The organism is Exiguobacterium sp. UBA6282 (assembly GCF_002440475.1).
Taxonomy (GTDB): Bacteria; Bacillota; Bacilli; order Exiguobacteriales; family Exiguobacteriaceae; genus Exiguobacterium_A.
This window is the reverse complement of the sequence record NZ_DJUM01000031.1, coordinates 6,165-55,362: the sequence shown is the minus strand read 5'-3', so window position 1 is coordinate 55,362 and position 49,198 is coordinate 6,165. Positions and strand designations below refer to the sequence as shown.

Annotated in this window: 42 protein-coding genes and 2 pseudogenes; 34 read left to right on the top strand and 10 right to left on the bottom strand. The window is 48.2% G+C overall.

What is annotated here, in order from left to right:
- The coding region (locus tag B2751_RS09635) for a nitric oxide synthase oxygenase (protein WP_290774531.1) at positions 1–651 on the bottom strand (651 nt) is incomplete at its 3' end.
- Positions 652–904: 253 nt separating this feature from the next.
- Here B2751_RS09635 and B2751_RS09630 point away from each other — a divergent pair.
- The 5 genes and pseudogenes from B2751_RS09630 (at position 905) to B2751_RS09610 (ending at position 10,545) form a co-directional block, all read left to right on the top strand.
- On the top strand, positions 905–1,762 hold the full coding sequence (locus tag B2751_RS09630) for a YihY/virulence factor BrkB family protein (RefSeq protein ID WP_035411153.1): 858 nt from the start codon (positions 905–907) through the stop codon (positions 1,760–1,762).
- Positions 1,763–1,969: 207 nt separating this feature from the next.
- Positions 1,970–3,048 (top strand): annotated as a pseudogene (gene msrA / locus B2751_RS09625) (peptide-methionine (S)-S-oxide reductase MsrA).
- A 143-nt stretch (positions 3,049–3,191) separates the two neighbouring features.
- Positions 3,192–6,092, top strand: a complete 2,901-nt coding sequence (locus B2751_RS09620; protein ID WP_290774472.1) for a S8 family peptidase — start codon at positions 3,192–3,194, stop codon at positions 6,090–6,092.
- 145 nt (positions 6,093–6,237) lie between these two features.
- Positions 6,238–8,808 (top strand): HAMP domain-containing sensor histidine kinase, encoded by a 2,571-nt coding sequence (locus B2751_RS09615; protein ID WP_290774470.1) that lies wholly within the window; start codon positions 6,238–6,240, stop codon positions 8,806–8,808.
- Positions 8,809–9,006: 198 nt separating this feature from the next.
- A complete protein-coding gene (locus B2751_RS09610; protein ID WP_290774468.1) occupies positions 9,007–10,545 on the top strand; it encodes a GGDEF domain-containing protein in 1,539 nt (512 codons plus the stop codon).
- A 76-nt stretch (positions 10,546–10,621) separates the two neighbouring features.
- Here B2751_RS09610 and B2751_RS09605 read toward each other — a convergent pair whose 3' ends face one another.
- Entirely contained in the window at positions 10,622–11,260 is a 639-nt protein-coding gene (locus B2751_RS09605; protein WP_035411141.1) for a FusB/FusC family EF-G-binding protein, read from the bottom strand.
- 123 nt (positions 11,261–11,383) lie between these two features.
- Here B2751_RS09605 and B2751_RS09600 point away from each other — a divergent pair, with 123 nt between their 5' ends.
- From B2751_RS09600 to B2751_RS09590, 3 genes are all read left to right on the top strand, one after another.
- Entirely contained in the window at positions 11,384–12,118 is a 735-nt protein-coding gene (locus B2751_RS09600) for a hypothetical protein (protein WP_056063849.1), read from the top strand.
- Between the two features lie 64 nt (positions 12,119–12,182).
- Complete coding sequence (locus B2751_RS09595) at positions 12,183–12,632, top strand: general stress protein (RefSeq protein ID WP_035411135.1); 450 nt, start codon at positions 12,183–12,185, stop codon at positions 12,630–12,632.
- 28 nt (positions 12,633–12,660) lie between these two features.
- Positions 12,661–13,110 (top strand): universal stress protein, encoded by a 450-nt coding sequence (locus tag B2751_RS09590; RefSeq protein ID WP_056063846.1) that lies wholly within the window; start codon positions 12,661–12,663, stop codon positions 13,108–13,110.
- Positions 13,111–13,150: 40 nt separating this feature from the next.
- Here the strand turns inward: B2751_RS09590 and B2751_RS09585 are convergent, their stop codons facing one another.
- Positions 13,151–13,342, bottom strand: coding sequence for a hypothetical protein (locus B2751_RS09585; protein ID WP_035411129.1), 192 nt, complete (start codon positions 13,340–13,342; stop codon positions 13,151–13,153).
- A 134-nt stretch (positions 13,343–13,476) separates the two neighbouring features.
- Between B2751_RS09585 and B2751_RS09580 the strand changes: the two genes are divergently transcribed.
- The 15 genes and pseudogenes from B2751_RS09580 to B2751_RS09510 all read left to right on the top strand — a co-directional run bounded on the left by B2751_RS09580 (position 13,477) and on the right by B2751_RS09510 (position 32,674).
- The gene (locus tag B2751_RS09580) at positions 13,477–13,920 is read left to right on the top strand and encodes a MarR family winged helix-turn-helix transcriptional regulator (protein ID WP_035411126.1); all 444 of its coding nucleotides are present in this window, start codon (positions 13,477–13,479) and stop codon (positions 13,918–13,920) included.
- 31 nt (positions 13,921–13,951) lie between these two features.
- Positions 13,952–16,618 carry an MMPL family transporter gene (locus tag B2751_RS09575; RefSeq protein WP_290774465.1) on the top strand — a complete coding sequence of 889 codons (2,667 nt, stop codon included), beginning with the start codon at positions 13,952–13,954 and terminating at the stop codon, positions 16,616–16,618.
- An 84-nt stretch (positions 16,619–16,702) separates the two neighbouring features.
- Complete coding sequence (locus B2751_RS09570) at positions 16,703–17,551, top strand: MBL fold metallo-hydrolase (protein ID WP_290774463.1); 849 nt, start codon at positions 16,703–16,705, stop codon at positions 17,549–17,551.
- A gap of 313 nt (positions 17,552–17,864) precedes the next feature.
- Positions 17,865–18,569, top strand: coding sequence for a hypothetical protein (locus B2751_RS09565; protein WP_214856092.1), 705 nt, complete (start codon positions 17,865–17,867; stop codon positions 18,567–18,569).
- Positions 18,570–18,679: 110 nt separating this feature from the next.
- Positions 18,680–19,840, top strand: a complete 1,161-nt coding sequence (locus tag B2751_RS09560; protein ID WP_290774461.1) for an ROK family transcriptional regulator — start codon at positions 18,680–18,682, stop codon at positions 19,838–19,840.
- A gap of 647 nt (positions 19,841–20,487) precedes the next feature.
- Positions 20,488–20,697 carry a hypothetical protein gene (locus B2751_RS09555; protein ID WP_290774459.1) on the top strand — a complete coding sequence of 70 codons (210 nt, stop codon included), beginning with the start codon at positions 20,488–20,490 and terminating at the stop codon, positions 20,695–20,697.
- A gap of 29 nt (positions 20,698–20,726) precedes the next feature.
- Positions 20,727–22,037, top strand: a complete 1,311-nt coding sequence (locus tag B2751_RS09550) for an ABC transporter substrate-binding protein (protein ID WP_056063835.1) — start codon at positions 20,727–20,729, stop codon at positions 22,035–22,037.
- Positions 22,038–22,109: 72 nt separating this feature from the next.
- A complete protein-coding gene (locus tag B2751_RS09545; RefSeq protein WP_035411105.1) occupies positions 22,110–23,072 on the top strand; it encodes a carbohydrate ABC transporter permease in 963 nt (320 codons plus the stop codon).
- A gap of 13 nt (positions 23,073–23,085) precedes the next feature.
- Positions 23,086–23,871, top strand: coding sequence for a carbohydrate ABC transporter permease (locus B2751_RS09540; protein WP_035411101.1), 786 nt, complete (start codon positions 23,086–23,088; stop codon positions 23,869–23,871).
- Between the two features lie 25 nt (positions 23,872–23,896).
- The gene (locus tag B2751_RS09535; RefSeq protein WP_290774457.1) at positions 23,897–25,891 is read left to right on the top strand and encodes a beta-galactosidase; all 1,995 of its coding nucleotides are present in this window, start codon (positions 23,897–23,899) and stop codon (positions 25,889–25,891) included.
- Positions 25,892–25,905: 14 nt separating this feature from the next.
- On the top strand, positions 25,906–28,029 hold the full coding sequence (locus B2751_RS09530; RefSeq protein WP_290774455.1) for an alpha-galactosidase: 2,124 nt from the start codon (positions 25,906–25,908) through the stop codon (positions 28,027–28,029).
- Entirely contained in the window at positions 28,026–29,198 is a 1,173-nt protein-coding gene (locus B2751_RS09525) for a galactokinase (RefSeq protein ID WP_290774453.1), read from the top strand. The genes B2751_RS09530 and B2751_RS09525 overlap by 4 nt, the downstream gene beginning before the upstream one ends.
- Positions 29,199–30,147 (top strand): annotated as a pseudogene (gene galE / locus B2751_RS09520) (UDP-glucose 4-epimerase GalE). It abuts the gene before it with no gap.
- A gap of 29 nt (positions 30,148–30,176) precedes the next feature.
- Entirely contained in the window at positions 30,177–31,673 is a 1,497-nt protein-coding gene (locus B2751_RS09515) for a UDP-glucose--hexose-1-phosphate uridylyltransferase (RefSeq protein WP_290774451.1), read from the top strand.
- Positions 31,670–32,674, top strand: a complete 1,005-nt coding sequence (locus B2751_RS09510; RefSeq protein ID WP_290774449.1) for an aldose epimerase family protein — start codon at positions 31,670–31,672, stop codon at positions 32,672–32,674. Before B2751_RS09515 ends, B2751_RS09510 begins: the two co-directional genes overlap by 4 nt.
- An 80-nt stretch (positions 32,675–32,754) precedes the next feature.
- Here the strand turns inward: B2751_RS09510 and B2751_RS09505 are convergent, their stop codons facing one another.
- The 7 genes from B2751_RS09505 to B2751_RS09475 form a co-directional block, all read right to left on the bottom strand.
- Positions 32,755–33,255 (bottom strand): methylated-DNA--[protein]-cysteine S-methyltransferase, encoded by a 501-nt coding sequence (locus tag B2751_RS09505; RefSeq protein WP_290774447.1) that lies wholly within the window; start codon positions 33,253–33,255, stop codon positions 32,755–32,757.
- A 78-nt stretch (positions 33,256–33,333) separates the two neighbouring features.
- A complete protein-coding gene (locus B2751_RS09500) occupies positions 33,334–34,731 on the bottom strand; it encodes a dihydrolipoyl dehydrogenase family protein (RefSeq protein ID WP_290774445.1) in 1,398 nt (465 codons plus the stop codon).
- 1 nt (position 34,732) lies between these two features.
- Positions 34,733–35,950 carry a dihydrolipoamide acetyltransferase family protein gene (locus B2751_RS09495; RefSeq protein WP_056063809.1) on the bottom strand — a complete coding sequence of 406 codons (1,218 nt, stop codon included), beginning with the start codon at positions 35,948–35,950 and terminating at the stop codon, positions 34,733–34,735.
- Between the two features lie 13 nt (positions 35,951–35,963).
- Positions 35,964–36,962 (bottom strand): alpha-ketoacid dehydrogenase subunit beta, encoded by a 999-nt coding sequence (locus B2751_RS09490; RefSeq protein WP_290774443.1) that lies wholly within the window; start codon positions 36,960–36,962, stop codon positions 35,964–35,966.
- Position 36,963: 1 nt separating this feature from the next.
- A complete protein-coding gene (gene pdhA / locus B2751_RS09485) occupies positions 36,964–38,013 on the bottom strand; it encodes a pyruvate dehydrogenase (acetyl-transferring) E1 component subunit alpha (RefSeq protein WP_290774441.1) in 1,050 nt (349 codons plus the stop codon).
- 13 nt (positions 38,014–38,026) lie between these two features.
- Positions 38,027–39,169, bottom strand: coding sequence for a Glu/Leu/Phe/Val family dehydrogenase (locus tag B2751_RS09480; protein WP_035411065.1), 1,143 nt, complete (start codon positions 39,167–39,169; stop codon positions 38,027–38,029).
- Between the two features lie 37 nt (positions 39,170–39,206).
- Entirely contained in the window at positions 39,207–39,608 is a 402-nt protein-coding gene (locus tag B2751_RS09475) for a thioesterase family protein (protein ID WP_035411062.1), read from the bottom strand.
- 330 nt (positions 39,609–39,938) lie between these two features.
- Between B2751_RS09475 and B2751_RS09470 the strand changes: the two genes are divergently transcribed.
- The 11 genes from B2751_RS09470 to B2751_RS09420 form a co-directional block, all read left to right on the top strand.
- The gene (locus B2751_RS09470) at positions 39,939–41,216 is read left to right on the top strand and encodes a phenylacetate--CoA ligase family protein (protein ID WP_290774439.1); all 1,278 of its coding nucleotides are present in this window, start codon (positions 39,939–39,941) and stop codon (positions 41,214–41,216) included.
- Between the two features lie 18 nt (positions 41,217–41,234).
- The gene (gene paaA / locus B2751_RS09465) at positions 41,235–42,206 is read left to right on the top strand and encodes a 1,2-phenylacetyl-CoA epoxidase subunit PaaA (RefSeq protein ID WP_035411059.1); all 972 of its coding nucleotides are present in this window, start codon (positions 41,235–41,237) and stop codon (positions 42,204–42,206) included.
- Positions 42,207–42,220: 14 nt separating this feature from the next.
- Positions 42,221–42,565, top strand: a complete 345-nt coding sequence (paaB, locus tag B2751_RS09460; RefSeq protein ID WP_023466991.1) for a 1,2-phenylacetyl-CoA epoxidase subunit PaaB — start codon at positions 42,221–42,223, stop codon at positions 42,563–42,565.
- On the top strand, positions 42,562–43,347 hold the full coding sequence (gene paaC / locus B2751_RS09455) for a 1,2-phenylacetyl-CoA epoxidase subunit PaaC (protein WP_056063799.1): 786 nt from the start codon (positions 42,562–42,564) through the stop codon (positions 43,345–43,347). The genes paaB and paaC overlap by 4 nt, the downstream gene beginning before the upstream one ends.
- A 14-nt stretch (positions 43,348–43,361) precedes the next feature.
- Positions 43,362–43,856 carry a 1,2-phenylacetyl-CoA epoxidase subunit PaaD gene (paaD, locus tag B2751_RS09450; RefSeq protein ID WP_290774437.1) on the top strand — a complete coding sequence of 165 codons (495 nt, stop codon included), beginning with the start codon at positions 43,362–43,364 and terminating at the stop codon, positions 43,854–43,856.
- 15 nt (positions 43,857–43,871) lie between these two features.
- Positions 43,872–44,195, top strand: coding sequence for an EthD family reductase (locus B2751_RS09445; protein ID WP_023466996.1), 324 nt, complete (start codon positions 43,872–43,874; stop codon positions 44,193–44,195).
- Complete coding sequence (locus tag B2751_RS09440; protein WP_290774434.1) at positions 44,173–44,952, top strand: enoyl-CoA hydratase/isomerase family protein; 780 nt, start codon at positions 44,173–44,175, stop codon at positions 44,950–44,952. The genes B2751_RS09445 and B2751_RS09440 overlap by 23 nt, the downstream gene beginning before the upstream one ends.
- A 5-nt stretch (positions 44,953–44,957) precedes the next feature.
- The gene (locus tag B2751_RS09435; protein WP_058703594.1) at positions 44,958–46,466 is read left to right on the top strand and encodes an aldehyde dehydrogenase family protein; all 1,509 of its coding nucleotides are present in this window, start codon (positions 44,958–44,960) and stop codon (positions 46,464–46,466) included.
- Positions 46,467–46,540: 74 nt separating this feature from the next.
- The gene (locus B2751_RS09430; RefSeq protein WP_056063783.1) at positions 46,541–47,407 is read left to right on the top strand and encodes a 3-hydroxyacyl-CoA dehydrogenase; all 867 of its coding nucleotides are present in this window, start codon (positions 46,541–46,543) and stop codon (positions 47,405–47,407) included.
- Positions 47,404–48,612 carry an acetyl-CoA C-acyltransferase gene (locus B2751_RS09425; RefSeq protein WP_290774431.1) on the top strand — a complete coding sequence of 403 codons (1,209 nt, stop codon included), beginning with the start codon at positions 47,404–47,406 and terminating at the stop codon, positions 48,610–48,612. Before B2751_RS09430 ends, B2751_RS09425 begins: the two co-directional genes overlap by 4 nt.
- Positions 48,609–49,198, top strand: a 590-nt coding sequence (locus tag B2751_RS09420; protein WP_290774429.1) for an enoyl-CoA hydratase-related protein, incomplete at its 3' end; no start/stop codon positions are given. The genes B2751_RS09425 and B2751_RS09420, both read left to right, overlap by 4 nt.

Sequence of the window (49,198 nt, the reverse complement as noted above, 5' to 3'; positions counted from 1 at the left end):
ATCGGCGAGGTTACGAGCGCCGATTTCTGTTCCCATATACCAACCGTTGAACGGGGCACACGGATAAACAATACCGCCAATCTCAAGCTGCATATCAGCAATCATCGGTACGGCATACCAGCGGACTTCGCGACCATCAAACAGGTCATAGTCAGGATGTGTGATGCTGACTTCGAGCACGAGCTCGTCTGGAATCGGATGCAGACTACGTTGTCCATCGAGTTCAATCAAGAGAGGAAGGATGTCAAACGGTGTTTTTGCCCCTGTCCAGCCAAGTGCTTCACATTGTCGTGTCAGTTGGACAGAAGCCGGATCGCCGATGATTCCTGTTGCAGTCTCATAACCAGCGTAGCGAATCAGTTGGTGATTATGCAGCCGCACACGTGTCGGATGAAAAATCGTGATCGTCGAGCGAATTCGTCCTTCATTCGTCGCGAACTGGATATGCTCAAATAACGCGTCGCGGACCGCTTCGACGGTCAACGCATCCCGCGCGTCAAAGACATGAAGTTGCTCCCAAAAGAGGCGTCCCACACATCGGTTACTGTTGCGCCAAGCGAGCTTAGCACCGAATGCGAGCTCGGAAGCCGTCTGTTCATATGTTCCTGTCGTTTGAATCGAACGGATGACTTCTTGCTGACGTCCGGACATTTCGGGGTATTGCTCTATATAAGAAGTAAAGAAGCGTTCTGCTTCGGATTGAATGAATAGGTCCACGAATCGAAATCCTTTCTGAAAAACAAGCACGATACAATCTCTGTTCCTAGTGTACCCCGCGAAGAAACGAAGCGCCAAACTTGAATGATGTATAAGGTTGTTATAAGTTCAAAAGACTCCCAAAAGTTTAAAGAAGTTATGAAATGGGGGATAGTGTAGAGAATGAGTTGAAAGTGAGGAAATTTGTATGTCTTTAATCAAACCTGTATTTGCCCGTTTTTTTGGTGAAGCCTTTTTTGATAAATCGGCTCAGCTCGCCTATTATCTGATGTTGTCCTTATTCCCATTCTTATTATTTGTGGTTGGGATCGTCTCGTTCTTACCGTTTACGTCGGAAAACGTGCTGGATTTGATTCGACCATTTGCTCCAGCAGAAACGTACGACTTGATTCAGCGGAACGTCGTCGGAATCTTTGATCAAGGCGGCTTTAAGCTTGCCTCGATCAGTTTCATCGCCGCTTTTTGGCTTGCTTCGATGTCGGTCCAGTCACTTGTCCGCTCGCTAAATGATGCGCTCGAAGTGACACGGAAAGCACCGTTTTGGCGCGGACTGTTGCAAGACTTCGCCTTTACAATCGGGATGATGATCATCTTACCGATTTCATTGATTGTTCCGATTTCAGAGAAACTAACACGACGTTTCATCAATCATTTTTCAATCGTTGCTGATTTCGTAACGAACTACTCATGGATTTGGTTCTTATTCCGCTGGGGACTCGGGACATTGTTCTTACTTGTCTTTTTCATTTTATTATATCGGATCTTACCGAGTGTCCATTTGACGGTTCGTCAGGTACTTCCCGGGGCAATTTTCGCGACGATTGCTTGGCAAGTCGTTTCGGAATTCTTCTCTTACTACGCTGAATTTGGGAGTTACGACCGTCTTTACGGTCAGCTTGCCGGAATCATCGTCTTGATGACATGGTTCTATTTATCGGCTGTTGTTTTGATGTTAGGGGGACTGATGAATGCGGAACGCATGCGTCAGAAAAAAGAAGCAAAAATCATGAAGCCGCAAAAAATCAAAGAAGAAAGCGTGCGTTAATCATTTTGAACACACAAAAGCAGCTGACGATGTGTCAGCTGCTTTTTATTAAAAACATATATATTAGTAGGATCATAGGAAGAGATAAATGAATGTGCTTCATTTAAGCACATGCTACGACAAGCCAGCAACAGCGCGGTACAGTTAAATAAAATAACATCCAATAAACGTCACGTAACGTAAGCTAAATAAAGGAGGCGAAGGGAGATGAAGAAACGAATGTGGACAGTTTTATCCGTCATTGGTCTCATCGTCGTCATGGTCGGGGGATACTTCGTGTTCCAGCAACAGCAGGCAAAATCAAGTGGTAGTAAGGAATTGAGTTATCAACCGGAAGAGACGGCAATCTTAGCTGGAGGATGCTTCTGGTGTATGGAGCCACCGTTTGAGGAGTTAAAAGGAGTTAAATCGGTCATTTCCGGTTACACGGGCGGTGATGTTAAAAATCCGACATACAATCAAGTATCGGCGGAGACGACAGGGCATCGGGAAGCGGTGTTAATCACGTTTGACCCAAACGTCATCTCATATAAACAATTACTAGATGTCTACTGGCGTCAGATTGACCCGACAGATGCAAACGGTCAGTTCGTCGACCAAGGGGAATCGTACACGACAGCGATTTTCTACACGAATGAAACACAAAAAGAAATTGCAACGCAATCGAAACAGGATTTAGAGAAACAACAGGTTTTTGATGAAAAAATCGTCACACCATTGATTGCAGCAGGTCCTTTTTACGAAGCGGAAGCATACCATCAGGATTATTATTTAACGAATGAGAAAAAATATAAGTTTTATCGGGCAGCTTCTGGACGCGATGACTTTATCAATCGCTACTGGAACGATCAACCAAAACTTAACCTTCCAACGTATCCAAAATTATCAGACGCAGAAATTAAAAAGAAACTAACCGCAATCCAGTACGAGGTGACACAAGAAGATGGGACAGAGCCGGCATTTGATAATCCGTATCATGACTTAAAGGCAGACGGGATCTACGTCGNNTTTCATCAAACGATAAATATGACTCGAAGACAGGATGGCCAAGCTTTACGAAACCACTTGAGCCGGGGAATATCATTGAGAAAAGTGATTTCTCAATCGGCATGAAACGGATGGAAGTCCGGAGTCGACATGGGAATGCACATCTCGGACACGTCTTCTCGGATGGTCCGAAACCGACCGGACTTCGGTATTGTATGAACTCGGCTGCTTTACGTTTCATTCCGAAAGAGGAATTGAAACAAGAAGGATACAGCGAATATGTAGCAGATTTTAAATAATCATTAAAGGCATTCAATGCGTGTGAGCATTGAGTGCCTTTCCTTTCAAAATTGTAAGATACATCCATAAAATAAATATCCATTTTATCCATATCCTGTTTATAATCAAGGTAAAGTACGTCCATTTTGAAGGAGGAACATCTGTGAAGAAACTGATGATTTGGGTCATGCTGAGCTGTCTGATTTTGACGCTTGGAGTAGGACCTACGACAGCAAAGGCGGAGACTGCCCTTGCTAAAGCAACGCTTTTGAAAGCAGGTCAAGAGACGACGCTTGAAACAGGAACGGAAGAAAAAAATACATATTGGTACCGCGTCAATCATGAAGCGGGTGTAGAAAAAACTGCCTCTCACTTCGAGTTATCAATCGATACGGATCAACCTGTTCAAGTAACAGCTTATCCAAGCGAAGCGATGGCTGCAGAAGACGATACGTTTGATCGTTACCGGACAGAAGCAGAGCCAAATGAAAAAACACCGACAAAACTAGCTGTTCCATACGCATGGGATGGACCGTATTATGTCAAAGTAGAATATTACCCGAACATCGAAGAAGGGAAGACGACAAAAGCAGCGCACGCTAAACTAACGTATAACAACGTCAAATTGCCGGTTGAGTATGAACCGATCAATGATATCAGCTGTATGGCAGAAGAAGCGCTCAAACAAACAAAAGAAGAAAAACCGATGCTTGCGCTCATGCACTCGATTCAAAAACAAGTATTGAGCCAATCGGATGCTGGACGCGCTTTGACATCGCTTTACTACAAAGCGTCACCTTATGTCGTCAAAACACTTTTATTTAACAAAGATAAGCGTCAACAAGCATACGAAGATTTAAAAACATTGAAACCAGCGATGGAATCTATTGTACGTGGAGTTGACTATACTCTCAAATCGGAAGATCAAGAAGCGATTGATCGTCTTTATAAATTATCACGTGACGCATCTCCTGCTGTGATCGCCGAAGAAATTGATGAGTATGCAACAAATATGAATATTTCTAAGATGGGTGGGACAACGTTAAGTAAAACGTTTAAAACACTTAAAATGGATCTCCAATGGAAAGAAAGTACACGTTACATCGTCAAATTAAAACCAGGTAAGATGAACCGCTCGATGAAGATTGCGGGTGTTCAGGCAAATGATGTAGAACGTTTATCCCTTGGCAATGCGGGAGACTTCGTCATCGTGACGGAAGATCCAACTGTTAAAGGTCAATCAGCGGCAGCATTAAAACAATCACTCAATCGTTCTTCAGCCGTTGAGTACGTTGAGAAAGTTCAGACGTACCGTGCGACAAGTGATATCAACTTCGACTACCAGTGGGCCGTCAATAAAAAGACTGCTTTTGAGCAATTTGATAACGTTGGGATCGGCTTTGAAGCATTCCAACAACGTTTTGGAACGAAAAAATTAGCTCCTGTTAAGATTGCAGTCATCGATACAGGTGTTGATTATCGTTTGAAGGACTTACAAGGCAAAGTTGATATCGCAAACGAAAAGAACTACGTTTCTGTTAATGGAGACGGGGACGCAATTGATGACAATGGTCACGGGACACACGTGGCAGGTGTCATCGCAGCAACGATGAACAACGATTATGGTATCCAGGGAATCCATCAATCGGCACAAATCCTGCCGGTTAAAGTCTTGAATGCGAACGGTGAAGGGGAAACAGACGCCATCGCACTCGGGATTAAATATGCAGTTGATCATGATGCAAAAGTCATCAATATGAGTCTTGGTGGCGGTGAGAGCCGGACGATGGCTTATATGATGAAATATGCAGCAGATCATGGTGTTACGGTCGTAGCTGCTTCAGGAAATGACTACGACATGATGGTCGGTTACCCAGCGAACTCGGAATACGCGATTTCTGTCGGAGCGACGAACCCTCTCGGAATGGTCGCGGATTATTCAAACTATGGTGTTGGACTTGATGTCGTAGCGCCAGGATCAAAAGTGGCTAGTTTGATTCCAGACGGTAACACGGTGTACATGGATGGAACAAGTATGGCTTCGCCACATGTTGCCGCAGTAGCGGGTATCTTGAAATCACTAAATTCGAAACTGACACCAGCGCAAATCGAACAAATCTTGCGTAAGAGTGCAGAACCGCTTGCGTTTGAAAATCCGAATGACTGGTATGAATTTGAAGATGAGGACGAAGATGGTGAGAAAATTGAGCCTGAGTTCCCAGCTTACGTCAGTCCAGTCGCTGGCTACGGGAAAGTTAGTATTCCACGTGCGATCTCCCAGTTGAACTTGAACGGGAACGTCAATGATGTCTACGATAACCAACTAGTTGTTTCTGGAACAGTCAAGACAGGGACGAAAGTTGAAGTGTGGGCAGCTGTCGTAACAAAAGATAAGAATGGCAAAGAAACAACAACGAATAAAAAGTTAGCTGCAACAACAGCACAAGCAGGAAAATACAGCGTCAAGATTCCGCGTCAAAACCAAAAAACAGTTCTGACGGTTCGCTATGCGAATGGATTAGACGTCACATCGGAACGGACAGAAGTCCTTCCTGGAAAAGCACCAAAAGCACCAAAAGTGAAACCGGTTCTTGCCGGTGCGACAAAAATGACAGGTACAGCTCTTGCGGGTGGTACGATTACAGTCAAAGATGCGAAACAAAAGAAAATTGCAACAGCGAAAGTCGATGCAAAAGGTAAGTTCAGCGCGAAATTGCCAAAGCAAGTTGGTGGTTCAAGCTTGATCGTTACGGTGACGGATATTGCAAAACGAACAAGTAAACCGACGGTCGTAAAAGTCTTACCAGCACCAAAGGCACCAAAAGTGAAATCGGTCTATGCCGGTCAAACGAAAGTAACCGGAACAGCTGAAAAGAAATTGAGTGTCTACGTAAAAGATGCGAAGAAAAAAGTCATCGGAAAAGGAACGGTTTCTTCAAAAGGAAACTATTCCGTCAAAATTCCGAAGCAAAAAGCGAAAGTGAAACTGTCGGTTTACGTTAAGAATACACGCGGACAAGTGAGTCCTGTAACGTCTGTGACAGTGAAAAAAGCGAAAAAATAAGAGTATGAAAAGACCTTTTTTCGGGTACATTCCGAGAAAAGGTCTTTTTTTGTACATCTTAGCTGTTGCTTCGAAAGCGTTTCTATTATATTAAAAGAAACAAATGAAAAAGCATCATTCAATGAATGATGAGGAGGATACATTCATGATGAATTGGATTCGGCGACGAATCGGTCGGCAGTTGCTGACGGTTTTTTATGCGGTACTGATCGTAGTATCGATTACTTCGTTCTTTGTCTATGACTACATGGAAGGGCGAATTGAAACGTCTAAACAAAATTTAGAAACGATCAGTGAACAAAATCGCCGAGCCAACGATTTATGGGACAATTGGCAAACGGTTCAGTTCGGTTTACGAGGGTTTGTCATCTTTGGAGACCAGGATCGGTTTGACGAGGTTCAAGCACTTCGAACAGATATTAAAAGTGAGACCGATTGGTTCATGCGAAACGCAAAAACGGATGAAGAAGAAGAATTCGCGGCACAAATGACGAATTTATATGAACTGTACTATGACGCCTTATTTCCGCTGACCCAGTCTTACGTCAATGAAAAAAAGGCGAATCGAATCAACGAGGATTTTTTACAAGGTGACAGTCTATTTTCCTTACCAATCGCGAAACGTCTCGTAGAACAAGGACGATTAAAGCCAACCGCAGACGGTTCAATCGATATTACACCAGATATTGATAAAGCATCTGCAGCGCTTGACGAATACCGGACGAATTTAAGTCAACAGCAAGAAACCGCTGTCGGGGAATTGCGGAGTGAAGTTGCAAAATCACAATGGATTTGGATCTCAAGTATCGTTGTGCTCGTCGTATTCATTCTCTTATTCGTTCACCCGTTCCTTCGCCGGATGACGCGGCAGTTGTTACGATTAGTAGACGATAATCAAAAACTTGCTCGCAAAGAACCAATTGAAATCGATAAGACGACAGAAAAACGTCCAGACGAAATCGGATTATTACGTGCTTCCTTTAATCGGATGGTCGTGACGACGAATGCTCATACGGATGCGATGCAAGGTAAAAATGAAGAATTGCAAGCGCAAAGTGAGGAATTGCTCGCGCAACAAGAAGAACTGCAGGCGCAACAAGAGGAACTCGAAGAAGCGTATCAAACGACGAAAAAGAATGAGGAAAAGTTGCGATTACGTAGTGAACTAACAGAGGCACTTGCCGTTCGCGAAACTGTCGAATCGTATCCAGCAATCGTTCAAAAGATGATCGATATCACTTCTTCAGAGTACGGTGCTCTATTGCTTTATGAAGAAGGGCAGTTTATGGGTGCAACCACAAACGGCATGACGATGGACTATTTAAAAGATCTCCTGAAAGATGAGATGTCCGTCATCAATCGATCTGTTCGCAAGATGGAATTCGTTCAATCGGAGAAGCGCGTTACACGTGAAAAAGAGCATCCGTATTCCTTTAGTACGTATGAGGTGACGATTCCGGTTCAAGATCCAGAAACGCATGAATTGATTGCTGCCATCTATCTCGTTCGCTACAAATCTGCATATAAAGGACAACAGCTGACGGATATTCGCGAGTTTGCGCAACAAATGACGCTTTCACTTCTACGAACGCGTTCTTATGAAGGAATGCGTCAGGAAAAAGAAAAGACCGAGCAAGTGTTGGACTCAATTCGAGAAGCGATCATTTATCTCGAGGATGGAAATGGAGAGTTATACGTCAACCGTCCATTGTTTGACTTGATTCCAGAACTTCAAACGGAATTCACAGTAGATCGGACGTTACCTTCGAGTGAGTACGTCATTGATGTGATGCGTCAGTTGGTGGATGATGTTGAAGCCTTTAATACGTATCTGGATTTAATTCGTTCCGGTAAGATTTCACCGGACAAAGTCCGATTTGATGTTCGAAACAATACGGCGCATCTAGAAGTCTACGCGGAACGCATTGATGTCGTCGGGGGGTGGAAGGGAATCATTCTCGTCTTACGGGATATTACCCGGGAAACAGAAGCCGATCGTCTAAAAACAGAACTTGTCTCGACTGTGTCACATGAATTGCGAACGCCGCTCTCATCGATTTACGGTTTTACAGAGTTGATGCTAAATCGAAAGATCGATGACTCAAAACAGCAGAAGTATCTAGCGACGATCCATAATGAGACAGAACGATTATCGAACCTCGTCACGGACTTCTTAGACGTTCAACGGATGCAGTCGGGTGGACAGTTGTACCAAATGGCACATCTTGATTTGCTCAGCCTAACTGAACAAGTGATGTCCCTGTATGACGCTTCAAGTGAACGACACGATCTTCATTTGCAATTGCTCAGTCCGGACCGTCCGTTCATCTTAGGAGATGAGGACCGAATCAAACAGCTGATGAGCAACTTGATCAACAATGCAATCAAGTATTCTCCGGATGGCGGACGTGTGGATGTCTGGATCGATACGAAAGACGATCAAGCCATCATTGAAGTAAAGGATGAAGGAATTGGGATTCCACGCCACGCATTTACTCATTTATTTGATAAATTCTATCGTGTCGATAATTCCGATACACGTCGAATCGGTGGAACGGGACTCGGCTTATCAATTTGTAAGGAAATCGTCAAAGAACATGAAGGCGTCATCCACGTCGAATCTGAAGTCGGAAAAGGCAGTCGCTTCATCATCGTCTTACCGCTCAGTTTAAGTGAATCGATCGATTCGACAGAAGAGAATCGACGTTCTAGTTAAAGAAAACATGATGTATTTCTGTTAAACCGTGTTCAAACCGCTTAGGTGTGAACACGGTTTTTGCTTACGTTTAAAAAGAGTAATCTTGTCAAAAATATTTTTAATAAAATAAAAAAAGAGTGAATAAACAGTAATCGTGAACCGATATACCTATAGGACAAACGAACTATGGTTAAAAAAGGAAAGGGGGGATTCGTTATGTATCAGAAATGGTTGGAAGTCGTCATCGGTTGGTTACTCTTTCATATCGGCTGGGTGACGTGCGTTGGAACGGATACATTTATCGGACAAGTCGTCAACAGTCTGTTCACGATCGGTGGTGTGATGATCTCCCTCTATTTGATTTGGCAGACACAACGACGTCAGACAAGACGCCCTTTTACCTATCGTTTATTTCTTCTTTTATTGTTCGCTAATGCCATGCTTGGATTAGGCGAATGTGGACAGCTTCTATATTTTCTACAAGGACGAACGCGAACGGAACCGTTTGACTGGATCGACTTGATCTTCAGTCTTCAAATCTTGATTTATTTGATCGCTTTTGGCTATTTTCTTCGCAATCGACGACGCGAGGTCAACTTGCGTGTTTTTTTATTCGATGAGTTCATCATTCTAGTCGTTGCAGGGTCGCTCTCATGGCACTACTTAGTGACGCCGTATTTAAAAGCGAATGCCTTGCTGACGATCGAAACGATTTTATGGCTCCGTTATCCGATCGGCGATTTATTATTACTCGGTGGAATGATTGTCTTGTTTTTTGGTTTGATGAAGCGTGGCAATGGTGGCTCGTTGTTATTAATTTTACTCGCTTTTCATTTTCAGTTACTTGCCGACCTTCTATACGTCGTGCTAGAACGATTTGATTACCCCATCCCTTCGAGTTGGCTCGATCCGTTATGGTTAGCGACTGTCATGATCGTCGGATTAGCAGCTTATCGTTTTGATGCTGAGGAATCATTCGTCAGCTTTGATGTCGCTCGGAAATGGATCGATGTCTTGCGTTTGATTACGCCATACGTATTCTTGTTAATTCTATTCGTGACGATGGCACGGCAAACAATCAGTTGGAATGGTTTGACGATTGGTCTGATGATTGCGATTCCGTTATTAATTTCCCGTCAAATTCGGATCGTCGTTGATAATCAAAGATTGCGTGAAAACCTTGAGGCGAAGGTAGAGGAACGAACGGAAGCACTAGCATCTGCCATGGAAGAGATGCGGCACATGGCGTATCACGATGCTTTAACAGGGTTACCGAATCGGTATCTGTTTGCACGATTGTTTCAAGATGCCTTGTACCGAGCGGAAGCGAGTGAAGGACAAGTCGGATTATTCTTTATCGATATCGATCACTTCAAAGAGATTAATGATACGTACGGACATCGTGTCGGAGATCAGCTCATCATCGACGTCACGGCACGCTTACAAAAGAAACTACCGCCTAATACGGTCATTTCGAGACAGGGTGGGGATGAATTCATCGTCTTATTATTTGACGTTGAACAAGAATCAGAAGTCGTGCAGTGTGGAGAACACCTGGTTTCCTTGTTTCGACAGCCGTTTCATCATGGCATCATTCCACTTCCTGTGACGGCAAGTATTGGGGGCGCGATTTATCCTACACATGCAGCCTCTCGATCGGACTTGATCGAGCAGGCAGATCTTGCAATGTACGAAGCAAAACGTCGGGGGAAAAATCAATTTTGTATGCATGATTCGACGGTAACGAAGGTATAAATGAAATCATATACTAAAACACGCTCGTATACTGATCCAAACGGACCAGTCATACGAACGTGTTTTTTGATGCATATCATTTCTTTTGCGAACGGGCTAAGAACGTTTCAATAACGTCCGGCTTGGTCACTGCTTGATTACAAGCATCACTATCGATACACATATAATGACCAATCGTTTGATGCTGTTCAGTCGAACGGCGTGTCGTGACAGTTACGAGTGTAATATCACTATACGTATGACAAATCGCACAAATCCCTTTTTGAATCGATGGTAGATAGGTACCTTCTACGCCAATCCATTCACCATTCAAGGGATAGACGAAATATTTTTTCCGATTTCCGGTATCGTTCCAGCTTAAAAACGTCGTGTGTGTCCACTCAAAGGAGTGAAGTGGCGGAACGTGTAGCTTTTTCGTTTTTTTAAAGAGCTGTCGGATTCGTGATTCAGAGATGGTCGGAAATGGTTGGACGAACGGCTCCACACGTGTCAAATACATGAGAAGATCCTGTTCGGATTCAGCGTCACGAATGTTCGTCAACAAGATTTCCTGTTCCGGTGTAAGTACTGGCAATAGATCAAATATCTTTTCAGCGGCACTGTACCGAACAGCATCACGAACATCGGGGTCATGAACGGCTGCGAATTGATGTTGCAGCAGCTCGACTTGATTCCGAATGAAATTGTATTGATGGGGTAGTAAAAATGCGTCCATTCTCGTTCCTCCTTTTCCTTTCATCGTACCGGAATTTGGCAACAGAACAAAGCGACATTTTAGTTTTTCGGACTCCTACAGCGGGAATTAAATAACAGACTGAACGAGGAGGTGAAAAGGGACGTGCAGTATTTAACATTTTTACGCTTGATGAATGTAGGAGCATTCCTCTTTGCAATGCTAGCACGCGTCGTTTGGCAACAGCCGATGACCATTCTTAAGTTACCTCTTGTTCCTGCACCATTCTTTGACGCCATTGCCGGTGTTGTGTTTACGACATTATTGATTTGGTGTATTCGACCGGTACGTGCCTTCCCTGCGGATCGAGAACTGATTGAAGATATCGGAGGGTGGCTTGCATTATCACTCGTGACGCTTGGAATCAGTAGTATGAGTGGCCCCCCTTGGGAACTCGTCTCGACGACGATTTCTTTCATCAGCCTTTGCTTAGTCTATATGAAAATTCAACACCATCCCCGGCGTTCGCCGTGGATGCGCTCTCCAGTTTCAGTGTTGCTTGCCTGGATCAGTACGATGCTATTGATTTTACCATTTCGGATCTTATCGGATTTTCAGTTCACTTCTCTATTCAGTCTTTCCGAACGCCAATGGAGCACGAGTGCGCTCGCACTAGCTGTTATCGGTGGACTCCTGTTCATCGCAATCCATTCAGATTGGGTATTTGGTCTCGCACTCATCTGGTATTTAGCTGGGCTATTGTTTAACGAACGTCTCGTTCTCTTGCAACAGATCGTAGCGGGAATTGGCATAATGTGTGTTTTACTCCTATGTTATTACGTCTTTCAGAAACGTCAACGTCTTTTTCGACAGCATTCACCTAAGTCTTCTTCGTCCTAGTTATGTTTTAGGTGAATTTGGGGTATATCCCATATAGCTGTTATAAAAGGGGGAGGCGTGCATCATGGGGAAAAAACAATGGATTGGTGTCTATCAGAATGAAACGGATTTAATTCGTAAGATCGAGGATTTACATTTTGCAGGTTATCTAGAAGAGGATCTATATATCGTGTTGCAAGACAAGACTGATATGGCGATGTTACGTGGGCAATCGGCGGCGCAACTCGTCTCTGGAAAACGGACGCTGTTTGAGCGGTTTACAGGCAAACCAGCTTCGGCTGAGGAAATTCAAACTGCTTTTACGGAACTCGGATTGCCGGAGGCAGATATTCGGCAACACGTCTTACGTGTCCAGCAAGGCGATTATGTCCTGTTGGCAGACGAAGCAGGGGCTTCTCGTCCTGCGCCGGAACCAAAAAGTATTCTGGAAACAGAGCCAGAGGGAATCGAAGCGGAACGAAAACTTGATCACGAAAACCGTGCCCTTGAAAATGAAAATGATCGGATGTTGTAAGAGAGTCGTGCGGAAAGGATGAATCTTGATGGAGAGCCAATATCATACGATTTTGGTAGCAGTCGACGGATCAGAGACAGCAGATTTAGCATTTGAGAAGGCAGTGAAATTTGCCAAACTTGATCATGCTAAACTCGTCATCGCCCATGTCATCGATATTCAGACGTTTGCTAACGTACGTGCCAATAAACGTTTCATTGATCAAAACGTTACCGAATATGCACAAGAATTGCTCGATCGTTACGAAAAGCGGGCACGAGAAGCAGGTGTCGAGACAGTTGAGCTGATCATCGAAAATGGCTCTCCGAAAACACTGATTCCAAAGGTCATCGCACCACGCGTTGGTGCGGGTCTGATCGTCTGCGGAGCAGTCGGGATGAATGCGATGGAACGAATCATGATTGGGAGTGTTTCTGAAAACATTTCCCGTTATGCAAAATGCGATATCTATATCGTCCGTCCGAAAACCTTGAAGTGACATAAAACAGCACACATCGGCTGATGTGTGCTGTTTTATGTCACGTTAGAAAGTAATAGAAAATGCCTAATAAAATCAGAATGATCGGGAGAAAAATGAAATACATCCAAGACATATTTTTTGCCGAAGTCTTGTGATCGTACTGCTCTTCTGCTGGTTGCTTAGCAATCCGCAACGTAAAGATGAGTCCGACGAGACAAATGACTAATGCGATCCAAAATAAAGTCAACATAAGCATGCTCCTCTCTTCTTTTATCATACAGAAAATGGTCATGTTCTGCAGTGGTGAGTTGTGACAGTTTAAAGTTGACAACGTACTAGTTGAGGGGCTAAACTAACTTCGTAAGTTTAGGGGGTAAACTAAAAATGAAAGATAATTTACGTGAAGCAGTCCTCCTGTTCGAAGAAGTCATGATCCATGGAACTGAACGTGTGCTGAAGTCAGTCGAAGCGCCTGTTTGGCAAATGTATTCACCGGAACAACTCCATGTGTTGAAGCTCGTTGGAAAATACGGACCAATCTCATCGGGGCGTCTCGCGGCAGTACAGGGCGTACATAAAAGCGCCATTTCCAATCGGCTGAAAAAGTTGACGGAAAAAGGACTTGTCATCGTCGAACGCCGAGAAGATGATCACCGAACGAAGTACATCTCGTTGACCGAAGCAGGACGATTGGTTGCGACAGAGGCGGAGCAAGAAATCTATACGTATCTCGAAAGTTTGATTGAAGGAAAGGTCGAGGAAGAAGAAATCATCCAGTTCATCGAAACCTTTAAGAAAATCAAAGAGATTCTGCAGTTGAACGTCTAAAGACAGAATAGAAGGAAGAGGAGAATCAGACATGCGACAAATCGTCAAATGGCGCTGGGCAATTCTTGCATTATTGCTCATCGTCACAGTAGGTTTACTATTTACGGCACCAAACTTGGCAAAACAAGCAGAGGACGCAGGGGCGATTCAGCTTGCGAATAACGCTGACTCACAGCGGGCAGCAGATATTTTAGAAAAAGCGGGAGCAAGTGAAGAAACGATCTCTCTTGTTATTCCGCTCAAAGACAAAGTCAGCGATGCTGATCGAAAGTCGATTGGGAAAATCGTTAAAGATTTAGAAGCACTCGATCGTCCGGTCACGGATGTGCTGAATCCGTTTGAAAACAAAGAGACGGAAGGACAGCTCGTCTCAAAAGATCAAAAGACAGTCCTTGTTCCAATCACGGTCGACGGTTCGCAAGAAGAAATCGTCAAACTGGCAAAACAAATTCGGACAGATCTCTTGCCAAAGGATCAAACGATTTATCTAACGGGTGAAGCGTTAATCAACGATGACGTCAATACAAGCTCACAAGAAGGGTTGAAGCGGACGGAACTGATTACCGTCGGGTTGATTTTCGGACTACTTCTGCTCGTCTTCCGTTCCATCGTCACACCGTTCGTACCACTTGTGGCAGTGGGCTTTACGTACCTGATCAGCCAATCACTCGTCGCCTTTTTCGTCGACTGGTTCGGATTCCCGGTATCGAACTATACGCAAATCTTCCTCGTTGCCATCCTGTTTGGGATTGGGACGGATTACTGTATCTTGCTACTGAGCCGGTATAAGGAAGAATTAACGGCAGGACACGATGTCGAGACAGCGATCGTCAACACGTATAAGACAGCAGGGCGTACGTTACTAATCAGTGGTCTTGCTGTTCTTGTCGGTTTCTCAGCGATTGGGTTTGCGGACTTCCCAATCTTCAAATCATCGGTCGCTGTTGCGGTTGGGATTGCCGTCCTCTTACTCGTCTTATTTACACTTGTCCCCTTCTTCATGGCGACACTCAAAGAAAAATTATTCTGGCCGTCAAAGAAGGCAGCGAGTCACCAAGATAGCAAACTGTGGTCACATTATGGTGGGTTATCGATCCGTCGTCCTTTACTTGCGATGATCATCGTTGCGATCGTCACGGTCCCGACACTCTTTACGTATGATGATGACCTCTCGTTTAATACTGTCGATGAGATTGGTGCGAAGTATGATACGGTCAAAGGACTGAATGCGATCTCGGATGGATTTGGAGCAGGTGAGTCGCTCCCGGTCAATGTCATTCTTAAGAGCGACAAAGATTTGATTATAGAAAAGACAGTTCCTTATGCGGAACAGTTGAGTCGTGAGCTCGTGAAAATCGACGGGGTCAAATCGGTTCGTTCGATTTCTCGTCCGACAGGCGAAATCATTAATGACTTCTACGTCGATCGTCAATTAAAACAAGTTGCTTCCGGCATGAAGAAAGCAACCGCCGGTCTTACGGACGTTCAGTCTGGTCTGACGACAGTTGAAGACAATCTCAACGGTATTACAGGACAACTACCGGCAGGAGACTCGGCTTCAGCAGGAGCAAGTCAGTTGCAACAAGCAGCAGACGGACTTGGACAGATCAACCAACAGTTGACGCTCGTCGGTCAAGGTCTGCAATCGACTCAAAATATCCCGCAAACCATTGGGACATTAAATGCCTTGTCTGGTCAATTGAGCCAAGTTCAATCTGGCATCAGTCAAGCAGCAAGTGGAATAGCCTCACAAGGAGCACAAGCCGGTCAACTTGGAAGTGGGCTGACACAACTTGCGGATGGTGTTGGTCAAGCAAACACAGGGCTTGCGAAAATTAGTAATGGTCTAGATGACATCTCGAATTTGTTAACCGAGATGGGACAAGCGACATCGATCCGTGGGACAGGTGTGTTCGTGCCAAAAGATACGTTATCGGACAAGGCCTTTAAACCAGCAATTGACCGTTACGCGATTGATCAGCAAACCGGATTGAAGTTTGAAGTCATCCTCGAAGATGATCCGTATTCACCAGAAGCGATTCAAACCGTCGCTGCAATCAAAAAGACGACAGCGAATACGATTAAAGGGACACCGTTTGAAGACAGCACTGTCGCATATGGCGGGATTTCAAGCGTCAACAGTGACTTGAATGATACGTCGAAAGCCGATTTCAAACGAACAGTGACCGTCATGTTGATCAGTCTCTTTGTGATTTTAGCGATCATGTTCCGTTCGTTGATCATGCCATTGTTCATGATTGGTTCGTTATTGCTGACGTATTATACGTCGATGTCGATCGCTGAGCTGATCTTCGTCAACGGTCTCGGATATGACGGCATCAGTTGGGCTGTTCCGTTCTTCGGATTCGTCATGTTGATTGCCCTTGGTATCGATTATTCGATCTTCCTACTCGATCGTTTCCGCGAAGAGACGATCAAGGGACTCGATACGAAGGAAGCGATGTTCCTGTCGATGAAAAAGATGGGATCTGTCATCATCACGGCAGCGATCATTCTTGCAGGAACCTTCGGAGCGATGATGCCGTCTGGTGTCTTGAGTCTCGTTCAAATCGCGACGATCGTCATCACAGGTCTACTTTTGTATGGATTAATCGTCTTACCACTCTTGATTCCAGCGATTACAGTTTCGTTTGGTAAAGGGGTCTGGTGGCCGTTTCGATCAAATGCCAAAAAATAAGAACTAATCAAACCGGATTCGTCTTCTAGATGAATCCGGTTTTTTCATGACGTATACTAAGAGCAGAGTATAAGGAGGTAGAACATGCAATACTTCAAACAACTGACTTCACGGATTTGGTATCAGACACCGGTCAGCGAGACGGATCGCCCGATTCTCGCCGTCGTGCGCGGGGAGAAGCATCAATTGATGATTGACGCGGGAAACTCGTCAGCCCATGCCGCTTTGTTTTTAGAAGAAATGAAAAAACACAATCTTGGATCACCTGACTTATTGGCCCTGACCCACTGGCACTGGGATCATATTTTTGGAATGAAGCATCTCCGTCTGCCATCGATGGCAACACAGCAAACAATCACCCGCATGAAAGAGATGCAACCATACGCTTGGACGGATGCAGCGTTACAAGAACGAATGGATCAAGGGATCGAGATTCCGTTTTGTGCGGATGCGATCAAGCTCGAGTTTGGTACGACACGCGACATCGAAGTCGTCTTACCGACGATTGGCTTTACTGGACAATTGGAAATTGACTTAGGTGGCGTGCAGTGCCAACTGATTGAAGTCGAAAATGATCATTCTCCTGGTAGCCTACTCGTCTACATTCCGGAAGAACGCGTCGTGTTCTTAGGAGACGCGATGTATGCGGATATCTTTTCATCGAAGTGGAATTATACGGTCGAACGGACGAAGCGCTTATTAGCGGCAATCGATCGTTTAGAAGCCGATTATTATGTCTGGTCGCATGGAGAAGCGATGCCGAAGTCTGAATTTGAAGAAGAGGTCAACATGTTGCGTCGAGCCATTCGTGTAACGGAAGCGACCGGAGGACGACTGAAGGATATGCGGACTTTATATGCAGAAGAGACAGGACGATCGTTGACGGAAGACGAAACCGAAACATTGATCTATTTTGCAAATGGAGTGAAATGACAGATCGTAACAAGGGATAAAACGGAGGACGTCGAAATAAAAAAGTACTACGAGCTTGTTAAAGGGAGCGGTACTATATGACAAAGCCAAAATTCGAACGGGATGAAACCATCGATCGCGTTTTTTTTGGAAAAGCGGGCATCTTTTCATTTTTGGTTATCGTGGGAGGCATTCTATATCTACTATATGATCTGTACGTACAATGATCGGAACGCATGCGTTCCGATTTTTTGAATTCAGGGGAGTGCACGAAAACCAGATATTGGGTAATAACTTGCGTGAGACTGTTAGTGAAAGTGAGAGGAGATGTCGGATGAAACGAATTCAAATTGCGGATTTTGATCGACGCATGCCATCGATTGAATTGGTCGAAAAGGATGATCACTATGAAGCGATGCTTGTACCGAGTTATGACCATACGTATCCTTCGACACAAATCCGGACGATCCGCTTAGCGGATATCTCTGTCAATCTGTTTGTCACCCCGGAAGAAACACTACTTGTTTCTGCGCTTTTTCATAAACCGGTTCAAGTGACGGATATCGTTTCCTGGATGCAGTTGTATACGATTAGTTTTGCCCAGTCGGATGAGACTGGTTATTTCGTCGAACAAGCGGATGAAATTTTAGAAGTCGTCTTGTATAAGAAACATCCGATCGTCATCGCGACACGTGGTCAAGATCGATTGTATTACGATACGACGGGAGCAATCGAGGTCCGGCGGGCGACGAATGAATCGGTCGGCGAGCGTCCCTTGCTTTATTTGAACGGGGAAGCCTGGTATGGTGTCCCGCGCTTGTCGTTCAATCGAATGAAGGATGAGCTGCACGTCAATGGAACGTTTTTATATGCGGACTATATGGACGCACACCATGGAAAAATTGGTTTCTTTCGCGAGAATGATCCCTCTCTACCAATCGTTTTGCTCGTAGGTCAGGCAATCGTTGAGATCGAACTGACCGAGAATCCGGATGGTTCACGCGTCCTGATTTTAGAACAACCATATGACGAAGCATGAAAGTGCACAAAAACCGTTCAGCAGATGAACGGTTTTTAAGTGAGACCGTGAAATCCCTTACAAAATATGCGAAGATAGTAAAGAGACAGACCAAAGGGGTTGATGGGGACATGGCGAAAGAAACACCGCGTAATTCTAAATGGATGCGTTCCTATAATCGGGCACTCGTCTTGCGACTGATTCGGATGCATCAACCGATTTCGCGGGTTGAGTTAGCACAACGGACGAACTTAACGAAGCCGACGGTATCGAACATCGTCAGTGAATTGATTGCAGAACAACTCGTGACGGAGCGAGAGCTTGGGATATCAAATGGGGGACGAAAACCGATCATGCTCGAACTCGTCGCAACAGAGCAATACGTCATCGGCATCGATGCGACAAGTCACCAATTCATCGGAGTCGTCGCGGATTTAAGTGGTAATACGATTCATGAGTCCGAAGCCGTGGGACGTTTTGAGACGAATGAAGAATTGATTGAAGCGATTGGTCGATTATGCGAGACCTTGATTGCACAGACACAAGGACGGGGAACGATTCACGGTATCGGGATCTCCGTCCACGGGATGGTCAATCCGGAGACAGGTGTCATCTTGTTTGCACCACGTTTCCACCTGCATGACGTCGAGTTGAAGGTACAACTTGAAGCACGCTTTGACTATCCTGTCTTCATCGAAAACGATGTTCGAGCACTCGCTTCGTTTGAGCTATTATTCGGTGAAGGTGTTGGGGTCGAACAATTCTTTTATCTCTATGCCGGGGAAGGCATCGGGGGTGCTTATGTGCTCGATGGACAGCTTGTCGACGGACAACATCATATTACGGGAGAGGTCGGACATATGCGTCTTGATCTCGATGGACCGATTTGTTCGTGTGGGAACAGAGGATGCCTAGAAGCATTAGCGGGCGAAAAAGCATTGTTACGGGATTATGCTGTCGTGGATCCGCAAGTCATGACGATTGCTGATTTGCGCAAACGGTTAAACGAACGCGATGAACAAGCAGTTCGTACATATGAACGGGCGGGGGAATATATCGGAATCGGTGTCTTGAATACGATTCATCTCCTGAATCCACGCCGGATTTTACTTGGGGGACCGATGTTTGAGCTCGCACCCACGATCGTTGATCAAATCAAGGAACGGGTCGAGCAGACGGCGTTGACCGCTGCTTCACGTGAAACCGATGTCAAGATGGTCCCGTGGGGTGAAAAACAAGGAGCACTCAGTGCGGCTGCCCTTGCGACAAATAGTTTATTTCAAACGATTTAATGAAGGCTGACTCAAAAAAAGAATGACGCGTCTTTTCACGCCCTTTCCTCAGGCGAGACACAAGCCAGTTTTCCTGCTCCGTTGAAGCAGGAAAGCGGGTCTTGTTCGTCTCTGACAGCGCATAAATGCGCTTTTCCTGTAGGAGTGGCGCGAAACGCGTCATTCTTTTTGTTACGAGATAAGGATGGCAGATCATCATTCTGCCATCCTTATATTTGTAGAGACTGACTTTTGAGNNAAAAACCAATGTGCTATAGTCGATATAAAGTTAGATAATAAATTTAATTTACTAAGTTCATGGTCAACTAAGTGGAGGTGGATGCAGGTTAGCAGGGGCTAATCAAGCTGAAGCAGGAAAGGGAGGCATCGCGCAATGGAACCACACGATCCATGGGTTTCGTACCGTGAAGCTTTCGGGCGTTACGGAGCAATCCGCGGTTTTTATTTTCATCGGTCAACGCAACAGATGACAGAACAGGGTCCAGGCGATGTCCCGACAGACGAGCAGGATATTGTGCTCGTCCGACCACGACGTGACGGTGTGTTTCAATTCCGGATGTCATCGGTACAAGGGGTCCTGACGATNNCGTTCATCCGAGCTACACATTCGAAAAAATGAGAGCGGATACATTGAATTACGCGCACTCATGCAACACATGCGCTCTGCCGGTTGTTTGACGCTGGGTGGAGAGTTATATCTCTTCGTCCGACCGGACGTCGATACGCTGGCATACCGTCTTCGATTGATCGCCCGTGTATTGATTCAGCTACAGGGAATGCCGATTCAGACGAAGGTGATCGAAGAATGGTGCCGACAAGCACTAATCGAAGGGGAACACGCTAGACGATACGCTTGACTACTTACACATAAAAGGGGAGCTCTTACATGAAATTCAAAAAAACGAAACTCGTTGCTGCAGCATCAGTCCTAACATTATCCGCATTCCTCGCCGCTTGTGGTGGCGAAGACGAGCAACAAACGAAAACAAAAGACGGTAAGACGATCGTCACATGGTGGGGCTGGGCACCGCAACCAGAAGCGGGGAAAACTGTCGTTGATGCTTTCAATAAATCACAAGATAAATACGTCGTTCAATTCAAACGATACAGTGAAGACTACGAAAAACAATTACAGGTCGCGATGTTGTCAGGTAAAGGTCCAGACATCATCGGTCTGAAAGAACCGATGATTCAGCAGTACAAGGATCGCGTCGTACCGGTCGATTCGTACATGGATAAAGCAGCAGGTAAAGGCTGGAAAGATAAGTTCGTTGAGCTCGGAATCGAACAAACAACGATTGACGGCAAACAATATGCAGTTCCAATTGGTTTCACAGGTCAAGCGTACTTGATGTACAACAAGACGATGCTTGATAAATACGGTGTGACACCACCGAAGAACTACAAAGAAACAGTCAGTGCAGTCAAGAAGATTAAAGACTCAGGCGATAAAGTCATCCCACTCATGCTCGGAGCAAAAGATGCATGGATTGACATCGATGTCTACAACGTCCTCAGCCACCAGGTCGCACCAGGTTACATTCAAAAAGTCCTCTCGGGTCAAGCAAAATGGACAGACGACGAAATGGTTAAAACAGCACAAGTCTGGCAAGATCTCTTCAAAGATAAAGTTTTCCAAGAAGGAGCGCTTGGTCTAGCGACATACAATGACGGGATGAACCAATTCTTTGATAAAAAAGCAGCGATGTGGGTCATCGGTTCATGGGAAGCACACTCGATGACAACAGCTGAGAAAAAAGACAAATGGAAAATCAAAGATGAACTCGGATTCGTTCCACTCCCGAACTTAGTAGGTGGAACAGAGCAACCGGTCATCGCATCGATCGATATGGCACTTGGTGTCAATAAAGAGTCGAAACAACAAGAAGGTGCAGCAGAGTTCATCGCCTTCATGAGTCAAGGAAAAGGACAAGAAGTCTACATGGGTGAGTTTGAAATGGCACCTGGTATCAAGGATGTCAAAGTCGATTCAGACGCTGCCTTCACATCTGAAGGCGAAAAAGAATCGTACAAGATGTTAAACGACACATTAGCAAAAGCGGTTGCTAGCCGTGGTATCCGAGATACGAAATTAAACGATATCCTCGGTAAGGAACTTCAAAACATCGCGACAGGACAAGATCCGAAAGAATCATTACAACGCGTTCAAGACGCAGCGGATCAATCAGCGAAATAAGACTCGACAGTGAAGTGGTACGCCTGCGTGCCACTTCCTGATTTTTGGACTTGAGGAAAGTGGGGAATCGATATGCAGACAGAGCGACAGGAATTGCCGATTAAACCAAAAGCAGAACCGCTCCAGCCGGTGGCGACACGCCCGCCCGCACCGAAGAAGAAAAAGAACATGAAGCGAAACATGGTCGGATGGGCCTTCGTTGCTCCGATCGTCTTGTTCGTCGTCAGCTTCATCTATTATGGGATTTTCTATAATGCCTATAACTCATTCTTCTCGTGGGACGGGATTTCGTTTGACAAAGTATTCGTCGGACTCGACAACTATGCTGAGATGTTCCAAGATCCGGACTTCTATCTCTCGCTGAAGAACACATTCATCTTCACGATTTTGACCGTTTCGATTCAAGCTGGTATCGGTCTCGTCTTGGCGTACTTCCTGCATACACCGGGACCATTGCGGACGGCGATGAAGTCGGTCTTCTTCTTTCCGGTCGTCTTGAGTCCTGTCGTACTCGGTGCGGCATTCTCACAAATTTATGATTTCCAGTTTGGTTACATCAATGAGTTCCTCCGTGCGATTGGTCTCGGTAGCCTCGAGCAGAACTGGCTTGGTGATCCGGACATCGCGCTTTATTCCGTCATTGCGATCAACATCTTCCAGTGGACGGGTTCTTCGATGGTCATGTACTACATGGCAATGTTGACGATTGAGAAGGAAATCTTCGAAGCAGCAAAAATCGATGGAGCTGGATTCTTCCGGACACTGTGGAGCATCGTCTTCCCGAACTTGAAAGGAACGACGTTCACTCTGTCGATTCTCGGAGTTATCGGTGGTCTGAAGACGTTTGACTTAGTCTGGATCACGACAGCTGGTGGACCAGGATCGTCGACGGAGTTCATTTCGACATACCTATTCCGAAAATCGATGTTGCAACAGGAAGTTGGTTTCTCGAGTGCTGTTGCCATCATCCTACTGACGATCGCCTTGCTGATCACGTACTTCCAATTGCGTGTACAAAAGAAAATGGATAACTAAGGAGGAACGACCCATGGATGTAGAATCTAAAAAAAGCCGCTGGATGATTAACCTCGTATTGGCGCTTGCGTCAATCGTCTGGTTATTCCCAATTTTCGTCATGTTCAAAGAGAGTCTTCGCGTCAATGGATTCGATAACTATATTGCGACATTACAAAACCCGAACTTCCCGACATTCGTCTTCAACAGTTTCTTTGTCGCTTTCTTCATGATCATCATCTCGATCACGATTTTGGCGTTCGCAGCGTTCGCTTTCTCGAAGCTTGAGTTTGCTGGAAAACGTCTTTTGTTCAACATGGTCCTTGCTGGACTCATGTTACCTGTTGCATCGATGATCGTACCCTTGTTCTTCACGCTTCGTTCATTTGACGGGCTGAACAACCACTGGGGACTGATCGGAGCGGAAGTTGCCTTCTTCTTACCATTCGGTCTGATGCTTATCAAAGGATACTTTGATGAATTGCCAAACGAATTGATGGAAGCAGCGTATATCGATGGTGCGACGATTCTTGAAGTCTTCTTCAAAGTCATGCTACCGCTCGCAAAACCAGCGCTCGCAACAGCTTTAATCTATGCGTTCCTTAACTCATGGAACGAGTACTTGATGGTTCTTACGTTCATGACCGACCCTGCTTATCAGACAGTCACGATGGCACCAAGTTTCTTCAAGGATGCGCTTGGCGGGGACCCAGGGAAAATCTACGCTTCACTTGTTTTGATCAGTTTACCGACGATGATCTTCTATATCTTCTTCCAACGTTTCTTCCAAAAAGGGATGACGGCGGGTGCAGTAAAATAATTGTTTTTGCGTAAGGGGGAGCACAATGTATTTAGGAGTCGATTATTATCCAGAACAAACACCACGAGCACTATGGGAGGAAGACTTCCGACTGATGAAAGAACTTGGTGTCAACGTCGTTCGTCTCGCAGAATTCGCTTGGTCGATGATGGAGCCGGAAGAAGGCGTCTATGACTTTAGTTTTTGGGATGACGTCATCGAACGTTTGAGTGCGGAAGGATTCGATATCGTACTCGGGACACCAACCGCGACACCACCTGCGTGGTTGTGTACGAAGTATCCAGAAATCTTACCGGTCGATGAGAACGGTGTGACGATCAGCTTTGGTGCTCGTCGCCATTATACGGTCCACAGCGAAACGTACCAACGACTATCCGTCAAGATCACGGAAGAGATGGCGAAACGATACGGTCAACATCCTCGTGTTATCGGGTGGCAAACGGATAATGAATATGGGCATGAGAAATCGGATCGTTCTTACGGTGATGTCGACCGCGCTGCTTTTCAGCGCTGGTTAGAGAACCGTTACGGAACGCTTGATGCTTTGAACGAAGCATGGGGAACCGTCTTCTGGAGTCAGACGTACACGGCGTGGGATCAAATCCCGGTACCGCGTAAAGTCTATCAGGAACATAACCCATCCCTGCTCGTCGACTTCGATCGTTTTTGTGCCGACGGCTATACGTACTACAACAAATTACAAGTCGATGTCTTACGTCGCTACATCCCAGAGAACGTCTTCATCACGCACAACCTCGTCTACAGTGACATGGCGGTTAATCAACAGCAAATGGCGCAAGATCTCGATTACGTCGCGTTCGATAACTACCCGGTCTGGGGTGGCTTACCGGAGCCGAACCGGTTCGAGAAGATGGCAAGCGATCATGATCTTTGCCGCTCTTCGAAGCAAGGAAAAGGCTTCTGGGTCATGGAACAGTTGAGTGGCGCACAGGGCTGGAGTAAAATCGGTTACTTGCCACGACCAGGGCATATTCGTCTCTGGACGTATCAAGCAGTCGCGCGGGGAGCAGAAGCGATCGTCTACTTCCGATTCCGGGCTGCTCATTTTGGAACAGAGGAGTTCTGTCACGGCATCATCGATCATGATGGAAAACCGAAACGGAAATTCGAAGAAGTCAAACAGATCATGACGGAACTGAATACGTATGGCGATGAGATTAACGCGAGCCGTTACGACGCGAAGGTTGGTGTCTATTTCGATCAAGAAAACGTCTGGGCGTGGACGCATCAGCCGCACAGTGATGCGTTTGATTTTCGGACGGAGTTCGTCCGCTTCTATGGCGGAGCGGTTCGTCAACAAGTCGCAACCGACATCGTCTTCCCAGGTGATGATTTATCTCGTTATAAACTGATCATTGTTCCACTCTATTTCTTGACGAATCCTACGTTCGATGACGCCTTGATTGCGTACATGGAACAAGGCGGTCACGTCATCTTCACGTACCGGACAGGTGTCAAAGATGCACAAAATCATGTCGTACCGACGACGTTACCGGGTAAATTCGCACCGTATGCGGGTATTGAAATCGACGAATATGAGTCACTTCAATCCGTTCAGCAACATAAGGTGGCAGGTATCGGCGAGATGTTAGGACAATCCTCAACAGCGCGCCTCTGGTGTGACTTGATCACACCAACGACAGCAGAGACGCTTGCTGTCTATGAAGATACGTTCTACGAGGGTGTAGCGGCTGTGACGCGCAATGCCTATAAAGGAATGATTACCTACATCGGCTCATCGATTGATGACGCGATGATTGATACGATTTACCGTCAAGCGTTCACTGAGGCCGGCATCGAGATGATCGAGGCGCCGGATCAAGTTGAAATCATTCGTCGTCACGGCGAACAACGTGATTTCCTCTTCTTGATGAACCATAACACGAAAGAAGCACGGGACGTCACGCTCGACGGAACATACCAAGCATTGACAAAGGAAAAGACATATCGTGGAACGGTCCGACTCGCACCACTTGAGACACTGATTCTGACGACGTAAGGAGGAAGAGAACCATGGCAATCTTTGAAGTAGCAGGACGTCGTTTCGTCGTCGAGGGGAAACGGGTCGCTCACGTCGTGACAGTCGGTGCGAACGGGAAGCTGATTCACACCTATTTCGGTGCCAAGTTACCGTACAGGGATGATTATGAAGCATTACCGAGTCCGGTCGTCGCACACAGTTCGTTTGAATCACCAGACGGCGTCGCGACGTATGATTTCGTACCATTCGGCGAAATGTTGTACACGGAGCCAACTTTGAAATCGGAACGAGAGGACGGACAACGGATTCACCAGTTCCAGTTTGAACGCTCCGAGCAGACAGAAACGAAACTGACATTGTGGCTTTTTGATCCGTTGCAGGAGATGCGTGTCGGAGTGCAATATGAACTGTTTGTCGATTACGACATCATTGGCCGTTCGATTGTCGTCGAAAATACAGGACGATTACCTGTTCGTTTAACAGCAGCCCAGTCCTTCGCAATGGGACGTTGGCATCAACCGAATTTAAAACTGCATCACTTCGCTGGGATGTGGACAGGTGAGTTCAAGAAACAAATCACACCGGTGACACCAGGACGCCAGACGATTGAAAGTCGGCGCGGGGTGACGAGTCATCAAGCGAATCCTTGGTTCGCACTCGAGCAGGATGCGACAGAAGATGGCGGTGAAGTCGTTTATGGACATTTTGCCTATTCGGGTAACTGGGCGATTCACGTCGAACAAGATGCGTTCGGTTTCGTTCAGCTATCGGGCGGGATGAATCCGTTTGACTTCAGCTGGAAATTATCACATCAACAACAGTTGACGACACCAACGTTCTACATCGGCTATGCGGACGGTTTCGCGGATATGAGTGCCCATGCACATGCGTTCCAGCGAGACGTCATCATGCCGCGTGCGACTGATCGTCCAGTTCTCTATAATTCATGGGAAGCGACCTATTTCGATGTGACGGAATCTGGTCAACGTGAACTCGTCGATCTTGCAGCAGGAATCGGCTGTGAACTGTTCGTCGTCGATGACGGTTGGTTCGGTGAACGCCATTCCGATCAAGCGGGACTCGGGGACTGGCAAGTCAATCGGGAAAAGTTTCCGAATGGTCTAGAGCCTTTGATCTCATATGTGAAACAACAAGGGTTACAGTTCGGGCTATGGGTCGAACCGGAGATGGTCAATCCGGATTCTGATCTATACCGGGCGCATCCGGATTGGATTTATCATGCACGGGATGCGGTTCGGACGACGTCACGGAATCAACACGTCTTAAATCTAGGATTACCAGAAGTTGAGCAATTCATTCTCGAGATGATGGATGACTTGCTGACGCATCACGCGATCGACTACATCAAATGGGACATGAACCGTGCCTTCTCGGAACCGGGTGTTCCAAAAGACCAGACGGATCGCCAACAGGAATTATGGAAACGTCACGTCGATGCATTGTACCGGATCTTTGATGAATTGCGTCGCTTGCATCCGACGGTCGACTTCGAAGCCTGTGCCGGTGGTGGCGGACGAATTGATCTCGGGATCCTCGCACGGACGGAGCAAGTCTGGACAAGTGATAACACGGATCCACTCGATCGCTTACAAATTCAGCATGACTTCTCTTACGCTTATAACGCGAAGATGATGAGCTGCTGGGTAACGGACGGACCGAACTGGTTAAATGGACGCAACGTGCCACTTGCGACACGCTTCGTCTCCTCGATGCAAGGAACGCTCGGGATCGGTGGTAACTTAAGCGAGTGGTCGACGGATGAGTTAGCGGAAGCAAAAGGCTGGATCGAGACCTATCAAGCGATTCGTCCGACAATCCAACGCGGCATCCAGTACCGTCTTTCATCCTTCACACAACAGACACCAAGCGTCATGCAGTATACATCGGAAGAAGAAACAGTCTTGCTCGCGATCGCGCCACTTCGGCAATACGGAATACATCAGTATCACTTCAAGCTAAAAGGACTCGACCCAACAATGCGCTACCAAGTCGAGGACCGGACGTTAAGCGGTGCCTACTTGATGCAACAAGGCTTGACGTTCTCATACACGACGGATTATGAAGCCCGCTGTCTGCGGATTCAGCCGGTCCATCGTGCGCTCTCACTACTCGAATCAAAGGAGACGATCGTATGACAGACCAGACGTTAGAAGCACAATTTGAACAGCGGTTTGGCTCACCGTCGACGCATCGCTTCTTTGCACCAGGACGGATCAATTTAATCGGTGAGCATACGGATTACAATGGCGGTCACGTCTTTCCGTGCGCGTTAACGTTCGGTACACACGCGATCGCGCGAAAACGAGACGATCAACGTTTCCGCTTCTACTCGCTGAATTTTGAACAGGACGGCATCATCGAAGTCGCACTCGAAGAACTGGCGTATGACGCGACGCACGGTTGGGCGAACTATGCGAAGGGTATGATTTCAGTCCTACAGGAAGCAGGATACCAGATCAATACAGGATGCGACATCTTGATTCAAGGTGACATCCCGAACGGAGCCGGTCTTTCGTCATCCGCTTCACTTGAACTCGTCATCGGAGTCTTGCTCGATCGATTGTATGGATTAGACATTCCACGTCTTGATCTCGTTCGGTTTGGTCAACAGGTCGAAAACCGTTATATCGGCGTCAATAGTGGTATCATGGATCAATTTGCGATCGGTATGGGGAAAGCGGGAGCGGGATTGTTGCTCGATTGTGAAACGCTCGACTATACGTATGCTCCACTCGATTTGACGGGATATACGATCATCATCATGAATACGAACAAACGCCGTGAACTGGCGGATTCGAAATACAATGAACGCCGAGCGGAATGTGAGGCAGCACTCGCTTACCTCAATCAATTCACGCCACGAGAAGCGCTCGGACAATGGACGACGTCAGAATTTGCGAAAGTCGCATGGGAAGACGAACGTTTGATGCGTCGCGCCCGACACGCGATTTCAGAAAATGAACGAACGCTTCAGGCACTAGCGGCACTTGAAGCGGGAGAACTGAAGACGTTCGGTCAGTTGATGAATGCGTCACACGTCTCGTTACGGGAAGATTATGAAGTGACAGGGATTGAACTCGATACACTCGTCGAAGCCGCTTGGGAGCAACCGGGCGTGCTCGGCGCACGGATGACAGGTGCTGGTTTTGGTGGCTGTGCGATTGCGATCGTTGAAGACGAGGCAGTCGACGCGTTCAAACAAGCTGTCGGCGAACACTATGAAGCACGGATCGGTTACCCAGCGACGTTCTATACAGCGACGGTCGGTGACGGAGCACGTGAAATCGAACGGGAGGTCATCTAAATGGCAACTTTAGTCGTAGGTGGAGCTGGTTATATCGGCTCCCATGCTGTCTATCAATTGATTGATGCCGGAAAGGATGTCGTCGTCATCGACCATCTGCAGTCCGGTCACCGTGAAGCGGTTCATCCGCAGGCACGTCTATATGAAGGAGACATACGCGATCGTGCTTTTCTCGATCGCGTCTTTACGGAAGAGACGATTGAGCAGGTCATCCATTTCGCTGCTTTTTCACTCGTTGGCGAGTCGATGACAGAACCATTACGCTACTTTGATAACAACGTTTACGGGACACAAGTGTTGCTCGAAGCGATGATCGCCCATGACATTAAACAGATCGTCTTTTCTTCGACGGCAGCCACATACGGTGAACAGGAGAAGATGCCGATTCTCGAAACAGCAGAAACGCGTCCGACGAATGCCTATGGTGAGACGAAGTTGATGATGGAGAAGATGATGCGATGGTCTGAACAAGCATATGGCTTACGTTATGTCGCATTACGTTACTTCAACGTTGCCGGTGCGCGCGTAACAGGAGAAATCGGGGAAGATCATACGCCGGAAACCCATCTAATCCCGCTCGTCCTCGAAGTTGCCAACCGACAACGGTCAGAAATTTCGATCTATGGCGATGATTATCCAACGCCTGACGGTACCTGTATTCGTGATTACATCCATGTCGAGGACTTGATCGACGCCCATATGCGAGCACTTGATTATTTGGCTGATGGAAACGAGAGTACGGTCTTTAACCTCGGTTCAAGCCAAGGNNATTCCAGAACGGATCATTGAACGTCGTGCAGGGGATCCGAGTATCTTAATCGCCGGATCTGCCAAAGCAAAAGAAGTTCTCGGCTGGACACCACAACGTACCGACATCGAAACGATCATCCGTGATGCTTGGAATTGGCATGCACATCACCCAGAAGGATACCGGACGAGCGTTCGTTAAAGAGAGACAGAATGAGGAGAGTGACGGCGATGAATGAACTCATCCAACAGTTAGTAGCGCAAGCGATCCAGAAACGCTTGATTGAACCGGAAGATGCGATCTACGCCCGGAACCGGATTCTAGCGCGAATCGGTCAAGCCGATTTTGAAGAACAGGCAGACGTACCATCTCGCCCAATTCCCGATATTTTGGACGACATGATTGAAGTGTTGATCGTAAGTGGGCAGTTGCCGGCGCGTCTTGAAGACAAAGAGCAGTTCGCAGCAGATGTGATGGACATTTTCGTTGCCCGTCCATCTGACGTGACGGCGGCATTCCGCCGTCTGTACGCTGAATCACCGGTAGCGGCAACAGATTACTTCTATCAACTGAGCCAAGCGAGTAACTACATCCAAACGAAGCGGATCGCTAAAAATAAACGCTATCAAGCGGATACGGCTTACGGGACGATCGATGTCACGATCAACTTATCGAAGCCGGAAAAAGATCCGCGTGAAATCGCAGCAGCTCGAACGGAGGCACCAACGGCGTCGAACTATCCAACCTGTCTGTTGTGCGTCGAAAATGTCGGCTACGCGGGTCGTGCGAATCATCCGGCCCGTGCGAATCACCGGGTTGTTCCGCTGACACTGATGGAAGAATCGTGGGCACTGCAATACTCACCATACGTCTACTACAATGAACATAGCATCATCCTGTCGCAGGAACATCGTGACATGGTCATCAATCGAGATGCCTTTGCACGTCTGATTGCCTTCGTTGAGCAGTTTCCACATTACTTCGCTGGTTCGAACGCTGACCTGCCGATTGTTGGTGGATCGATCCTGACGCATGATCATTATCAGGGCGGACGCTATACGTTTGCGATGGACCGAGCAAAAACTTTAACATCCTTTACGTTCCCGGATCAGCCGACAGTCACTGGGGAGACATTACACTGGCCACTGAGTGTGTTGCGTCTGAAGAGTAAAGATGCGTCGGCATTACTCAATGCTGCGACGACCGTCTATGAGACATGGTTGACGTACACGGATGAGAGTCAAGAGATTCGTTCACATACTGGTGAGACGCGACACAATACAGTGACGCCGATCGCCCGTCAACGTGATGGACAATTCGAGCTCGATCTCGTCTTACGGAACAACCGGACGTCAGCAGAACATCCGGACGGTATTTTCCATACGCATGCCGATATTCACCACATCAAGCGAGAAAATATCGGTTTGATCGAAGTGATGGGACTGGCAGTCTTACCGGCACGCCTGCTTCAAGAGTTGCAACAGGTCGAACAGTTCATCACAGGTGAAGTCGACGAAGTAGCTGTCGCTCATGCTGACTGGGCACAGGAACTAAAACAAGCGTATGTCGGACAACATGTCACGACATACGTCGAGCAAGCAGTTGCTGCAAAATTCGTACGTGGTCTTGAGGACTGTGGTGTCTTTAAACAGACAGAGGAAGGTCAGGCGGCGTTCGGACGATTCGTTCAACTCGTGACGCGCCAACCAGTGGAGGAACAACGATGACACGACTACTTGAGAAAGAGTTGATTCGACATACATTACGTCAGGAAGGCATCGAAGTGACACTCTGGAACTATGGCGGCATTATCCAGGACATCCGGACGATTGATCGGGATGGTCATTTGGAAAGCGTCGTCTTAGGTCTAGAGACGGTGAAAGACTATCAACAACACTCGCCGTACTTCGGGGCAATCGTCGGACGCGTCGCTGGTCGAATCGGACAGGCACGTTTCGAAGTAGAGGGAAAAGTCTATCCGCTCGTCGCAAACGACGGGGCGAATCATCTGCATGGTGGAATTCACGGATTTGATCAAGCGTGGTTTGATGTCATCGAAGCGACGGATACATTATTCCATTTGCGCTTAAAAAGTCCAAACGGAGAAGAAGGTTATCCGGGAACAGTCACACTCGATGTGTTTTATCGACTAAAAGATACGACATTGACACTTGAGATGTCGGCGGTGACGGATCAGACGACACCACTCAATCTGACGAATCATACGTACTTCAACCTATCTGGAAATGCGAAGCGAGATGTGTTAGATCATGTCTTGACGTTACCAAGCTACTGTTACTTACCGGTCCAGCCAGACGGCTTGCCGACAGGCGAACAACGGGATGTATCCGGAACCCCATTCGATTTCCGGAACGGTCAGTCGATTCGTGACGGGATTACGCTTGAGCATCCCGAGACGATCGCTGTTGGAAACGGCTACGATCATCCCTTCGTGTTGCGGGATAACACACTTCGACTTGAAGATCCGGTGTCCGGTCGTTTCGTCGACGTGACAACGAATCAGCCGGCGGTCGTGCTCTATACCGGAACGCAACTACTGACCGATTATACGGTTCATGGTGTTCCTGCTCGACCGTCGCTCGGTTTATGTCTTGAAGCACAAGTGCATCCAAATGCAATCCATGAATCTGATTTTCCTTCAATCCTGTTATCACCTGGTGAGACCTACCACTGGAAAACAGCTTATCATTTTAGTGTAGTATCTTGAAATAAGCCCCGCTTCCCGTGTCCAATTGGACAGGGAAGCGGGGCTTATTTGTGGTAGAACAGGGAAGGAAAAGTTTCAATTCACAGACGTTGCTCGAGCGCGAGTAGCGTCCGCTTCATATTCAGTCCGCCATGATAGCCGAGCAAATCGCCTTTTTTGCCGATAATCCGGTGACACGGGATCGCAAGCAGTAATCGATTTTTGCCGATTGCCGTGCCAATCGCGCGAGTCGCGTTCGGTCGGAAAAGACGTTCCGCGATATCGGAGTAGGTGGCGGTTTGACCGTACGGTACCGCACGTAGAGCATGCCAGACTTCAAGTTGAAACGGAGTACCGACTGGTGCGATCGGAAAGGAGAGTGTCGTCGACTGCTGATTCAAGTAGGCCAGCAGTTGCTCCGTATATGGAGCAAGCGCGGTATCAGAAGCAATTCGTTCCGCCCGAGGCAAGTGTTTCCGCGACCAGTCATCGAATAAATCCTCCGGTTCATCCCAAGCACCGACATAACAGAGACCATCCGCTGTAGCGGCGACCGGAAACGTATGGGTGTTCCATTGCATGCGAGTGAAGTACAGTTCCATGACCATATTTTCCTTTCTACACGAAATGAAGTGACGCATCCCAAAGAGGTGCTTTTTGCGCAGAGGCACCTCTTTTGATTACGCGCGCGAACCGACCTGTTCCCGCGGTGGAAGGTGGATCGATTGACCGAATAAGGATTCCATCGATTCCGTCAAGGCTTCGACCCTACTCGGATGTGCCATGACAGGGAAGAGGAGATCTTCTCGTTTCGCTGTCAGTTCCAGTGCTTGGGTGAATTGACCGACGAGACGATGAGCATCGTCTCCTATCATATGAATACCAAGGATCAGTGATGTCTGTTCGTCAGCGATGACCTTGACGAACCCACTGCCACCTTCAATCGTCGTCGTTCCGTTTGCATTTAGTGGGAACTGTCCACTCTGAACAGTATGTCCGGCTTCACGGGCTTCCTGTTCCGTCATCCCGACCGAAGCAATCGGAGGAAACGTTCGCAGAACGGTAGGATAATACGGTGTCGTCGGATCGACGTCTTGACCGGACAAGTGAGCTGCTGTCCGCTTCGCTTCGTGAATCGCACGAGTGGCGAACTGTGGACCCGGTGTGACATCACCGATCGCGTAAATATGCGGTTGATTCGTTTGTCCGTATGCGTCGACGGGGATCGTTCCGTCTTCTGCAAGCGTCACACCAATCCGTTCGAGACCGAGTGTCAAACTGTTCGGGATCCGGGAAAGGGACTGGAACAAATAGGCACCCTGATAGGCGACTTCTTCTCCGTTTTTCATGACCGTGACGGTCGCGTCCGATGAAGCCTCGATACGTGTCACGACATCCGACACGAGACGGATTTTTTGTTTTTTGAATGTCCGCTTCAGTTCCTTTTCAACGCTTGGTTCGAGTGACAATCGATCCGCGAACAACGTCACCTCTGTCCCAAGTGCATGGAAACAGGCTGCATCTTCGAGTGCTAACGTGTCAGATCCAATGATCAATAAGCTGGTTGGTAGTTGCTCGAGTTGATAAAGCTGTTCGGCATTCAGTCGGCACGATTCCTCGTGCTGGATGCTATGACTACCGGTCGCAATGATAACGTCTTGAAACCGGTACGTATCGAACTGATGTCCCGACTCAACACCGATCCGGTCCTCTGACAGGAAGGAGGCTGCACCAGAGATATGCTCAATCTGGTTCGCCTGACAGAGGGCGACGACACCTTGACGTAATTGCTGCACGACACGATTGCGGTAAGCATTCAGTTTACTGAAGTCATGGACAGTAGGGGGAGTGAATCCAAGGTCTTCAAGATGAGGCAAGCGTAACATTTCTTCTGCCGCATGCGCATAAACCTTGGACGGGATACAGCCTCGGTTCAAACAAAGTCCACCGAGTTCAGCTTGTTCAATCAGTGTCACCTTACGACCGCCTTGCGCAGCACGGATCGCTGCCGTGTAACCTGCGGGACCCCCACCGATAATCAGGAGATCCCGTTCTTGTGTAAGTTCGCCAACAACCATGTTAGATCAACTCCAAAAGTAGGGTAGTCGGATGTTCAATCAGTGAAACGAATCGATTTGTAAAGGCAACGGCCGTTGCTCCGTCTGCGACGCGATGATCGAACGACATCGACAAATTCATCATCGAGCGGACGACGATTTGATCGTCTTCATCGACACAGGCTCGTTTTTTCGTCTTGTGGAAGGCAATCAATGCCGTTTCTGGATAGTTGATGATTGGTGTAGCCCCCGTACTGCCCAGTGGACCAACATTGCTCATCGTAAAGGTACTTGGCTTTAAGTCCGCTGCACGTAAGGCACCGTTTTGAGCACGTTGTTGCAACGAGATCAGTTGATCATGCAATTCCGTCAGTGAGAGCCGATCGGCATGACGGATGACTGGCACCATTAACCCGTCTGGTGTCTCGGTTGCCATGCCAAAGTGGAAATCCTGCTCTAATCGAATACATTCATTCGCTTCATCGAGTTTGGCATGGAAGACGGGATAGTCTTTTAAGGCAACGATCAAGGCTTTGATGAAGAAAGCATTGATGTTGATATTTCGTCCAGCGGTTTTCCATTCTGCGCGTAGTGCGAGCAAGCGCGTCATGTCAACTTCCTCAAAGTGGGTGACGTGCGGAATCGTGTACAGCGACTGAGTCATCTTTTTCGCGATTTGCTTACGAATGCCGCGGAACGGAATCGTTTCCGGTGATGTTTCTTGGTATGTGACCTCTTCAATAATCGGTGTAGCTGTCTCTTGTGGAGCAGTAGTAGCCTGGACGAAGCGAAGCACATCGTCCTCTGAAACTCGACCTGATGGATCCGAAGCCGTCACAGCTTCGATATCAATCCCGTGGTCACGAGCAAGTTTTCGCGTATACGGTGTCGCTAGGACACGTTTTGATGGAGATGCTTGAGCAGGTGGGGCCGCGACAGCGACAGGCGCTGGTTCAGATACGCGCGACACTTCAGGTTTTACCGCGACCGGCACTTCAGAAGCGTTACTTGCTTCGATGTGCAACAACGTCGTACCGACTTGCACCGTCTGACCGACCGGAATGATGATTTTCTTGACGATTCCGGAGACAGGAGCCGGTAGTTCAGCGACCATCTTATCGGTCGCAACCTCAACGACCGGTTGATCGGTCGTGACGTGGTCTCCGACTTGAACGAGATAATGCGCGATTTCACCTTCCGTCATACCTTCCCCGACATCATGTAACTTGACTTCGATCATGGGACTCAGCTCCTTAAAACTCGACCGTACGCTGAATCGTCGCAAGGACTCGTTCCGGCGTCGGAATGTAATGGTCTTCGAGGGCGAACAGTGGAACCGGAACATCAAAACCTGTCACACGGGCAATTGGTGCCCGTAAATAAAGAAACGCCGTATCGTTGATCAACGTGACGAGATCATTCCCGAGACCACCCATCGCTGCGGCTTCATGCACGATGACGGCACGACCGGTCTTTTGAACGGAAGCAGCGATTGTGTCCCGGTCAAGCGGATAGAGCGTCCGTAAGTCGAGGACTTCGCAAGAAATACCGCGTTCCTGTGCAGCCATCGCTGCCTTGTGAGCCACTTGGACCATTGCCCCCCAAGCGATCAACGTCACGTCCGTCCCTTCATTGACGCAGCGCGCTTTTCCGATCTCGACGGTATAGGACTCGCTCGGTACGACTTCCTTGAATGAACGGTAACTACGCATCGACTCGAGGAACAACACGGGATCTGGATCTTCAATCGCAGCAATCAATAACCCTTTTGCGTCGTACGGTGTCGCCGGACAGACGACCTTGAGACCGGGCATTGATGTAAAGAGCGCCTCCGTACTATCGGAATGGATTTCCGGTGCCCGGATGCCGGCACCATAAGGCGCACGAATGACCATCGGCACACTATAGCGTCCCATCGTTCGCATCCGGATACGAGAGACATGGGTCATGATTTGTTCATAGGCAGGGTAGATGAAGCCGAGAAATTGAATCTCTACGATCGGTTTAAAGCCATTGATGGCAAGACCGATCGATGTACCGACGATGCCGGCTTCACTGAGCGGTGTATCAACGATCCGGTCTTCACCGAACTCTTCTTGTAAGCCGTCCGTCGCTCGGAAGACGCCACCGTTTTTTCCGACATCTTCTCCAAGAACGAGTGTCGTCTCATCCTCCGACAATTTTGTCCGCAGGGCATCCGTGACAGCTTGAACGAGTGTCATTTCTGTTTGACGATTGATTGGTGTTGCCATCTCATTTCCCCCTTGCTAGCAAATACGCTTCTTTTTGTTGCTGGACATCAACCGGTAAAGTTGCGTACGTATGATCGAACAAGTCATTGATGTCTGGCGCCTTGAATTGCTCCATCGCAACTACTGCCGCTTCGACTTCTGTTTGATGCCGTTCCTGCAGCTGTTGCATCCATGTTTCGTCAAAATAGCCTTGGTGTTTTAAGAAGTGTTCGAGTCGATCGAGCGGATCAACTCGGTCGCGCGAGCGTGCTTGATCCCGGTATTTTGTTGGATCATCTGCTGTCGTATGGGCACCAAACCGCCACGTGACGGCTTCGATCAATGTTGGTCCACCACCAGAACGGGCACGTTCAACAGCTGCTTGCATCGTAAAATAGACGGCAAAAGCATCGTTTCCATCAATCCGAACACTTGGCATCCCGTAGGCAATCGCTTTTTGCGCGATCGTCTCAGAATGCATCTGTTTTTCGATCGGAACAGAGATCGCGAACTGATTGTTTTGGTTAAACAGGATGACTGGTGCTTGGAAGACGCTTGCAAAGTTCATTCCTTCATGGAAATCCCCTTCAGACGTCGCTCCGTCACCAAAGTAGGCGACCGCGACGTTCGTCGTGCCTTTTCGTTTTTCCGCCCATGCGGCACCGACGGCATGCGGAATTTGCGTTGCAATCGGCACAGCAGGAGGAAAGATGTGTTTCTCAGACGGGACGCAACCTTCAACACGACCGTTCCAGTAGAGGAGTGTCCGCACCATGTCGGCACCGAACGTCAACGTTGCGCCGTGATCCCGATACGTCGGGAACAACCAGTCTTGATCGGACAACGCGAGTGCACTACCGACTTGCGCTGCCTCTTGTCCTTCGAACGGTGCATAAGTGCCGAGGCGCCCTTGGCGTTGTAAGTTGATCGCCTTCCGGTCGAACGTCCGGATCCGGTGCATCTGTTCATATAGGGTGAGGGTAAGCTCTTTTGTCAGATCGTGTTCTTTTGAGGCGTCGATGATACGACCTTCTTCATCGATAATGCGTTGAATCGGAAAATGTTGCTCCATGTCAGTCCCTCCTTCAGTGGTTACGGATATCCCATTTTGGTTTTGTCGTGTTCGTGAAGATGTTGTTGTGTTTCGCCCGAATCTGCATCCGTTTTTCACACATCCGGTTCGCCGCTTCGACCGTCGTGATGTTCTCTGCTTGCGACTCTTTGAAGACTTCGAGAACTGCGTCATAGATGTGACGCGTTTTTAGGAGAACCCGTTCGTGATTTGCTCCATACAGTTCGTCTGCCACTTGGATCAGCCCACCACCATTGACGATATAGTCTGGGGCATATAAGATGCCACGATCCATCAAGACGTGAGCAAGTTGTTCTTCCGCGAGTTGGTTGTTCGCCGAACCACAGATGGCTTTGCACGGTAAGAGCGCGATGTTTTGAGCGTGAATGACACCACCGTATGCACACGGGACAAAAATATCAGCATCCGTCAGATGAATTTCATGAGGCGAGACGACGCGAACCGTGCCAGGCGCCATTTCAGCTTGGGTTACGATTGCTGCTAGTGCCGCTTCATTGACGTCAGAGACATAAATCGTCGCCCCGGCGAGTAACAGTTGTTCGGCGACCTTAAAGCCGACTTTTCCGAGTCCTTGGATCGCGTAGGTTGCCCGACTTAATTCATCTGAACCGAATAACGTCTCGATCGTCGCCCGCAATCCATAGACGACACCTTCAGCCGTTGGAATCGATGAATCACCACTACCACCAAATGCTTCCGGAATGCCGACGATCCGTGATGTTTCTCGGCTAGCATGAACGAAATCATCCATCGTCGTGCCCATGTCCGTTCCCGTGTAGAACCGACCACCGAGCGAATCGACGAAGCGACCGAAGGCACGGAAAAGCTCTGGTGATTTATCCGTCGCTGGATTACCGATGATGACGGCTTTACCACCACCAAAATCAACATCAGCGGCAGCGCATTTATACGTCATACCGCGCGACAAACGCAGCACATCGTCAAGTGCTTCATCAACAGAAGCATAAGGCGCCATGCGGCATCCACCGAGAGCAGGACCGAGCGTCGTATCATGAATGGCGATGATGGCTTGTAACCCCGAGACAGGGTCGTTGCAAAAGACGACTTGTTCGTGACCAGCGATTTTTTCCATGATCGAGAGCGTTGGATTCGTAGATGGGTTTAACATGTTCATAGTAGAGTCCTCCTCTATCAAATATAAGTAAGCGCTTTCATTTTGTCGGGACATTATTTTGTAATTTTTCTTGAATCCGGCTTTTTTCTAAAATGAATTGTGTGACTTCCCCTGTACCGATGATCGTTTGTCCGTCTCGGACTTCAATGCTCGCGTCAACGCGACGTGAGGTCATCGACGTTACTGTCGCGGTTATGATCAATCGTGCTCCTTCCGCTGCCATACCAAGATGCTTCAGTGAAACTGCACCCCCAACACCTTCTTCACCAGCTTCTAGGTAAGGCAAGATCAGTTGACGTGCTGCCCATTCCATGTGATAAACCATCGAAACGGTGGAGTATGCTGGATGAACGAGCTGACCTTCGAATCGTGCAAACATATCTTCCGAGACGACCGCTTGAATCTCTGCTGTATCCCCGACAGCTAACCCTAGTTTCATCGTGATCCCCTTTCACAACACCGCATCTTTATTCAACCAAGTGGTCTTACCAAAAATAGTATAACACTTGTCACACGATATTTTATCAACCCGTTACAAAATGAGCAAATCATTTCAAAAATATTTTCCAAAAAAAGACTGTCTATCATGAAATCTCTTGTTTAATGTTGATTAATTTATCGATAAGTGCGTTGAAGTGATAAAGTAAGAATCGTTTGGGAGCATTTAACAAAACAAGATTGACAACATTGTGAACGTATCGTACGTTAAACATATAACTAAAAACAAACGACCGTTTTATTATTGTATACATGATGAGGAGGTGCAGATATGTACGATCAACATCACGAAACGATGGATGCTGAAACGCGGGAGCAGTTGCAGATGGAGCGATTGCGCCAAACGATGGAACACATCACGCGCGTCCCGTTCTATCAAGAACGTCTGCAGACCTTACAGATGACGGCGAACGATTTTCAAACGATCGAGGATCTACGAAAGTTTCCCTTCACACGTAAACAAGATTTACGCGATCATTATCCGTTCGGACTATTTGCCGTCGTACGAGAAGAGGTCACCCGGATTCATGCCTCGTCTGGAACGAGCGGTAAACCGACCGTCGTCGGATATACGCAAGAAGATTTAGATGACTGGGCCGGTGCCGTGGCACGCAGTTTAGTCTTAGCCGGTGGATCACCAGCTGATTTGCTGCACAATGCGTATGGTTACGGATTGTTCACAGGTGGTCTCGGGCTTCATGCAGGAGCAGAAAAACTAGGCATGACGATCTTACCGATTTCCGGTGGCAACACGGATCGCCAAATCACATTGATCGAGGATTTCCGACCGGACGGAATCTGCGGTACGCCTTCGTATATTTTACGCTTGGCAGAACGCATGATTGAACGTGGTATCGATCCACGGAAAACAAGTATGCGTTATGGCATCTTTGGGGCCGAGCCCTGGTCTGAGGAGATGCGGCAGACACTCGAACAGACCTTTGATCTGCAGGCACTCGATATTTACGGACTCAGCGAAATCATGGGACCGGGTGTCGCAATGGAGTGTCAAGAGCAAGCAGGTCTGCATATCATGGATGACTTATTCATTACGGAAGTCGTCGATCCCGTTACGGGGGAACCGTTACCAGATGGCATGGTCGGGGAACTCGTTTTTACAAGCTTGAAAAAGAAAGCGCTTCCAATCATTCGATACCGGACAGGCGACTTAGCTTCGATCACGCGTAAAGTGTGTGCTTGTGGTCGGACGACGACACGAATGTCACGTGTCAAAGGGCGGACGGACGACATGCTGATTATCCGAGGGGTCAACGTCTTTCCGTCAGAAATCGAGCGGGTCTTGCTCCAACAACCGGACGTGACGCCACATTATCAAATCCATCTCGTACGTAAAGCCGGACTCGATGCCGTTGAGCTACATATCGAATTCGAAAATATCTCAGAACGACAAATGCGTTCGATATGTGACGCCATCAAGTCGGAATGTCTCATTTCCATTGATCTCGTCTGTCACCCGCATCAAGGGTTACCACGATCGGAAGGTAAAGCCGTCCGGGTCGTTGATCGACGCTCGACATCACTCGTCTGATTCAAAGGAGGAACTAGCATGTATGATGCAACACAACTGTTCGAACCCGTCCAACTGACGGAAGACGAAAAATTAGCACGCTTCAAGGAACGAATCGAGCAAGGTGAAAAGATCGAAGCCGATGACTGGATGCCTGCTTTTTACCGAGACACACTGATTAAACTGATTTCGATGCACGGTATCAGTGAAATCATGGGTGCACTTCCGGAAAAAGAATGGGTTCCAAAAGCACCATCGCTTCGACGAAAACTTGGCATCATGGCGAAGGTCCAGGATGAAATGGGGCACGGGCAATTGTTGCTTCGTGTCGTTGAGGATTTGATGAAGCCGTATGGCAAGACACGTGGGGATTTGATGGATGATTTATTTACGGGACGATTGAAATTTCACAACGTCTTCCACATGCCGACACGGTCATGGGCCGATGCCGGAATGATTGGTTGGCTTGTCGATGGGGCGGCAATTATCACGCAGACGAACATGCTCGGCGCTTCGTACGGACCGTACGCGCGTGCCTTGCAACGGATCTGTGCAGAGGAAGTCTTCCACGCACAACATGGGGAGTCAATCATCATGGCACTCGCAGAAGGAACACCGGAACAGCGGGCAATGATTCAAGAATCACTGGATGAGTGGTGGGAATCCTTGTTGATGTTCTTTGGACCAGCCTCGAAAGAGACGACCGGGACATCGAAACAGGACGTGACGATCGCTTATAAGATTCGGACGAAAACGAATGAAGAGCTCCGGCAAAACTTCTTTACAAAGTACGTGCCGCGGATTCGTTCGCTCGGACTCGTCATTCCAGACCCGACGTTACGTTTTGATGAAGAGACAGGGCAATGGGAATACGCACAGCCGGACTGGACGAAATTCAAGACGATCATCCAAGGTGGAGGACCGCGTTCGAAAGAGCGACTAGATCTGCGCCGGACATCTTATGAGAATAATGCTTGGGTACGGGATGCACTCGCTGAAACGAAGGCATGAGAGGGGAAGGTACGATGAACGAGACGTTCTATCACGAATTCGAAGTCTTTAGCAAACGGACGCCGAACGCGGCGTTCACGCATCAATTCAGTTTACTTGCTCCAAATAAAGAGATGGCGTTACTGATGGCACAAGAAAACTTCATGCGCCGGGAACCAGTCGTCGATATCTGGGTCGTCAAACGTGAAGATATCCGTGGTTTGTCACCCGATGAAAAGCAGATGCTCCAACGCCTTGATAATAAGGACTACCGGACGACTAAAGGATATGGCTACTTGAAGAAAAAATGGCGGCATTACGAGCAACAGATGCTCGATGAAAAAGAGATCATGTCGTGGCAAGGAGGCGATTCCAAATGACGGAACAAGAACGGACGGCACTCGCCTCCTTACTGTATCAACTCGCAGATGATGACTTCCTCTATGCGTATCGTGGTTCGGAATGGCTCGGGCTTGCACCGCATATCGAAGAGGACGTCGCTTCATCCTCAATCGCGCAAGATTCGATGGGGCACGCGGCGATGTATTACCAACTCCTTGAGGAACTTGGTGAAGGGAATGCCGATGCGTTAGCCCACGTCCGCTTGGCACATGAACGGAAGAACTCGATTCTTGTCGAACGTGTCAATGGACCCGGCTACTATATGGAAAAACCCGAATATGACTGGGCATTCGCTGTCGTCCGGAACTATTGCTATACGGTCGCGAAAAAGATCCGGATTGATGCGTTGAAATCGAGCAGTTACGAGCCCCTTGCTGCTGCTGCCGTCAAGATCAATATGGAGTTGTACTATCATTTGCTGCACTGGCAAACGTGGTTCACCCAACTTTATCAATCGACGGAGACAGCGCGGCAGAAGATGGATGCAGCCCTAGAAAAAGTCCTCTACGACTTCGGCGACATGTTCGATTATGGTGAACACGGTCAACTGATCGAAGAGATGCGATTGATCGAAGGGCAAGGGATTTTACTTGATCGTTGGTATCAGACGATCACGCCGTTACTCGTCGAATTAAACGTGACCCTTCCAGAAATGCAGATGACACGCAATGGACGGGACGGCGATCACACGGAAGACTTGAATGACGCACTCGCGACACTCGGAGAAGTCTATCTGATTGATCAAACGGCGACGTGGTGAAAGGAGAGGGAAGCATGACGACAACGCTTCAGCATGCGATCCGTGAAGCCCTGAACGGGGTGAAGGATCCAGAAATCGATAGCGTCAGCATTTTAGATCTTGGCATGGTCGAGACGATGGACGCGGAAGCGACGGCGCATGGCTACACGGTGCACGTCACGCTTCTCCCGACGTTTCTCGGTTGTCCGGCGCTTGAAATCATTAAAAAAAATACCGAAGCTGCCTTGCAGGTGATTCCGAACGTCGAACAGGTCGATGTCCAGTTCCGGTTTGATCCACCGTGGACGTCAGACCGGATCACAGAACAAGGGATGCAAGGATTGAAGGAATTCGGCATCGCACCCCCTCGATTCGAACAAGGAAAGTGGGAGATTGACTGTCCGTATTGTGGATCAACGTATGTGACGATGGAAAACTTATTCGGACCGACAGCATGTCGAAGTATTCTCTACTGTAAATCGTGTAAAAATCCATTCGAGGCGATGAAACCCGTCTCTACTCTCATGTGAAGGAAGGTAATCAATATGGCAAAATTAATCGCACTGTACAAACATCCGGAAAACAAGGAAGCATTCGATCAGCATTACTTTGAGGTCCATGGTCCGCTAACAGCAAAAATTCCAGGACTGCAAGAAATGAATGTCACGAAAATCGTCGGCTCACCAATGGGCGGAGACGGAAAGTACTACTTGATGTGCGAGATGGTCTATGAAAGTCAGGAAGCGATGCAAGCAGGCATGCGTTCGCTCGAAGGAAAAGCGTCCGGGAAAGACTTGATGAGCTTTGCGGGGGATCTCGTCACATTGATGATTGGTGAAGATGTCCATGCCGACACAACAGTACGTTAAGACAGAAACGGTTGGTCGAATCGGTCGAATTCGGCTCGACCGGACGGCACGATACAATGCGCTGAACCGGACGATGGTCCGCGAAATCGTCGAGGCGATGGAGATATTTGATCGTGACGATCGGGTGACGGTCATCGTCTTGACGGGAAACGGAAAGTCGTTTTCAGCAGGTGCTGATATCGAGGAGATGCTCGAAGCGACACCGATCTCGATGGAACTCCTCGATCCATTCGCGGACTGGGACCGGGTCAGCCGAATCAAAAAGCCGATCATTGCAGGTGTCCATGGTTTCGTCCTTGGCGGCGGTTTCGAACTCGCACTTGCTTGTGATTTAATCTACGCCGATCCTGCGACACAGTTCGGTTTTCCAGAAGTCGGACTCGGCGTCATGCCGGGAGCAGGCGGGACGCAACGTTTGACGAAATGCATCGGTCGGACGCGGGCTCTCGAATGGCTCTTCACGGGTGACCGGATGCAGGCAGACGAAGCAGAACGACTTGGCATCATCAATCGAGTGACGATGGACGTTGAAGCGACGGTGCTTGCGATGGCAGAGCGGTTATCGAACCAGCCGAGCATGGCGTTACGACTGATCAAGGACGCAGCAAACAAAGCCGTCGATTTGTCGTTACAAGATGGCATGGAGCACGAACGCCGGAACTTCTATCTGTTGTTCGCAACAGCCGATCAAACAGAAGGTATGCAAGCTTTTCTCGAAAAACGCCCACCGATTTTCAATCAACAGGAACAGGAGTGAATACAATGTCGACAGTACATGAAAAAACACTTGAAATGAAACGGTCCGTCTATCATTTGCTCATTAACGGCGAACAAGTCGAAGGTGCAACAGGCGAGACATTTAAAACATATAATCCGGCAACAGGTGAAGTGATTGCAGAAGTTGCAAAAGCGTCGAAGGAAGACGCTGATCGTGCCGTTCAAGCCGCACGGGATGCGTTTGATCACGGGAAGTGGAAGATGTGGCCAGTCGGACGCCGCGCGCAAATCTTAAATAAGATTGCGAGCATCATGCGTTCCCGCTTCAACGAAATCGTCGAACTTGAGATTCTCGATACAGGGAAATCACTAGCAGCGGCGCAAGGACAAGTCACGCAAGCGATTGAAGACTTTGAGTTCTACGCAGGTGCGATCGTCGGTCACCGCGGTGTCGTCAATAATGTGCCGGGACAATTCCATAACTACACAGAAAAAGAAGCGGTCGGTGTTTGTGCGCAAATCATCCCGTGGAACTATCCGTTGATGATGGCAGCTTGGAAAGTCGCACCAGCAATCGCAGTCGGTTGTTCGGTCGTCGTCAAACCAGCGACGTTGACTCCGTTGACAGCGATCATTCTTGGTGAGATTTGTCTAGAAGCTGGTGTACCAGCGGGTGTCGTCAACGTCATTCCGGGATCTGGACGCGAGATCGGTAACCATCTCGTCGAGCATCCTCACGTCGATAAAGTCGCCTTCACGGGCTCGACGCCAGTCGGTAAAGACATCATGGGACGTGCGTCCGAGACGTTAAAACGAGTCACACTCGAACTCGGTGGAAAATCACCGAACATCGTTTTTGAAGATGCAGACGTGACAGCAGCCGTTGATGGTTCGTTGTTCGGAATCTTCTATAACAGCGGTCAATCGTGTGAAGCACGCTCGCGTTTGTATGTTCACGAAGAGATTTACGACGCGTTCATGGAGCAATTCGTCGCGAAGACAAAACAACTCGTTCTCGGCAATCCATTTGATAAAGGGACACACGTCGGAGCGATCATCGACCAACAACAAGTCGATGTCATCGATGGATACGTCCAGTCAGCGAAAGCAGACGGAGCGACAATCGTCACAGGTGGTCATGCGACAGCACCAGAAGGATACGAAAAAGGCTTCTGGTACGCACCAACGATCATCACGGACGTCACGCACGAGATGAAAGCGGTCAATGAAGAAATCTTCGGACCGGTCGTCGTCGTCATGCCGTTCAAAGATGAAAAAGAAGCGATTCGTTTAGCGAACGACACATCGTTTGGACTCGGATCAGCGGTTTGGACAAAAGACGGTGCAAAAGCGACGCGCGTTGCCAACCAAATCAAAGCCGGTATCGTCATGGTCAACTGTCCGTTTTCTGCTTTCCCAGGTACACCGTTTGGTGGGTATAAACAATCAGGATTCGGTCGTGAACTCTGTATCGAAACACTTGATCTGTACACAGAAACGAAGAGTATCTTGTCGTATTACGGCAGTCGTCCACTCAATCCGTTCGGACTATAAGCAAGAGGGAAGGCTGGAGTTCCGTCGGGAAGTCCAGCCTTTTTTAACAGCACAGGGGATAAGGGGGAAATCAGATGGTAGAACAAATCGTTGTCGTCGGATCCGGCGTCATGGGACGTGGCATTGCGTACGTTGCCGCACACCGTGGATTTCAGGTGACACTCGTTGATATTAAAGAAGCGTATGTCGAAAGTGCCTATCAAGAACTCGAACGCATCGCGGAGAAAGGCATCGCGCGGGGGAAAATGTCCGCGAGTGAAGTCGAGGGACTGTTCGATCGATTAAGTTTGTCGACGGATTTAGCAACAGCTGCACAACAAGCGGATCTCGTCATTGAGGCGGTACCGGAACAACTCAGCATCAAACAGCAAGTCTTTGAAACGCTAGAAGCGAATGCACGTCCGGACTGTTACTTTGCGACGAACACGTCGACGATGAGTCCGACGGAAATTGCCTCTTTTACGAACCGGGCGGACCGGGTCATGGCGATGCATTTCTTCAATCCGGTTCATTTGATGCCACTGATCGAGCTCGTTCGTGGTCTTGAGACGTCGGATGAGACGGTTGCTGCCTTAGAGCAAGTGGCGCGTCAAATGCAGAAGGAAACGGTCGTCATCCGTGAGTTTCCCGGTTTTGTGACTTCACGGATCAGTGCGCTCGTCGGAAACGAAGCGTTTTATATGTTGCAAGAAGGGCTTGGAACACCGGAAGAGATCGATAAAGCAATCAAACTCGGCTTGAATTATCCGATGGGACCCTTTGAACTGGGTGACTTGGTCGGACTCGATACTCGACTCCACAACTTAAAGTATCTCCATGAGAAACTCGGTGAAAAATACCGTCCGGCACCACTGCTTGAACAGTATGTCAAAGCCGGTCGACTCGGTCGTAAAACAGGTCGTGGGGTTTACGACTACACGAATCGTGAGGTGACGTCATGAAACGTGTTGCCATCATCGATGCCGTTCGGACACCGATCGGTCGCTATAACGGCGCGTTGCGTCAAGTTCGCCCGGATGATTTAGGGGCACGTGTCATCGAAGCGTTGCTGAAGCGCAATCCACAAGTCGATCCAAAGACGATCGAGGAAGTCATTTTCGGCAATGCGAATCAGGCGGGGGAAGATAACCGGAACGTCGCCCGGATGTCCGGACTGCTGGCTGGTCTACCGGTCGAAGTCGCTGGTACGACGATCAATCGCTTATGTGGATCAGGACTCGATGCTGTCATCGCAGCCGCTCGCGGAATTGCCTTAGGTGAAGGGGACATCTATATCGCTGGAGGAACGGAAAGCATGACACGTGCACCGTTCGTCCTCGCGAAGCCGAATCAAGCCAACCCGCGTGGCAATCAGACGATGTATGATACGACGATTGGCTGGCGGTTCGTCAATGATCGCTTAGCAGATCAATACGGAACGGATTCGATGCCGGAGACAGCTGAGAACGTCGCCCGTCAGTACGGCATCTCACGCGAAGCACAGGATGACTTTGCGTTTGAGAGTCAGCAACGCGCAAAACGAGCCATCGAGGCAGAGCGCTTCACGGAAGAACTAGTTGCGGTTACGCAAATGGATCGGAAAGGCAACGTCAGCGTCTTCGACCGCGATGAACATCCTCGTCCTGAGACGACACGTGAGAAACTCGCGACGCTTCGTCCTTTATTCCCGAACGGTACCGTGACGGCGGGAAATGCATCTGGCGTCAACGATGGTGCGTCGGCGCTGTTATTGATGAGTGAAGAAAAAGCAAACGAACTCGGCTTGACACCGCTTGGGTATTACCGAGCGAGTGCGACAGCAGGGGTTGAACCCGCCATCATGGGGATCGGACCGATCGACGCGACGAAAAAAGTCCTCCGACGGGCAGGATTGACGGTCGAACAGCTCGATCAGATTGAGTTGAACGAAGCGTTTGCGGCTCAAAGTCTTGCTTGTATTGAAGCACTCGGTCTACCGAGCGAAAAAGTCAACGTCAACGGCGGAGCGATTGCCTTCGGTCATCCGCTCGGCGCAAGTGGAGCGCGGATTTTGACGACGTTATTGCATGAGATGCGCCGGACGAACCGGACGTATGGTCTTGCCACGATGTGTGTCGGAGTCGGACAGGGTATCGCACTCGTCGTCGATCGGGAGGGACTCGTATGATTCATTTGGAACGAGAAGGCTATATCGCGATCGTCCGGATCGATCGCCCAGAACGGTTGAACTGTCTCGATTATCCGACACTTGTCGCCTTACAGGAACAAGTCGATGCGTTGTCGGTCGACTCGGAAGCGCGGGTCGTCCTGTTTACCGGAACCGGTAAAGCATTTAGCGCCGGCGCCGATTTAAAGGAACGCGTACATTTAAATGAGGAAGAAGTCCGACGTAATGTCCTTGCGATTCGCAACGTCTTCACCTCGATCGCACAATTACCACAACCGACAATCGCTGCCGTCAATGGTCACGCGCTCGGTGGTGGATTTGAATGGATTCTCGCCTGTGATTTCCGCTTTCTCGTCGAGGATGCACTCGTCGGGTTGACAGAGACTAGCTTCGGGATCATTCCCGGGGCTGGCGGAACACAACGCTTACCACGGTTGATCGGGGAGACACGAGCAAAGGAACTGATCTTCACGGCGAAAAAAATCGATGCGATGACAGCAGAACGTTACGGACTCGCGACAGCCGTCGTCGCCCGGGAAGCGTTGATGACGACCTGTCTTGAGTTTGCCGGTCAGATGTTACAGAA

Bases quoted from the DNA above. Each gene is read 5' to 3' on its own strand.
- B2751_RS09605 (WP_035411141.1), bottom strand. From the start codon at position 11,260: ATGGACGCATTTTTACTACCCCATCAATACAATTTCATTCGGAATCAA.
- B2751_RS09550 (WP_056063835.1), top strand. From the start codon at position 20,727: ATGAAATTCAAAAAAACGAAACTCGTTGCTGCAGCATCAGTCCTAACA.
- B2751_RS09540 (WP_035411101.1), top strand. From the start codon at position 23,086: ATGGATGTAGAATCTAAAAAAAGCCGCTGGATGATTAACCTCGTATTG.
- B2751_RS09445 (WP_023466996.1), top strand. From the start codon at position 43,872: ATGGCAAAATTAATCGCACTGTACAAACATCCGGAAAACAAGGAAGCA.
- B2751_RS09585 (WP_035411129.1), bottom strand. From the start codon at position 13,342: ATGTTGACTTTATTTTGGATCGCATTAGTCATTTGTCTCGTCGGACTC.
- paaA (WP_035411059.1), top strand. From the start codon at position 41,235: ATGTATGATGCAACACAACTGTTCGAACCCGTCCAACTGACGGAAGAC.
- B2751_RS09475 (WP_035411062.1), bottom strand. From the start codon at position 39,608: ATGAAACTAGGGTTAGCTGTCGGGGATACAGCAGAGATTCAAGCGGTC.
- B2751_RS09435 (WP_058703594.1), top strand. From the start codon at position 44,958: ATGTCGACAGTACATGAAAAAACACTTGAAATGAAACGGTCCGTCTAT.
- B2751_RS09610 (WP_290774468.1), top strand. From the start codon at position 9,007: ATGTATCAGAAATGGTTGGAAGTCGTCATCGGTTGGTTACTCTTTCAT.
- paaD (WP_290774437.1), top strand. From the start codon at position 43,362: ATGACGACAACGCTTCAGCATGCGATCCGTGAAGCCCTGAACGGGGTG.
- B2751_RS09535 (WP_290774457.1), top strand. From the start codon at position 23,897: ATGTATTTAGGAGTCGATTATTATCCAGAACAAACACCACGAGCACTA.
- B2751_RS09495 (WP_056063809.1), bottom strand. From the start codon at position 35,950: ATGATCGAAGTCAAGTTACATGATGTCGGGGAAGGTATGACGGAAGGT.
- B2751_RS09580 (WP_035411126.1), top strand. From the start codon at position 13,477: ATGAAAGATAATTTACGTGAAGCAGTCCTCCTGTTCGAAGAAGTCATG.
- B2751_RS09560 (WP_290774461.1), top strand. From the start codon at position 18,680: ATGGCGAAAGAAACACCGCGTAATTCTAAATGGATGCGTTCCTATAAT.
- B2751_RS09500 (WP_290774445.1), bottom strand. From the start codon at position 34,731: ATGGTTGTTGGCGAACTTACACAAGAACGGGATCTCCTGATTATCGGT.
- paaB (WP_023466991.1), top strand. From the start codon at position 42,221: ATGAACGAGACGTTCTATCACGAATTCGAAGTCTTTAGCAAACGGACG.
- B2751_RS09595 (WP_035411135.1), top strand. From the start codon at position 12,183: ATGGGGAAAAAACAATGGATTGGTGTCTATCAGAATGAAACGGATTTA.
- B2751_RS09510 (WP_290774449.1), top strand. From the start codon at position 31,670: ATGACACGACTACTTGAGAAAGAGTTGATTCGACATACATTACGTCAG.
- B2751_RS09515 (WP_290774451.1), top strand. From the start codon at position 30,177: ATGAATGAACTCATCCAACAGTTAGTAGCGCAAGCGATCCAGAAACGC.
- B2751_RS09490 (WP_290774443.1), bottom strand. From the start codon at position 36,962: ATGGCAACACCAATCAATCGTCAAACAGAAATGACACTCGTTCAAGCT.
- B2751_RS09630 (WP_035411153.1), top strand. From the start codon at position 905: ATGTCTTTAATCAAACCTGTATTTGCCCGTTTTTTTGGTGAAGCCTTT.
- B2751_RS09555 (WP_290774459.1), top strand. From the start codon at position 20,488: ATGCAACACATGCGCTCTGCCGGTTGTTTGACGCTGGGTGGAGAGTTA.
- B2751_RS09480 (WP_035411065.1), bottom strand. From the start codon at position 39,169: ATGAACATGTTAAACCCATCTACGAATCCAACGCTCTCGATCATGGAA.
- B2751_RS09440 (WP_290774434.1), top strand. From the start codon at position 44,173: ATGCCGACACAACAGTACGTTAAGACAGAAACGGTTGGTCGAATCGGT.
- B2751_RS09575 (WP_290774465.1), top strand. From the start codon at position 13,952: ATGCGACAAATCGTCAAATGGCGCTGGGCAATTCTTGCATTATTGCTC.
- B2751_RS09530 (WP_290774455.1), top strand. From the start codon at position 25,906: ATGGCAATCTTTGAAGTAGCAGGACGTCGTTTCGTCGTCGAGGGGAAA.
- B2751_RS09570 (WP_290774463.1), top strand. From the start codon at position 16,703: ATGCAATACTTCAAACAACTGACTTCACGGATTTGGTATCAGACACCG.
- B2751_RS09565 (WP_214856092.1), top strand. From the start codon at position 17,865: ATGAAACGAATTCAAATTGCGGATTTTGATCGACGCATGCCATCGATT.
- B2751_RS09615 (WP_290774470.1), top strand. From the start codon at position 6,238: ATGATGAATTGGATTCGGCGACGAATCGGTCGGCAGTTGCTGACGGTT.
- B2751_RS09505 (WP_290774447.1), bottom strand. From the start codon at position 33,255: ATGGAACTGTACTTCACTCGCATGCAATGGAACACCCATACGTTTCCG.
- B2751_RS09430 (WP_056063783.1), top strand. From the start codon at position 46,541: ATGGTAGAACAAATCGTTGTCGTCGGATCCGGCGTCATGGGACGTGGC.
- B2751_RS09525 (WP_290774453.1), top strand. From the start codon at position 28,026: ATGACAGACCAGACGTTAGAAGCACAATTTGAACAGCGGTTTGGCTCA.
- paaC (WP_056063799.1), top strand. From the start codon at position 42,562: ATGACGGAACAAGAACGGACGGCACTCGCCTCCTTACTGTATCAACTC.
- B2751_RS09470 (WP_290774439.1), top strand. From the start codon at position 39,939: ATGTACGATCAACATCACGAAACGATGGATGCTGAAACGCGGGAGCAG.
- B2751_RS09590 (WP_056063846.1), top strand. From the start codon at position 12,661: ATGGAGAGCCAATATCATACGATTTTGGTAGCAGTCGACGGATCAGAG.
- B2751_RS09545 (WP_035411105.1), top strand. From the start codon at position 22,110: ATGCAGACAGAGCGACAGGAATTGCCGATTAAACCAAAAGCAGAACCG.
- B2751_RS09425 (WP_290774431.1), top strand. From the start codon at position 47,404: ATGAAACGTGTTGCCATCATCGATGCCGTTCGGACACCGATCGGTCGC.
- pdhA (WP_290774441.1), bottom strand. From the start codon at position 38,013: ATGGAGCAACATTTTCCGATTCAACGCATTATCGATGAAGAAGGTCGT.